A 57671-nucleotide genomic window follows, 5' to 3' on the forward strand; every position below is an offset into this window, starting at 1 on the left:
CAAGCTTAGTAAATTTCATTACCGTAAGCAACATTTATCTAATACAACCTCTACCTATTTTCTCATGAATCTTTCATGCTTTGCCTCCAATACACCTGCTTCTATTACGAATACAAGGCTTTCGGAATCAGATTCAACTAATACTCATGTACTATATATCGGCGATCGCTCTGTGCCAGTTGCGTAAGTCCTGAATTATTCTCTAAAGTGGGTGCACGGTACGTTGTACTAACAACGAAGCATCATGATGGCTTTTTGTTGTGGCCTAGTAAAACTAGAAACCAGCCAGGGCGAGTAGCAACACGCGACATTGTAGGCGAACTAACACAAGCTGTTCGCAAAGAAGGTATGCGGATGGGTGTGTATTATTCTGGTGGTCTTGATTGGTCTTTCAAAGATACAACAATCACAGACTTCAATACGCTAGTGGGAGCAATTATTCAGGAAAAAGCATATTCAGATTATGCGAATGCTCATTGGCGCGAATTGATTGACCGCTATCAGCCATCTATATTATGGAACGATCTTGGCTACCCGATTGGGCAAGCGAATGAAATTATGGCCTACTTTTACAATCGCGTACCCGATGGTGTGGTGAATGACCGTTTTGATGTAGGTGGTCAGTTGGGGTTGCACTTTGACTTTTCTACACCTGAGTATAGCCAACTCACCCAAATAGAACCAAAAAAATGGGAAAGTACAAGGGGTTTAGGTTACTCATTCGGCTATAACCAAAATGATACTGATTTGAACGTGATTTCGGTAGATGAACTAGTTGACTTATTTGTAGATATTGTTAGTAAAAATGGGAATTTATTGCTGAACATTGGGCCAAAGGCTGATGGTTCAATATCCGAAGTACAGCTTGAAAGATTAGAAGGCTTGGGTAAATGGTTAGACGTGAATGGTAAAGCAATCTTTGGCTCACGCTATTGGATACGAGCAGAAGATTTAACTACAGAACGTATTCGAGTGCGCTACACCACTAATAAAGGAAAACTATATGCAATATTGCTTGATGAACCAACATTTGAGAAGGTTACTATTCCAGGAATAATTTTGCCGAAAAAAGCAAATATTACGATGCTAGGTGTTGGAGGTACACTAGAGTGGCAGCAGTACGGTCAGAATTTATCCATAACACTACCGCACAAGTCTTTAGTCAAAAAATCACCAGCTTACACATTAGAGATCGGCTGTATGCCTCTATAATCTGATTCAGAAGTTAGAGGTTGTTTGAAAAGTTGGGAATGTTGTAAAAAAGCACTCTTGTTAAGGGTTTTGTCTTGCCTAAAAAACGCCCTTGTTCTAGAGCGAACTTCCGGCTGGTTGATGGGATGTTACCGATCTGACTTTTCCCGTTAAGTGTCTTTCGCAAGTTGCCAGACCTCACAGAGGTCGTGTAATTTTAACCAACCTCGCCATAGTACCTGAATACCAATGGGTGTTTTACTTCGATGTTTTAAGTAGCCGCCAAGACGGGCAACAGCTTCAACAGCCCAGCTAACTGTTAGTACTTTGGGAAGTTTGGGGGACTTAGCTTTTAAAATCTTAAGTTCGAGGGGGTTAAGAATCTCAATGGCAGGAGAGTCGGGTTGAGTGCGGTGTAGATAAGTTAGTTGCAATAGTTCTACAGCAATCACACTCAAAAATCCAATGAGAGCCTTTATGCCCTGATGAGGTGACAAGGAGGCTATAGAGCCGACTGAATAAGGGTCATGGCACGTAGACCCCGTTGAAAATAGGGTAGTTTACCGGGCTTGAGACGCACAAGTGCGATCGCTAAATCTGACCAAAACTCCATAGCACCTACCCATAAACACCCATATAATCCGACCCAAAAAGTACTATGTCGGCGTGCATAACTTTAAAATTCTTGAAGCCGACCAATATATTGTTGTAGTCTCCTTTTACGGGAGTGGCGACCAGCTAAAACTGCAATTGTGTTAATTACAAATACATTCTCTAAGCGCCATTGTGTTCTATCAATAGCAAATATTAGTTTTTTATTTCTGGCTCTTTGGCTATTTTTTACCCATCGTTTGATACCATTTCACTAAAATCCTGATACAAATTCTTTCCCCTCTGCTCCTCTGCTCCCCCGGTTACTGAGCGCAGTCGAAGTATGCTCCCCTTACCAGAGGCGTAAAAAACAGATATTATACAGATATTGAACGCTGGTGGGAGATTGTTTGTAGTAGCTACTTGATGGTTAGCTTACATTCAGAACCTCTGCGTTATCTTCACCACAACCAGAATCAAAATTTGGGTTCTTGGCAACTTTTGGTGATCAATGGCGGGTTGGGGGTAAGGCAGAAGGCAGAAGGCAGAGGGCAGAAGTCGGAAGAAGGAAATTATAGATTCAAACTTTGAGTTTGTTTAAACTTGCAACTAATATACTTTGCATTTCCTCAACTTCATTTAATAGGGGAGTAAAAAGGTTTTTCTCTACCAAATCTACTTCTTTAGCAATAATTAATTGTGTATCTAGTTCCCTTAAAGAACCTAAAGCAATATGTAAAAACTGTACGTATTCTTGCTTTGAACGTCTTCCATATCCTTCAGCTATGTTGGATGCTACAGATACAGAAGAACGTCGGATTTGACTGGTTAAGCCATACAATTCTGATTGAGGAAATAGGCGTGTAAATTTATAGCAATTAATAGCAAGTTGAACTGCCCTTTGCCAGATAAACTGATTTCTATAGCTCATAATTAAGTTTGAAGCTTAGAGAAGTTTGAAGTACAAAGATTATACTTAAAAAATACAACACAGACCCTTCTAAATCTTTAGGTTGCTAACAAAAATCGTCGCTCAAGCAGGTCTATCTTGGCTCGACCATACATCTGTCGCTTTAACATTTTCAGTCGATTAATATGTCCTTCAACGGGGCCATTGCTGATTGACATAGTTACACCTGCTTTGACAGCATCGTAGTCAGACTCTAAACTAACAGCAAAAGAGCGCAACAAAGAAACCGAGCTGTTTTTAGCTTTGTTTAACCAAGCATCGAGCTGCTCAGGTAAACGTTGACGCACAAGAGATGCAAACTGTTGAGCTAGTTCAATGGCTGACTCCAAATCAGAATGTGCTGTTTGCAGTTGAGCGATTACTTCACGCTCATGAGGCTGTGTTAATTCTGGTCGTCGCAAGACTAAAGCTGTGACGCGACTGGGGGTGAGAGGACGATGGGAACAAGAGCGAACCCTGGGAGAAAGCTCCAAACTCGCGCATGGATGTCCCTCCGTTTAGCTTGCGCCTTGGCGGATTGGACTTTTCTTTTTAAAGATGTGTTTTGGGGAAACCTTGGCACAACTGGACTCTTATTAGTCTCAGCAATCATGGAAAGGTTATCGGGGAAAGGCAGAGGGCAGACGGCAGACGGCAGAAGGTTGGCTTGAAGGTTTTCCCGTGCAGTCAATCCGTCTGTATTTTCTGCCAAAAAGGGTTGAATACCCCCACATTCGTTTTGAATTTCAGTGGTCTGCAATTGGGTGGGGTCGGAATTCCCATCCAATTCCCGAATGCCCTCTGCCTTCCTGAAGGGAGGCTGCACGAACGTACTTCTGCCTTCTTCAAGTGCTGTTTCCATCTCTTCTAGCACTTTAGTATCAGTATTAAAGACTTGTTTTTCCACTTCTTTTAGTGTTTTGGCGTGATTACCAAAGACTTGATAAAGCGTTTGAGATAAGTTCTGCAATAGATGAAAGCGGTCTGCAACTTGAATAGCTTCTGGCTCTCCTTGGCGAATACCTCTTTCATAAGTTTTTGACCGATCTCGTGAGACGACTTTGACACCAGGGTGCGCTTTTAACCATTCCGTCAAGGTTTCAGCCTTTGCATCTTTTAGTAGAGCAATTGGTCGGCTGCGTTCGAGGTCAATTAGTGCTGTCCCGTAAGTTTTAGATTTACGAAAGCAGAAGTCGTCTACCCCAAGAGTATGTGGCGTTACGATTGGTGGCAGTGGGATTGAGCGGACTAAATTTAACAGTGTGTTGCGAGAAACTTTTATCCCCCATTGCTGTAAGAGTCTTTCCCCTGCTGCACCACCATTAGCTAAACCAATCACACTCAGTCGTTGAGCTAAACGTAGAGTTCTTCTAGCCCAAGGTGCGGTTACATTGGTCAGCCTTTCTGTAAAAATGCGTCGTTTACACAAAGTATTGATGCAAAAAAACTTCCTTACCCGTAACTGTAAGGTAATACTGTAATCAGCCCAGGGTAAGTCTGCTAAGAAGCGTTCATAGCGACTATGAATTTTGTGAGTTGGGTGGTTACAAACTGGGCAATTAATAACAGCTTGTACCGCAGAGACAATCAACGTAATCGTCCCTTGTACTTTGTCAAATTGCCATCTCTTCAGTTGAAGGTTTGTTGTGTCAGGTAACAGGTGGTATAGCAATTCCATACCAAAAGTTTGATGGAGTGAAGTTTGAAGTTACTAATTCAATTGTATCCCTTCCTCCTTCTTTCTTTTTCCGACTTCTGCCTTCTGCCCTCTGCCTTCTGCCTTGCCCCAACCAAGATCACCAAAAGTTGCCAAGAACCAAAATTTGCTTCACATCAGAGGTGGGATGATGGAAAGGGTTGGAAGAACATTCTGAACAATCTTCGCTTAATTATTCAACCTTTTACTTTGTTTAAGTTAATATATCCTCTAGAGTAAATTCTATGTTAGATTTTGAAGTTTGGGATAAATTATTACGTCAGTATGTCGATCAAGAAGGTCGTGTAAACTATGCTGCTTGGAAAACAGAACAACCCCAAGTTTTAGATGAATGGTTATCAAGCCAAACAAGATCTTTCCTCAAATCCAACATCAACACTTTGGAGAAATTAGCATTGTGGATTAATCTTTATAATGCTTTAACTATTTCCAGTATTTTAAAAAGATACCCATTAGACTCGATTCTGCCTAAAATTTTTGGGGTTCCTAACTGGTTGGCTTTTTTATGGTTCTTCCAGCGTCGAGTTTATTATATTTTTGGTCAGCATTATAGCCTAGCTCAAATCGAACACCAAATTCTGAGAAACGAGTTGCAAGAATCACGAATTCATTTTGCGATTGTTTGTGCTTCTGTCGGTTGTCCGTTACTGCGTTCGGGAGCTTACTTTCCTGAACAAGTTATGCAACAGTTAGATGAAGATGCCCATCGTTTTATTAATAATCCACAAAAAGTTTATTACGACTTTGATAATCAAACGCTCTACTGCAATAAAATCTTCAAGTGGTATCGCCAAGATTTTTTAAAAGTTGCGTCTTCCATTCCTGAATATATTCATCCGTACTTAAAAATAGATGTCTCATTAACTGCGGCAACATCAGTATCTTATCTAGATTATGACTGGAGTTTAAATCATCGAATCTCTTGATAAAACTGCTTGAGATAATTGGTATCAACGCCAATTCCCCACAAAACTCCAATGTAGAGGTAAATTGCTGTGGCTTTCCAACTACCCCAGCGTGCTACCCGGCGATCCGAACTTTGAACGATGCGGTTAACTAAAACAATTCGTCCTTTGTTTACTAATCTCAAGCACAAATCTCCATCCTCCATAATTGGTAATGCCTCATTGAATCCACCGCATTCTTGAAAGTCTCGTTGACGACAGAACATAACTTGATCTCCAAATAGCAGACGCAATCCTTTAAAAAATAAATGCGGTCTAAAAACTAGCGGAGCATAATAAGTTTTTAGGTAGTTATGCAAGGATATACCCCAGCGAGTAGTTCGAGAGCCTGTCATTAAAGAAATGAATCCTCCACAAGCAACACTAGGCTCTGCCAAAGTATCTTGAATGATAGCAGCAGCATCATCAGGAATCCATGTGTCTGCATGGAGAAAACAAAGTATATCTCCGGTTGCTGCTGATGCTCCATAATTCATCTGAATTGCACGTCCGCGTCGTTCACAACAGAGAATTTGCATATTTATTTGTTGATTCAATGATTCTAAAAGTTGTTTAGCTATCGCTACTGTTTCATCTTCGCTACCACCATCCACTACTATTACTTCTTTGACAGATGGTTTTAATATACTCAGTTGGCGCAAGGTGCGCTGCAAGCTAATTGCCTCATTGAAAGTAGGAATAATAATTGAAACTTGAGACATCATAAAAAATTTTAACTTTTCAACCAAAAGAATTAGCAATTTATTTACTGTATTAATACATCATACTTTGGGCGTTGCTGAATCGAAGTATAAATCATGCTACTGCCTCAAGCTTGCGGAGGCGTAGCGCCCGCAGCACCATATTGGTGCAATTTGATATTTTGTCCATCACTACAATGCCAAGCTACGAAGCTAAATCATTACTATGCACTACTACCTTGTTGTGGTTATAGTTTGAAAACACGCCCTAGCCCCGGAGATCGCCATCAAATGAGAGTGGTTAGAACCCCGACTTCTTGAATAAGTCGAGGTTATGGAAGCTGATCAGATGTTAATGCTGGTGATGATTTCGCATGGCTTTATGAATTTTCTTGGAGCGTTCTTTCTCGGCTAATTGCACCCTTTGGTCTTGTTTGCGGACAAGATAGTTGAGTTCTTTTTGCAATTTTTGATACCCCAGAAATCTGGAATAATCAAGTTCACCCTCAAGTAATGCTTGTTGCACTGCACAACCGGGTTCGTTATGGTGCTGGCAATTACGAAAGCGGCATTCTGCGGCTAAAGTTTCGATGTCTGCAAAAGTTCCTTGCAAACTTTCATCATCTGCCCAAATTTGAATTTCTCGCATTCCTGGGGTATCAATAATTAAGCCGCCTGTTGGCAGTAATATCAATTCTCGATTTGTAGTGGTGTGTCTACCTCGGTTATCACCTTGGCGCACTGGTTGCACAGCTTGCACTGATGTACCTTTGAGTTGGTTAGTGATTGTAGATTTACCCACACCAGAAGACCCTAACAAAGCAACTGTTTGTCCTTGTTGGAGGTATGTTTTCAAAGCATCTAGCCCTTGATTGTTGGTAGCACTTAATATTAGAATTGGTACACCAATGGCAACAGCTTCCACTTTAGATATACGCTCATCTAAAGAGTTGCACAGGTCGGCTTTATTTAAAATGATGACTGGATTTGCCCCACTTTCCCAAGCCAAAATTAGATAGCGTTCTATTCTTCTAGGGTTAAAGTCGCCATCAAGTCCACAAACCAAGAACACGGTGTCGACATTAGCTGCAACAATTTGTTCTTCGGTTTTACTACCAACAGTTTTCCGTGAAAACTTACTTTTTCTGGGCAAAATTCCGTGAATGGTAGCGCGTCCTTCTGACTCTCGCGTCTGAATGATTACCCAGTCTCCAACTGCGGGAAAGTCTTGTGGTTGAGTAGCTTGATGTCGCAGTTTCCCTGTAACTTTTGCTGCTAGTTCGCCTTGTTCGCTATGGACGATGTAAGTATTTCTATATTCAATAGCAACCCTACCAACGGTAAATCCCTGTTGACGATAGGGTACGAAACTGTGAGTAAAAAAGTCACTCCAGCCTAATAAATCCAAATTCATTGATATTTCCTCGATATGTGCTGCTTGCTATACACAAGGCGCACAGAGGCGGACACTTTTTATAGCAGGAGGCACTAGGCAGGAAGGAGGGAGTTAGCCAGGAGGTACAAGTATTAATATTCCTAGCTTTCATATTTTCAAAATGTCCTAACCTATGTGACTACGCCTATAGATGGATGTGTTTAGTGTCTGTTAATTCGAGCATCATTCCTGTAAATGGAGGACTGAACGCAAATCTGTGCGCCTTGTGTTGGTTTGTTTGAATAGAACCCGGACGGCTAGAAATACAGTCATCTTTTTTCCCCGCTCCTATACTACAAAAATAATATACATCACTACATTATCTCATTTCGGAAAAATTAGCCTTAAAAGAACCTATCCCACTAATAAAATCCTATTAATCCAGATACAGCACTTTGCAACTAAATGAGGTACAGAACCAAGGATTCCTTAGTTATGTACCTCATTAGCGATCGCTTAGTAGGGGAGAAAGTAGCGAAGCTGCTATCAGCCGCCGTGCAACGGCTGAAAACGCTACCCAGAGAGAGTTTCAAAAAAATTTTTCAACTTTTACCCTAAAATGAGATTTTGACCAATTGGGTGCACACTTCCTGACTTTGGTGGCGTTGGTAAAGGCTCTGCCGCTTTTGCGAGTTCTGCTGTTGGTGTAGATGCGATCGCTGACTTCAATCGCTCCCAAGGTGACAAAATTATCTTGGATAAAACTAGCTTTAAAGTAATTACTTCTGCTGCTGGAACTGGTTTTAGTAACAATAGTGATTTTCAAATCACCTCTGGTGTGGCGACTAGCAGTGCCAGCCGCATTAATTCTTATTTTTCGGCTTTCTTGTTGAATTTTAATTTCCTGGTGGCGTTTGCTCACATAATTTAATAGTGAATATAATTGTTCGTAACTAATCCCTAAAATTTGTTTTGTTCGGTGTGGGTATTTCTGGATATAATCAAAAACCATAACTTATTTGGGAAAATGTTAGACGCTCATTTCAACGTTTTACAATTTTTATTTTCCTAAGTTAATATTTCGGATTCCCCAGAAACCAAACAGGAATTAAAGACTAAATTCTGTCAGTTATTCGGTACTGAGACTGGATATAAACAATTAGATGAGCGAAAAAAATTAACAGCAGCTAAAGAATCCGAACTGTTGCTAGTCTTGTCACATCCAGAATTACCGTTGCATAATAATCCGGCGGAATTAGCCGCTAGGACTATGGTGCAACGACGAAAGATTAGTTATGCAACTCAAACGAGTGAGGGTACTAAGGCGTGGGACATTTTTATGTGTCTTGTTGCAACTACTCGTAAATTGGGAATCAGCTTCGTCCTTGCAAGGTTTTGAGGGTAGTTCTGCGATCAACACTCCACAATCGGATCGAAGCGTCTTCGCCAGCACTCGCCAGCAGTTGACCATCGGGGCTGAAGCGGACTGAAGTCACCCCGCCCGTGTGACCTGGCAAAACTGCCAGACAGGTGCCGTCTTGGGCATTCCAGAGCCGAATCGTCTGGTCATCGCTGCCACTCGCCAGCAGTTGACCATCGGGGCTGTTCGCATTGCGTTGCGGAGCAAAGGCGATCGTCCAAACTCGATGAGAATGACCCCGCAGTGTGTTGAGACAGGTTCCAGGGCGATGGCTAGAATCACTTGCTGTATCCAGGTTTGCAGAACTGGATTGCTCAAGAGCGAGGCTCTGCACATCCCACAACCGAATCAGCCAGTCATGGCTGCAACTGGCGAGCGTTTTTCCGTCGGGACTGAAGGTGACCGCCCAGATCCAGCCCGCATGTCCCTGCACTGTCAAAACCGGTTGACCATCGACCACGCGCCACAGGTAAATCTTACCGTCCAAATCGCCGATCGCCAGCAGACTACCATCTGGGTTGAAACTGACTGACATGACGCTACTTAAGGTCTCTGCAAACACAGATGTGGTTAGATCGGCGTTGCGAAAATTGACACCCGCCAAGTTGACCTGCCGCAAGTCGGCTTGCCATACAGCTAGCTCCGACAAATCACAGCCTCGTAAATTGCTTTGCAAATGCACCAGCAGATTGAGGAGATTACCAGCAAGATAATTGGGCTGTGGTGCTTGCTTTTGCTGTTCCAACAGGTTTTTTAATTGCTGTTCAAGGGTTTGTGAATTGCCAAACTGAAGCTGCAATTGTTCAGCGATCGGCTCCAGAATCAATCGTTTTTGCATCTCTCGCACGTAGTCTTTTGCCTGGGCTTTGATCAGGGCATGGCTTTTGAGACGCTCTGGCGATTGGCTGGCAATTTCCCAAAAGATGCACTGCACGAGTTCGTCGGTGGCATACTCCATCACAACGGGCTGGAGAAAAAAACGATCGCTCTCCTTTTCGATGAGCGATCGCCGCAATAACGACTGCATTGCATCTGGTAGTCTGCGCCTAGAAGCCTGAGTTACCAAATCCTGGTTCAACTTGGAAAGCGAGACAGGTTCCCGATTAATCGCTAACTCAAACAGCATTTCCTGCTCAATCTCACTCAGGCGATCGAACTGGTGCTGGAGCAAGTCGCGAATATCATCAAAGACCGCAAATCCCTGCTGTACATAGTTCAATATTTCAGCAATGCTACCACTAAAGAGATCCTGGGTTGTGGCAGCCACCAGCTTCAGCGCCAGGGGGTTGCCACCGTAATGGGTGACTAATCGCTCCCATTCTGAGTCGGTTCCCGCGAAGTTTCCTTTACAGCGAAATAGTTTTTGTCCTGCTTCTGGGTTCAGTCCTTTGAGTAGGAATGTTCTGACTGCTTGCTGTTCGCCTTCCAGTGGCACAATCTCTCTAGGCTTTTCCCGACTGGTAAGCAGCAAGCAACTCTGATGGGGAACTCCCCCAATCTCCTTGAATAGCTGACCATACCTCTCATAGCCTGCTCTATACTGTGCCGATTGTCCGGCACTCAGAATCGTCTCGACATTGTCCAGAATCAGCAAACAGCGCTTTTGACGCAACCCCGACCTCAGCTTCAGCAGTTTCCCATCCAGGCTGCTTGGCACAGCGACATCCTCTCCCTGTGCCCGCAATAGCAGCGGCAACACTGTCTCTAACCACTCTTCAAACGGTGGGGCATTTTGCAGCGATCGCCACACCACCACATCAAACTTGGTTTGAATCTGCTGCACCAGTTTGGCAGCTAGGGTACTTTTACCGATTCCACCAATCCCCAGCAATGCCACGACCCGACAGCGTTCTGCCACAATCCATTGCTCCAGGGTCTGTAGTTCTCCAGTTCGCCCACAAAACTGGGTTATATCCATCGCCTCTCCCCAGTCAGCCCAGACAGTAGCGGTGGCTAGAGGTGAGGCAGTTGGTTGTTCAATAGCTAGAGTCTGGGTTTGGGTGGCATTAATCAGCGATCGCCGCCACTGATGTTCTAATGCCCCGCGAAAGTTAGTTTTACTGACGGGTTCCCCGCAGGCTTGCTCCAGCAGGTTCCAAAGTTTGGGGCCGACGTTGCGCTTGATATAGCTGAGCGAGTAGCCAGACAATTCAGCAATTTGCTCGTAGGTTTGCTTTTGCAGGGCACCCAGAAGAATGGCGACTTCTACTTCATTGAGCCGTCTACCTGCTTTGGCGAAGACAACGGAATTAGCAACATGCAAGGCATCTTCTAAATCCATCGTCTTTTACTCCATTAATGGTAGTGGACTGATTTTATCATCAGTTGAGGTGAACTTTTTGTTTTGAACACGACCAGACTAAAGCTTTGGCAAGAGAGGGGATTCAGCTAAATCAAATCAAACTCGATCGCGAAAAAGTTCACTTATACTTTATTTAGCTTTGTCCTATTGACCTCAAAAGTAGTGAATTTATAGGCAACGACAAACTCAAAAAACTTTTCTAATGTAGTGACATCAGGTTCAAAGGTGCGAGGGAAAGGACATAGCAAACCGCTCACTCCTAGTCGCCTGATAACCTTCACAATTCCCTGATTTCTAGCAGTAACTCAGTTCTACAATCCCAGTCCCCGATCGCTAAACTAAGTTTTTGCTGCAAGGGATTCACTATGAAAGGAGATTCAGTATGAAGATTGTCGTTATTGGTGGCACTGGACTCATTGGAACAAAACTCGTGAACAATCTGCGTCAGCTTGGTCATGAGGTCGTGGCAGCATCACCCAGATTGGGCATTAACACCATCACTGGTGAGGGGCTGGCTGAGGCGCTTGTAGGTACTCAAGTGGTCGTGGATGTGGCGAACTCGCCTTCGTTCGAGGACAAGGCAGTTTTAGAGTTCTTTGAGACATCCGGTCGTAACCTACTTGCCGCAGAAGCTGGCGCTGGCGTGGGACATCATGTGGCACTGTCGGTCGTCAATGCCGATCGCTTGCCCGACAGCGGCTACATGCGGGCAAAGGTTGCTCAAGAAAAGCTGATCGAAGACTCCAAGATTCCTTATTCGATCCTCCGCGCAACACAGTTCTTCGAGTTTCTCAGCGCTATCGCCCAATCGAGCACTGACGGGCAAACAGTTCGCTTGTCACCTGCCCTTATACAGCCGATCGCATCGGATGACGTTGCCGCTGCACTGACCAAAATCACCGTTGGGGAACCCTTGAACAGCACGATCGAGGTGGCTGGCCCCGAAAAATTCCGTCTGGACGAACTTGTCCAACGCTTCTTGAGCGCAAACAACGACACACGCAAGGTGGTTACAGACATCCACGCCCGCTACTTCGGCATCGAGCTAAACGATCGCTCCCTCACCCCTGGCGACAATCCACGCATTGGGGCGACGAACTTCGCTCAGTGGCTTGGTCACCAAGCTAAAGCAGCCTAGAACGTCTACAGAAACCGGGTTCCTTCTGGTAAACCGATCAAATTTGATAGCGGCATTCATGAGAAACCCGATTTCTAGCAACTGCTTTTTGTCCGTCGTGATGCAGTAACCGACGGGAGTCCGACAGGTTTAATTTTAGCTGAATCCACCTTTCACCATTTTGCCGATTACAACTGGAACAAGGAGAACCCAAATGTTCACGAAATTCCTCCACAGAGTTGCATTCGCAGCACTCTCCATATTCGCAGCTTTTTTCGTATTCACAGCACTCCCTGTATTCGCAGCTTCAGCCGATGACGTTTCTACTGAGTCCAAGATAACGCTAGTTTTTGATCGCGCCCTTCCAAATGTACCCGGCAAGAGTATGAAAGGCGTGCTAGTCGAATACCAGCCGGGTGGCTCGAATCCCGCGCATACCCATCCAGACTCAGCTTTCATCTATGCAACGGTTCTGGAGGGGGCAATTCGTAGCAAAGTCAATGAAGAGCCGGAAAAGGTGTATCACGCTGGCGAGAGCTGGGCCGAAGTACCTGGCGATCATCATGCTGTCAGTGCAAATAACAGTAGTACTGAACCCGCACGCCTGCTGGCTGTCTTTGTCGTCGATACCAATGAAAAGAACCTGGTCAGGAACGACAAATAGTGGAACGCAAAATTACACATCTTAGGGTCTGAGTAAGCAGGGAGTTATCCCGCTATGTCTTATCCAGCATTTATAAATTCAAGGAGGATTTATGACTGTTCAAGCAAAACCACAAACGTTAAACATTTTGGAAGTTGCAGATTTCCCTCAAATCGAAGCAAGAAGTTTGACGGTACAATTGGAGTTGATTCTTCTTTTCGGTACATGGTTACTTCCGATACACAGTCCTGGGACTGACCACTGTGATGCAAGGATTTTGGGCTATTTTACCTTCTTCTCTGGCACCTGAATATACTTCTAGGGTCTTTTCATCCAGAGACTGTCACTTTTTCTTGATTTTTCAGCAAGCCCTAAGTAAGTGTGAGATTAAAATGCCTCGTCTCATCTGCCATTTTTAGCTACTTATGATTAATAAACGATAAAGATCGGGTCAAAAAAGCAGAAATAGCACTTCTAATCAATTTTTCAGCCATTCCTTCGCAAGAACAGTGCAAGACAATGGCGACTGTAATCCTTTATAGATAAAGCTTTGAAGTCAGAAAGAACTACCATTGCTTAATTTTTGCTTACTGCTGCTAAATTCCATAGAAAAAACCCTCATAAACACTATGAGGGCATTCATTTATATCTATTTCAGTTCTCAAGTGCGGAAACGTCTTTTACCCTGCTTTTGCAAGGCTTGTTTTTTGCGCTTGGATTTTTCAATTGGTGTTTCAAAGTGACGATGCTTCCTCATGTCTTGAAAAATTCCAGACGAGTGAAACTTCTCGTTTAAATCGGCGTAACGCTGACTCAAGATGTTCGTTTTCACCCACTATATATTTGGGTCATTCTCTCCTAGTCAATTGACTTCATCAATGGTCTAAAAATTCGCCTTCTCTTTCAATACGGTTTCAAAGCTTAGTAGCGTCCGCGTCCACCGCCACCACCATATCCGCCTCGGTTGCCACCAGAAGAACCTCTGTCTTCTCTGGGTTTAGCTTTGTTAACTTTGAGGTCACGACCCATCCATTCAGCGCCATCAAGACCATTAATAGCAGCATCTTCTTCTGCATCTGTTCCCATTTCCACGAAAGCGAAGCCGCGCGGACGACCTGTTTCCCGGTCTGTAGGTACTTGAACCCGTTTTACAGTACCATATTCAGCAAAAACACCTCTAATATCATCTTCCGTAACTTGGTAAGAGAGGTTGCCTACATAAATTGACATCAATTTTCTCCAAAATAAAAGCGCGTGTAGAGATTTAAATTTCGGAGAAAAGTCTGTAAATACTAAAAACAAACACTGCCACCGAATTAACTCTCATTTTTAGGATGACATAGAAGCCAACTCTGTGCATCCAATGAAAGGTTAACAGATGGTTAACCAGTAATGTGATGATGTGGGTGCGATCGCTTCATTTTAACTCAATGCCAGAAACTCATCTGTTAGATGTACTAATGGCGATCGCCGATGCCCTGATGACTATTGCCCAGCAATATAGTTGTCATTTAAGTGTACTTACGTCATATCATTGAAGTAACCTGGTGCTTTTCCTCCTGAAATCTGGCAACAGTATCAGTTTCTTGGTTGAACTGAGGCAGTCTGCTGTTGAGCCTGCTCAAACGATCGCTCAACTCCTGCTTAATTGAGTGTTGTTCAAAGAAGCATTGAATCCCCATAAAATTTATGTCTGCTGAGTCACCCGTCCCCAACAATTCATCCGACTCACTCCCCGTCAAACCAGACTCAGAGCCAAATCAGCCATCCCAAACCGATGCTCGTTTTCCAGTGGTGGGAATTGTCGCTTCTGCTGGCGGGCTAGAGGCATTTACGGAACTGATCCGCCATTTGCCAACGGATACGGGCATGGCGTTTGTGCTAATTCAGCATTTGTCTCCTGAGTATGAAAGCCTGCTGTCGGAAATTTTGGGCAGAGTGACTACCATGCCTGTGTGTCAGGTGCAAGACCAGATGCGGGTTGAGCCAAACGCGGTCTATGTGATTCCGCCCAATGCCCAAATGACCTTGGTCGATGGCATTCTGCGGCTCGCGCCCCGGCAGAAAAGTAAGGGCAAATATTTGCCCGCCGACATCTTTTTTGAGTCGTTAGCGACCGATCGCGGCAACAAAGCGATCGCCGTTGTGCTGTCGGGGATGGATGGAGACGGTGCTGAAGGGGTGAAAGCCGTCAAGATTGCTGGGGGTGTCACCTTTGCCGAATCTAATGCCACGGCGCAATTTAACAGTATGCCCAATACGGCGGTTGCAACTGGCAATGTGGATTTTGTGTTGTCGCCGCCAGCCATCGCTAAAGAACTGAGCAATCTCAGTCGCAACCCCTTTTTAGGGCAATCAGAGCCATTGTCGCTCATTCAGAAGTTACCCCCAAAACCGGGTGATCCCCTGAGCCGAATTTTTTCCCTCCTCCGCACGACAACTGGCGTTGACTTTACCGAATACAAACCGGCATCACTGGAGCGCCGCATCCAGAGGCGGATAATGCTGTATAAGCTGGATAGTCTGGCAGCATACGCTGAATATTTGCAAACACACGGGGACGAAATTCAAGCTCTGTACGAAGAAATTCTCATCCATGTGACCAGTTTCTTTCGCGATCCCCACGTCTTTGAAAAATTGAAGACCCAGATTTTCCCCATAATCAGCCAAAATAAAGCCAGCGATGTGCCGCTGCGGATTTGGGTGGCTGGCTGTTCCACTGGGGAAGAAGTCTACTCACTCGCCATCTGCTTGTTAGAGTTTTTCAGCGATCGCGCCACCGTGCCGTCGATTCAGATTTTTGCCACCGATATTAGCGAAACAGCCATTAGCAAAGCCCGAACAGGCTTCTACCTAGAAAGCCAGATGGAAGGCGTTTCACTGGAGCGTAAAAGTCGGTTCTTTGTCCCCCAGGCAGAGGGTGGCTATCAAATCAGCAGTACCATTCGTGAATTGTGTGTGTTTGCCCATCATAATTTATGCGACGACCCCCCGTTCTCGAATCTCGATCTGATTAGCTGTCGCAACGTGCTGATTTATTTATCTGATAGCCTGCAAGAGCGCATCATGGCGCTGTTTCATTACAGTCTCAACTTAACGGGCTATTTGGTGTTGGGTACGGCAGAAAGCGTCAAAGCTGCCTCAAATTTGTTTGCGCCCGTGGATGAAGCCTGCAAAATCTATGCCCGAAAATTGAGCTTATCTAATCGCTTATTTGCGTTTACAGCCACTTCTGGGCGCGTCCCCAGTCTCCATAATCCGCAGCCCATCCCAGAAAACTTTTCCATTCCCTTTGATTTAGCCAGAGAAGTTGACCAACTGATCGCCAATCGCTATATGCCGCTATCGGTCGTGGTCGATGAACAGATGCAGATATTACAGGTGCGCGGAGACCTCGATCTTTACCTAAAGTTGACCCCTAGCAGCACGGAGCTAAACCTGCTGTCTATGGCACGCGAAGGGCTGGTAACACCCCTTCGCACCGCCCTGTATCAGGCTCAGACAGAGAACGTGCTGGTACGGCAGGAAGACATTCAAATGGAACAGGGTGAGCGAACGCGGCTGAATCTGGAGGTGCTGCCATTTCGCCCAGCCCAGACGAACACACTCTATTTTGTGGTGCTTTTTAATCCCATCTCGCCCTCTACCCCTGCCTCTAACACGTTCACCAGTGCCGCAACGGTAGAAAACTTGGAGCCATCGGACTTAGCGCGTGAGCTTGTAACGCTGCGTCAGGCGCTGTCTGCTGCCACCCAACGCGAACTCTCAGCCCAAGCGCATCTGCAAGCGGTGATTCAGGAGCAAAACCAACTCAACCAAAACTTACGCATAGCGAATGAAGAGATCCTATCGACCAATGAGGAACTACAAAGCACAAATGAAGAACTGAAAACGGCGAAGGAAGAAATTCAAGCCACCAATGAAGAACTCTCGACGACCAATGAAGAACTGCGGAGTCGGAATCTGCAACAAAATCGAGACAATAGCGATCTCAACAACTTTATCGCCAGCATTAATATCCCAATTGTGATGCTGACGAATGACTTAAGGATTCGCCGCTTTACACCAACCGCCCAGCGACTGTTCAATTTCATCCCCACCGATATCGGACGACCCTTGACTGACCTGCATGGCAATCTTGACGTTTCCCAGCTAGAACCAATGATTTTAGAAGTGTTGGAAACACTCAATACGAAAGAACAGGAGATCCAAACAGCAGCCGGATACTGGTATAGCATCCGCATTCGCCCCTATCGTACCATTGAAAACCAAATTGACGGTGTGACAATGGTGCTACAGGATATTGATGCCCTCAAACGCTACACCGCCAGCCTAGAGAGCGCTCGCAACTATGCAGAAACCATCATTGAGACGGTGCAAATCCCGCTAGTTGTGCTGGACGCTGATTTCCGGGTGAATACCGCAAATCGATCGTTTTACCAGACATTCCAGGTTTCTGAACCTGAAACCATCCATACGTTGCTGTTTGAATTAGGCAATGGGCAGTGGGATATTCCCGAACTGCGATCGATGTTAAACGGTATTCTGGCGGGTGAGCCTGCGGAGCAGGATTTTGAGGTCAATCATGATTTCGAGCAGATTGGGCATAAAAATATGCTGCTCAATGCGTGCAAACTGCACCAAGAAGACAACACAGACATGATTTTGTTAGCGATATTAGATGTTACCGAGCGCACGGCGCGCCAGCAGGCTGAAGCGGCCAGTCGTGCCAAAGATCAATTTCTCTCAAATCTGTCCCATGAACTGCGAAATCCGCTCACCTCGCTGCTGGCCTGGGTGCAACTGCTCCGCAGCCGCGACTGCGACGAGGCAACAGTCGATCAAGCCTTAGAAGCCATTGAGCAGAGCGGTAGGCTACTCAATTACCTAATTGAAGATATTCTGGATGCCTCTCGGATTACGAGTGGCAAGTTGCAATTGAATAGCCACCCAATCGACTTGAGCTTATTGGTTCAAGCTGCTCTCGATAGCGTTAGCTTATCGGCGGTGGCAAAAAATATTCAGTTAGTGTCATCTTTGAGTTCGATCGCCGTGCTGGGGGATAGCGAACGCTTGCAGCAAGTGCTGGGGAACCTGCTCTCGAATGCGATCAAGTTTACGCCTGCGGGTGGACGAGTAGACATCACGCTGTCGCAGGTTGACAACCAGGCGCAAATTCAAGTCAGTGACACCGGAATTGGTATTCCAGCAGATTTATTGCCACATATTTTCGAGCGGTTCTATCAGGGCGATTCCAGTACAATCAAAACCAATCAAGGGCTAGGATTGGGCTTGGCGATCGTGCGGCATCTCATCGAGATGCATGGTGGCACTGTGCTGGCAGAAAGTCCGGGCGAAGGACAAGGTGCCACAATGACCGTGCGGTTGCCTTTATACGTCCCGCCCCCAAGCTCACCGCCGATTGTCGAACCGACGGTAGAAACATCTTTGGACGCTTCGCAAAATCTCCCCTCTCTAGAAGGCTTGAAGATCCTGGTGGTTGACGATCAGGTCGATGTGCTTTTACCCTTGCAGTTGATGCTAGAAACTTACGGGGCAGAGGTGCTGGCCGTAACGACTGCCAGAGCAGCCCTCTCTGCTCTCAGGGAAAGCCCTAACCGCTATGATGTGCTGATTTCCGATCTCGGTTTGCCTGAGGAAGATGGCTACTTCCTGATTCAACAGGTGCGATCGCTCAGTGCGGCAGCCGGAGGACAAATTCCGGCGATCGCTCTGACGGGCCATGCCAGTAAAGCAGAAGAGCAACGGGCGATCGAGGCTGGCTTTCAAATGCACATAGCTAAACCCTGCGATCTGGTTCAACTGCGTGCAATAGTTGCCGATTTGGCTAAATGAACTTAACGGCTTGCCGTTACACTCCTCTCACTTCTAGGGAGAGGGAAAAAGTCAATTGTTAATTGTCCATTGTTGAATGGCGTAGATTAATACCAATTTCACCAAAAAGGTAAGTCAGGCGCTCGATTCATTTTAAACTAACATTTATTCCCCAATCCATTAGCGTCGAACGTGCTGCATCAAAAGAACTGGCTATCGCACCACATTTGGCAATTGTTGACCAGACTAAAGTTTTTTGCCATAAAAGGTAGACGTTAAAAGCCTGGAAAGATTACTTAACCGGAATCCTACCTTGTTTTGACCCTCATAAATTTTTGCACACATCACCACACTTAAAATTTATTCGCTACTTAAATATTAATACGCTTATTCATGTGATGAATATTTTTTAGTACTGAAGAAAGTTGTTAGCGTAGGCGTAGCCCGCCGTAGGCATCGCTGGTTTTTGATCCTACCTCACCAAATCGCGTTGCTCCCTATTAGACCTGAATCCTTACGATTAATCAAGTGACAGCCCCAACACAACATCCTCACAAGTTCCTCAAAATATCTTTCTATAACCATAAGTGTCAGATGAGTAAAATGCTCATGAACTAAAAGTAGCCCTTACAACTCACTCTACTTATATTAAGGAAGCTTTACTATGGTACTAAAGACACTGGTCAATCAAAACACTGAGCACCAAGTGTTACCAGACCAAGCTCTCGTGTTGCCTTTGGAAAAAGTAGGAATTGCAGATATCCCGATAGTAGGAGGTAAAAACGCTTCTTTGGGAGAAATGATTCAGCAGCTTAAATCCAAAGGTGTGAAAGTTCCTACAGGATTTGCTACTACTGCTGAGGCATATCGCTACTTTGTGGAAGCAGCAGGGTTAGAAGCGCAACTCAGGCTAGTTTTTGCAGACTTAGATGTTGAAGATGTGAATAATCTGCGGCAACGAGGTAAACAAGCACGGTCTTTAATGCTACAAACTCCGTTTCCTCAAGAATTAGAACAAGCGATCGCCAAAGCATATCAAGACCTCTGTGAACAATACGGTGCTGATACCGATGTAGCAGTTCGTTCCAGTGCTACAGCCGAAGACTTACCTGATGCTAGCTTTGCTGGACAGCAAGAAACTTACTTAAATGTCCACGGACTGCAAGGTGTACTACAAGCTTGCCATAAATGCTTTGCGTCCATTTTTACCGATCGCGCCATTTCCTACCGTCAACTCAAAGGCTTCGACCACTTCAGTATTGCCCTTTCTGTCGGCGTCCAAAAGATGGTGCGTTCGGATTTAGCTGCATCTGGTGTGATGTTTTCTATTGATACCGAGACAGGATTTAAAGATGCTGCATTGATTACCGCCGCTTACGGCTTGGGTGAAAACGTCGTTCAGGGTGCAGTAAATCCTGATGAATATTTAGTATTTAAACCAACTCTTAAACAAGGATACCACCCAATTCTGAAAAAACGCCTGGGGACAAAAGAAATCAAGATGGTGTACGATTTGGGCGGTTCTAAAATGACTAAAAATATTCCGGTTGCAGCGAGCGATCGCACCGCCTTTGCCCTCAATGATGATGAAATTCTCCAACTAGCATATTGGGCATATTTAATTGAAGAACACTACTCAAAAGTACGTGGTGTTTACACACCAATGGATATCGAATGGGCGAAAGACGGCATCACCAACGAATTATTTATTGTCCAAGCACGTCCAGAAACTGTCCAGTCCCAAAAGACTAAAAACGTATTGCGTAATTATTATCTCCAAGAAAAAGCAGAAGTGTTGGTTACAGGTCGTAGCGTGGGTGAGGCGATCGGACAAGGCAAAGCACGAGTAATTCTCGACGTACATCACCTGGAAGAATTTCAGCCTGGTGAGGTGCTAGTAACAAACCGCACCGATCCCGATTGGGAACCAATCATGAGAAAAGCCAGTGCTATTGTTACCAACTCTGGCGGGCGCACTTGCCATGCGGCAATTATTGCCAGAGAAATGGGAATCCCCGCGATCGTTGGTTGCGGCAATGCCACAACGGTAATTAAAACTGGGCAAGAAATTACAGTTTCTTGTGCTGAAGGTGAAACCGGAAAAGTCTACGCAGGTTTGTTACCTTATGAAGTTCAAGAAATACCATTAGAAAAATTGCCCCGCACTCGCACTAAAATCATGATGAATGTGGGCAACCCAGAAGAAGCATTTGGCTATAGTGCTATTCCCAATGATGGAGTGGGTTTAGCACGGATGGAATTTATTATTGCTAATCAGATTAAGGTGCATCCTCTAGCATTAATTCATTTTAATGAATTGAAAGATGAACTAGCTAAATACAAAATTGCTGAATTAACCGCACAATATGAAGATAAAGCGCAATTCTTTGTCGATCAACTCACGCAAGGTATTGGCACAATTGCAGCAGCATTCTATCCCAAACCTGTAATTGTCCGCTTGAGCGATTTCAAAAGTAATGAGTATGCCAACCTTTTAGGTGGAAAACAATTTGAACCTCAAGAAGAAAACCCGATGATTGGTTGGCGGGGTGCATCGCGTTATTACGATGAACGCTACCGAGAAGGATTTGCTTTAGAATGTCGAGCCATGAAAAAAGTACGCGAGGAAATGGGTTTAACCAACGTGATTTTAATGGTGCCATTTTGTCGCACTCCAGCTGAAGGTCGGCGCGTACTTGCAGAGATGGCAAAGCATGGTTTAGTACGGAAAGAAAATGGTTTGCAAGTATATGTGATGTGCGAGTTACCGAGTAACGTGCAACTTGCAGAGCAATTTTGTGAAGTGTTTGATGGGTTCTCAATTGGTTCTAACGACCTAACACAATTAACGTTAGGACTTGATAGAGATTCAGAGTTGGTAGCGCATTTATTTGACGAACGCGATGATGCTGTCAAAGGGATGATTGCCAAAGCAATATCTACAGTGAAACAGTGCGATTGCAAAATTGGTATTTGCGGCCAAGCACCAAGTGACTACCCCGAATTTGCTCGATTTTTGGTAGAACAAGGTATTGATTCCATTAGCCTCAATCCTGATTCAGTGCTTAAAACGTTGTTACAAATAGCGGCAGCAGAAAAAGTTAATTCGTAATAAGTTCACATAAGCCAAAAACCCTCATGTAGAGACGCGATAAATCGCGTCTTGAAATACTGCTATTAGGCTAACAACATGAATACAAATCATCAAATTTGGTCGCTCACATCTGAAGAAGTCTACAAAAACTTAATCACAACTCCCCAAGGATTGAGCGAATCTGAAGCTGATTTACGCCTCAAACAATATGGGTACAACGAACTACCCGAACCGCAAACACGCCCTTTAATACTGCGCTTTATTGACCAACTAACACACTTTATGGCGCTTTTATTATGGGTAGCAGGCACTTTAGCTTTTATTTCCCAAACGCCGGAATTAGGTTGGGCTATCTGGGCAGTAATTTGGATTAATGCCATTTTTAGTTTTTGGCAAGAATTTCAAGCAGAAAAGGCTTTATCTGCATTAAAACAAGTATTACCTAACCAAGTAAAAGCTTATCGTGACAGTACGCTGTGTAACATCCCTGCACGCGAGTTAGTTCCAGGTGATGTAATTCAGTTAGAGGAAGGAGATAAAATCTCTGCTGATGGGCGACTGGTGGAAAGCCAATCCTTGTATGTTGATGTTTCAATTTTAACTGGAGAATCTCTACCTGTTCCTCGGTCTTCTGAACCCGTTGCTACAGAAAATCTGCGTGCTTTGGATGCTTCTAACTTAGTATTTGCTGGTTCCACTGTTGCCGCAGGTAGAGGAATGGCTGTAGTTGATGCTACGGGTACGCATACAGAATTTGGTCAAGTTGCACACCTAACTGCTAACGTTAAGCGCGAACCCAGTACCTTAGAAGTACAAATTTCTAGGGTGGTTCACATCATTACAATTATCGCCATTAGCATGGGCGTGGTTGTGTTTTTACTCACTAATTTATTGGTGGGTATGGGCATTAAGGAAAGCTTCATTTTTGCCATTGGGATTATTGTAGCCTTTGTACCGGAAGGATTGCTACCAACAGTCAGCCTGGCTTTAGCAATTGGCGTGAAGCGAATGGCCAAAGAAAATGCACTGGTACGCCGTCTTTCAGCAGTAGAAACTTTGAGTGCGACAACAGTTATCTGCACTGACAAAACAGGAACTTTAACTAAAAACGAAATGACCGTCCGTAAGCTATGGATTCCTGGTGCAGAGATTAATGTTACAGGTGTAGGTTACGAACCAAAAGGTGAAGTCGAAATTACAAATTTTGAGTGTGAATCCCAAGTCAGATTACTATTAGCAGGTGCAGCACTTTGCTCAAATGCACGGTTAAACCATCCCGCAGGTTCGAGTCAGTGGCAAGTATTAGGAGATCCCACTGAAGCAGCTTTGTTGGTTGTGGCAATTAAAGCTGGTTTTAAATTGGAGGATTTGCAGCAGCAAGCACCGCGATCGCGAGAAGTACCGTTTGATTCTCACCGCCGGATGATGACAGTTTTGCTTACAGGTACTCTAGAATTTGCTCAACCAGCACAAAAGACTGAGAATGCACTACAGATATTTACCAAAGGCGCACCTTTAGATGTGTTGCAACATTCTCAGTTTATTTTACGCGATGGACAACAGCAGGAACTAACAGCAGCACAACGCACAGAGGTAGAGGCGGCAAACGATGAGCTTGCTAGCCTTGGCTATCGGGTTTTAGCTGTGGCGACAAGACAAGGTGGTACAGAATTACGGGAACAAGAAAACACTGCACTAGAACAAGACCTGATATTTATCGGACTTGTAGCCATGATAGATCCACCTCGGCCAGAAGTTGCAGATGCGATCGCTCTTTGTCATCGTGCAGGCATTCAAGTCACAATGATTACAGGTGATTATGGATTGACAGCAGCTGCGATCGCTGAAAAAATTGGTTTGATTAATAGTAAATCCAACGGTAAACCCAGAGTTATTACAGGCGAAAAATTAGGGCATCTTTCTGATGCTCAATTACAACAAATATTACACAGAAATAAATATGGATTAGTATTTGCACGGGTAATGCCGGAACAAAAATTAAGACTTGTGCAAGCGTATAAAAATTTAGGTCATGTGGTTGCCGTTACTGGTGATGGCGTGAATGATGCCCCGGCGTTACGTGCTGCTAATATTGGTATTGCAATGGGTAAAAACGGTACAGATGTTGCCCGTGAAGCCGCAGATATTGTTTTGGTGGATGACAACTTTGCAACTATCGTCACTGCCATTGAGCAAGGAAGGGCAGTTTATCAAAATATCCGCAAGTTCATTACTTATATTTTGGCATCAAACATGGCAGAGTTTCTGCCATTTCTGGCAATGGTATTTTTAAAAGTACCTCCAGCTTTAGTAATTCTGCAAATCTTGGCGATTGACTTAGGAACCGATATGATTCCAGCGCTAGCATTAGGTGCAGAGCGTCCAGAAAAAGGCATAATGACACAACCACCGCGCAAAAAGTCTCAAACCTTACTTGATGTACCCCTGATGCTGCGTGCCTATTGTTTCTTAGGATTACTCGAAGGTTTAGCTGGGATGACAGGCTTTTTCTTAGTTTGGTGGGCAAATGGTTATGGAATTAGTCAATTGCAAGCGGTGAGTTCGAGTATTCTTTCCCAATCAGCAAGCGCCACCACAATGGCAATTTACCATCAGGCTACAACTGTAACTTTAGCGGTAATTGTCGCCTGTCAAGATGGCAACGTTTTTGCTTGTCGTTCCGAAAGAGTTTCAATTTTTAGATTGGGTTTCTTTACAAACCGATTAATTTGGTTGGGAATTGCGGTTGAGTGGGCGTTGATTTTGTCGATTATTTACTCTCCAACGTTGCAGAAAATCTTTGCAACTGCGGCTTTACAGCCTTCTCAGTTGTTGCTGTTGCTGATTTGTCCACCGTTGATTTTGATAGCAGATGAATTACGCAAGCGAATTGTGCGACAGACACCGAAGGTTGTTTTTGAGCATCCTATCCAAAATATGCAACGCCAGTAAGGAAGCAACGGGAGTAAAAAATTATGCAATTGGGAAGCGATCGCGCCTATGATATTTTACGTACCCAGCATCAACCTTTAGATGCCATATTTGCGCCTAAAAGCATTGCTGTAATTGGTGCTAGCGAACGTGAAAATAGTGTGGGTAGAACTGTCCTCTGGAATCTCATCAGCCATCCATTTGGAGGTACAGTATTTCCAGTCAATCCCAAACGTCATAGCGTTCTTGGTATCAAAGCTTATCCAAATATTGCGGCTGTGCCAGAACCAGTAGATTTAGTAATTATAGCCACGCCTGCGCTGACAGTTCCTAGTGTAATTGGCGAATGTGTCGATGCCGGAGTAAAGGGGGCGATCGTTCTTTCTGCTGGGTTTAAGGAAATTGGCACTGTCGGGGCAGAATTAGAACAGCAAGTACTCCAGCAAGTGCGCCGAGGCAAAATACGGCTAATTGGCCCCAACTGCTTAGGTGTAATGAATCCCCATACTGGGTTAAATGCCACCTTTGCTAGCAGTATGGCTTTGCCTGGTAAGGTTGGTTTTATCAGCCAAAGTGGGGCATTGTGTACAGCAATTTTGGACTGGAGTTTTCACGAGAATGTCGGCTTTAGTGCGTTTATCTCCATTGGTTCGATGCTTGATGTGGGTTGGGGTGATTTGATTGACTATCTCAGTGATGACCCGCATACAGAAAGCATAGTTATTTACATGGAATCGATTGGAAATGCGCGATCGTTTCTGTCTGCTGCACGAGAGGTTGCCCTAACTAAACCAATTATTGTCATTAAAGCTGGACGGACAGCCGCAGCAGCCAAAGCCGCAGCTTCCCACACAGGTGCATTGGCAGGTAGTGATGCCGTGTTTGATGCCGCATTTCGACGGAGTGGAGTTTTACGGGTTAAAAGTATCTCTGACTTGTTCCATCTGGCAGAGGTATTAGCAAAGCAACCACGTCCCAAAGGGCCAAAACTGACAATTATTACCAATGCAGGTGGGCCCGGAGTCTTGGCGACTGATGCTTTAATTACCGATGGAGGTGAACTTGCAGAATTATCAAAAGAAACTTATGAGGCACTAAACCAGTTATTACCGCCACAATGGAGTCACAACAACCCCATTGACATACTCGGTGATGCTGACCCCATCCGCTATGCCAAAGCCTTGGAAATTGCTGCTAAAGACCCAAATAGCGATGGATTGTTGGCGATTCTCACACCGCAAGCAATGACTGACCCGACACAAACAGCGTATCAACTAAAACCATTAGCTCAAATCGGCAAACCCATACTAGCAAGTTGGATGGGAGATGTAGATGTGGAAGCAGGTGCAGAAATTCTTAACCAAGCATTAATTCCGACATTCGCCTTTCCAGATATGGCTGCCAATGTATTCTACTATATGTGGCGTTATAGTTATAACTTACGTGCTTTATATGAAACTCCTGCGCTTCCTGATAATATAGACACTTGCGATCGCACAATTGCAGAGACGATTATTCAAAAAGCTCGACAAGCTGGCAGAACTTTACTGACTGAAGTCGAATCAAAGCAAGTTCTTGCTGCTTACGGTATTCCGACAGTAGCAACGCAAGTAGCAACCAATGCAGAAGAGGCAGTTCTGCTAGCAGAGGAAATTGGTTATCCTGTAGTTTTAAAAGTATTTTCTCAAACCATCACCCATAAGACAGATGTAGATGGTGTGCATTTGAATTTACACAATGCTGATGCAGTGCGTGAGGCGTATAATGCGATCGCATCATCTGTAACTGCCAAAGTTGGCGCAAATTCTTTTGCTGGTGTCACTGTCCAGCCAATGATAGATTTGAGAAACAGCTATGAATTGATTCTCGGTAGTAGCATTGACGCTCAATTTGGCCCAGTTTTACTATTTGGCACAGGTGGACAGTTAGTAGAAGTGTTTCAAGATAGAGCCTTGGGACTTCCGCCATTAAATACTACCTTGGCACGGCGGATGATGGAACAAACCCGGATTTACAAAGCACTACAGGGAGTTAGAGGTAGAAAAGCAGTTAATTTAGAAGCTTTAGAACAGCTTTTGGTACGCTTTAGCCAGCTTGTAGTTGAACAACGACTAATTAAAGAAATTGATATTAATCCGCTTTTGGTAAAGGCGCAAGAAATCACCCAAAATTCTTTAGTTGCACTTGATGCGCGGATTGTTCTTCATGATTTGGATATCACTGAAGCACAGTTACCAAAACTAGCAATTCGTCCTTATCCTACACAATATGTTTCGTCTTGGATAATGCGGAATGGCTTGGAAGTAACAATTCGTCCCATTCGCCCAGAAGACGAACCTTTAATGATTAAGTTACATAAAACATTATCTGAAGAAAGCGTTTATTTCCGTTACTTCCACTTGATTAAACTCAGTCAACGCATTGCCCACGAACGACTCACACGATTGTGTTTCATTGATTATGACAGGGAAATGGCGCTGGTAGCAGACTATCAAAATCCAGAAACTCAAGAACATGAACTTTTAGCCATTGGTAGGTTAAGTAAATTGCACGGTACAAATGAAGCTGAGTTTGCAATATTAGTTAGCGATCGCTACCAATGTCAAGGTTTAGGAACCGAATTACTCAAGAGGTTGCTGCAAGTAGGGCGTGATGAACATTTAACGCTAATTAGTGCCGAAATCCTAGCTGAAAATTTGGCGATGCAAAGAGTCTGCGAAAAATTAGGCTTTCGTATTCATCGCACTGCTGAGACTTCAGTTGTAAGAGCAGAAATTATAACTTAACTTGAAGCATAACAAATTCTGTTGGCGTTCGTTGCCATGACTTTTTATTATAAGTAAAGTTGCCATATAATCAGTAATTACACGACCATAGAGAACAAATCGTTGAGAACGGACTTGTGTTCTGAACAAACGGACTTGTGTTCTGGACGAATGGACTTGTGTTCTGGACGAACGGACTTGTGTTCTGGACGAACGGACTTGTGTTCTGAACGAACGGACTTGTGTTCTGAACGAATGAACTTGTGTTCTGAACGAATAGACTTGTGTTCTGAACGAATAGACTTGTATTGTGAACGAATAGACTTGTATTGTGAACCAAAACTATCAAGCAATGGTGGGCGAAACCGTGACAGTAGCGATCGCTCTTTTTGAACAATCTCCTACCCCCGCTTGTAAAGATGCGATTCGGCAGCATCTTCTTGTTGATATAACCTCACAACTTCCTCAAATTGTTGATCTATAACGATATCAGCTCAGATAAAACTTTAGCAGGCATCTTGCGATCGCACATTGTATTTAAAATACGAGCATGGACTCTCACACAGTCAATAAAAAAAATCCCCTAAAAGAGCATCCGAGTGGTGATAAACGCTTCAAAATACTTGATGCAACCATGAAGCGCCATCAATATCAGCAGGATGCACTGATAGAAGTCTTACATAAAGCCCAAGAACTTTTCGGTTATTTAGAAAATGACCTGTTACACTACATCGCCCAAAGCTTGAAACTACCACCCAGTCGTGTTTATGGCGTAGCAACTTTTTATCACCTTTTCTCTCTCGCACCAAAAGGCGCACATACCTGTGTTGTGTGTACGGGTACAGCTTGTTACGTCAAAGGTGCAGCAAATTTACTTGCAACTGTAGAAAAATGCGCCAAAATTCATGCTAGTGAAACAACACCAGATAGTGAACTTTCACTCTTAACAGCAAGATGTTTGGGTGCTTGTGGGATTGCGCCTGCGGTTGTTTTTGATGGTACTGTTTGCGGACACCAAACACCAGAGTTAGTTACTGAGCAAATAGAAGGATGGCTCAAACATGGATCTAGCTGAACTACAAGAAATAGCTCACAAGGAACGCGCCAACTCTAAGCCTATTCGCGTTCGGTGCTGTATGGCGGCTGGTTGTCTGTCGTCTGGTGCTGTCGCCGTTAAAGAAAGTTTGGAAAAGTTAACAACAGAAGCAAGACTGACAGATAAAGTAGAAATTCGCAGTGTGGGTTGCATGGGTTTGTGTTGCCAAGCCCCCTTGGTGCAAGTTGACCACTTAGAGATTCAAGGCTTTACACCCTTACTATACGAAAAAGTGACCCCTGAAATTGCTTCCTCAATTGTGGCTGAATTGCAAGGTGATGAAATAAAGGTACAAAAAGGAGATTTGAATCAACCATTTTTTACCAAACAATTACCTATTGTTCTAGAAAATAGTGGCAAAATTGACCCAGAACGTATAGAGTCTTACATTGCTGCTGACGGCTATCAAGCACTTTATCAGGTACTCCGAGAGATGGCACCTGCTGAAGTTGTGGATGATATTACCCGCAGTGGGTTACGGGGAAGAGGTGGTGCTGGTTATCCTACGGGGGTGAAATGGGCAACTGTCGCCAAAGCCAAAGGAGAACGCAAATTTGTCATCTGCAATGCTGACGAGGGCGATCCTGGTGCATTTATGGATCGGAGTGTTTTGGAGAGCGATCCCCATCGCGTTTTGGAAGGAATGGCGATCGCAGCATACTCTGTGGGTGCAAGTCAAGGTTACATTTATATTCGCGCTGAATACCCCATTGCGATCAACCGTCTGCAAATTGCCATTCGCCAAGCCCAACGCCTCGGTTTATTAGGAAGTAATATTTTTGACTCACCTTTTGATTTTAAGATTGATATTCGCATTGGTGCGGGTGCTTATGTTTGTGGTGAAGAAACCGCTTTAATGGCATCAATTGAAGGTAAACGCGGTACACCTCGCCCCCGTCCGCCTTATCCGGCGGAAAGTGGTTTGTGGGGATTTCCAACTTTAATTAACAACGTTGAAACATACGCTAACGTCCCTTGGATTATTCGCAAGGGTGCAGATGTATTCGCCAGCATTGGTACAGAAAAAAGTAAAGGTACAAAAGTTTTTGCCTTAGCTGGGAAAATTCAAAATACAGGAATCATAGAAGTGCCAATGGGAACAACTCTGCGGCAAATTGTCGAAGAAATGGGTGGTGGTGTACCAGATGGCGGTACAGCCAAAGCCGTGCAAACAGGCGGCCCCTCTGGGGGATGCATTCCCGCTTCAGCTTTTGATACTCCTGTAGATTACGAATCTCTGAGTCAACTAGGTTCGATTATGGGTTCCGGTGGGATGATTGTCATGGACGAAACTACCAATATGGTAGATGTCGCCCGTTTCTTTATGGAATTCTGCATGGATGAGTCTTGCGGTAAGTGCATCCCCTGTCGTGTCGGAACGGTGCAACTGTATCAATTATTAACCAAAATTCACGAAGGCAAAGCATCCCTTACTGACTTGGAACTGTTAGAAGAACTTTGCGATATGGTGAAGCATACTAGTTTGTGCGGCTTAGGTCAGTCAGCGCCGAATCCGGTATTTAGTACCTTGCGGTATTTTCGGGATGAGTATTTAACGTTAATTAAGTAAAAGCTCTATTTCCGATCAAAAGTGAGCAAATGTTTACCAAAATTTTCTTGAGCATTGGGGTATTGCTAGCGATCGCTTTCCTGATTCTAGTCATTTTACGAATTAGGAACGAACAAGAAGTTAATAGAATTTGGCGATTGTGCTTCGCACACGCTACGCGATCGCTCCAAGGAGTCCCAACAGAAAATCGTTTTACTAAAGATATGGTTATGGCATTACCTGTGCCCGTACAACGCTATTTTTTGCATAGCATTGCACTCCAGACTCCTCTTGCTTCCTCTGTCAGCTTGAAAATGAGCGGCAGTTTTAGGATGGCGCAGGATAAACCGTGGATACCGATGCAAGCTACAGAAATTCTCTCAACAAAAGGATTTGTCTGGAAAGCAAGGATTGGTAGTGGTTTGTTCCAAATGAGCGGTAGCGATCGCTATATCAACAAGTCTGGTCGAATGCGGTTCTCTCTTTGGGGACTGGTTCCCCTCGTCAATGCCCACAATCCTGATATTACTCGCTCCAGTATTGGACGATTCGCGGGAGAATTTTTCTGGCTACCTTCTGCTTTACTACCTCAGCGCGGCGTAAGTTGGAAAGCAATAGATGACAAGACTATCCAAGCTAGTCTAAAAGTTGATGATGAACCTGTAACGCTGACACTGTTTATAGATGCTAACGGCAAACTACTAAAGCTTTCTCTCCCACGTTGGGGAGATCAAACAGAAGATAGTAGCTATACTTACATTCCATTTGGCGGAGAATACCAGGAAGAAAAGATATTTGGAGGATTTACAATTCCTTCCCAGATGAGTGCAGGCTGGTGGCTTGGGACAGCGCGTTATTCAGAGTTCTTTCGAGCAAAGATTGAGCAGGCTGAGTTTCGTTGATAATTCGTAATGTTTTTATCGGGATTCTCGCTTGATTGTAATCATTAAAATGCTAATTAAAGCATTAAGCCAGATTTTTAATAAGTGCTTGTACTAAATAAAATCATTTTATTATGAATATTTTCCAATATTTATGGAAATTAAAATTATGAAGCAATTTACACAGATATTAAATCTAAAAAAACAATCTAAGATACCGCCTAGTAAATCTATAGAGATATCAGATCATCTGATAGATATAGCTTACAATGATATAGAAACTGTATTGAAAACCCTTAATACCACTCTAGAAGGATTAAGCGATATTCAGTCTTCTGACAGGTTACAAAAATACGGTTTGAATGAAGTTGCCCGTGAAAAGCCTCCTAAGTGGTATATCCAGTTATTTAAGACTTTTCAAAATCCTTTAGCTATCTTATTAATAGCATTAGCCATCCTGTCAATTTTCACCAATGACATCAAAGCCGCCGTGATTATTTTAGTCATGGTTTTATTCAGCGTCATTTTACGCTTTTCTCAAGAGTTTCGCTCTACCCTTGCTGCCGAAAAACTCCGAGAAATGGTGAGAACTACATGCACGGTTAGTCGAAAAGATCAGCGCAAAGACATTCCATCCGAAGTTTTGAGAGTATATGGAATTACACTCCATCCCCATGAAGCCGAAAAGCAAGAAATTCCTATCAAGTTTATTGTGCCGGGAGATGTTATTTATCTAGCCGCTGGAGACATGATTCCAGCAGATGTCAGGATAATTTTCGCCAAAGATTTATTTGTTAGTCAGGGAGCATTAACTGGCGAATCATTACCAGTCGAAAAACAATCAATTCTAAGCAACAATACAACCAGAATTAAAAACCCACTAGAATTAGCAAATCTCTGTTTTATGGGAACTAATGTTGTTAGTGGTTCTGGTACAGCAGTAGTCGTAGAGACAGGAGGCAATACTTATCTCGGTTCTTTGGCAAAAACCGTGGTTGGTCAAAAAACCATGACGAGTTTTGACAAAGGTGTGAATGGTGTTAGCTTCCTACTACTACGCTTCATGCTAGTTATGGCGCCACTGGTATTTTTGATTAATGGTTTGCTCAAAGGTAATTGGACTGAGGCTTTCTTTTTTGCACTCTCGGTAGCTGTGGGTTTAACTCCGGAAATGTTACCGATGATTGTCACTGCCAATTTAGGCAGAGGGGCGCTAGCAATGTCAGAAAAAAAGGTAATTGTCAAAAATATTGATGCCATCCAAAACTTTGGGGCAATGGATATTCTATGTACTGACAAAACTGGCACACTCACCCAAGATAAAATCATTTTAAAGATGCATTTAGATGTTTATGGTGAAGAAAGTGATGAAGTTCTAGAGTATGCATATCTTAATAGCTATTATCAGACAGGATTAAAAAATTTACTAGACGTAGCTGTGCTTGAACATCTCGAAGTGCATGAATCTTTGAAAATTGAAAATATTTATAAAAAGATTGACGAAATTCCCTTTGATTTCATGCGCCGACGGATGTCGGTTGTCGTGGAAGAAGACAATCATCACCATATCCTGATTAGCAAAGGCGCAGTCGAAGAAATTCTTCAGGTCAGTACATACATCGAATCTAAAGGAGAAATTTTGCCTTTGGATGAATCATTTCAAACACAAGTGACCCAATTAATTCAAGAATTAAATGAAGATGGCTTCCGCGTGATTGCTGTTGCTTATAAAGAAATGCCTCCTCATCAAGTCAATTATTCTATTGCCGATGAGAGTAACTTGATTCTCATCGGATATATTGCTTTTCTTGACCCACCTAAAGAATCTGCTAGGCAGGCAATTACTGTCCTGAATCGTAATGGTGTACAGGTGAAAGTGTTAACCGGAGATAATGAAATCATTGCCCGCAAAATCTGTAAGGATGTGGGTTTATATGTTCACCATATCTTGTTAGGTAGCGAAATTGAAACATTATCCGAGCAAGAATTAGCAGATTTGGTTGAAACCACAACCATTTTTGCTAAACTCTCTCCCATACAAAAAGCTAAGATTATTCAAGTGCTACGCCGCCGGGGTCATATTGTTGGCTTTATGGGCGACGGTATTAATGATGCCGCAGCTTTACGCGAGTCTGATGTTGGTATTTCTGTTGATACTGCCGTGGACATTGCTAAAGAATCGGCGGATATTATTCTGTTAGAAAAAAGCTTGTTGGTTCTAGAATCAGGGTTAACCGAAGGGCGTAAAACCTTCGCCAACATTGTCAAATATATCAAAATGGGTACTAGCTCCAATTTTGGCAATATGTTTAGTATGTTAGGTGCAAGTGCCTTGCTGCCATTTTTGCCCATGCAACCAGTACAAATTTTAGTGAATAATTTGCTTTACGATTTTTCCCAAACAGGAATTCCTTTTGATAATGTCGATCCCGAATATCTAGCAAAACCACGTAAATGGCAGATTCATGATATTCAAAAGTTTATGCTATTTATTGGCCCCATTAGTTCGATTTTTGACTATACAACCTATGCTGTAATGTGGTTTATTTTTGGAGCTAATACTGTAAGTCAGCAAGCATTATTTCAAACTGGTTGGTTTGTAGAAAGCCTGATGACTCAAACTTTGATTGTTCATATTATTCGGACTGCTAAAATCCCATTGATTCAAAGCTGGCCAGCTTTGCCAACATTGTTAGTAACTATGACTATTATGGCAGTGGGTCTTTATCTTCCTTTTTCACCCATTGGCTCAAGTTTAGGGTTTGTAACCTTGCCATCAAATTACTTCCTTTGGCTAGTGTTAATTCTGTCGAGTTATTGTGTGTTGACGCAGTTTGTGAAGACTTGGTTTATTAAGAAATATGGCTATAACTAATACCAATTTGAGAAAAGAATGGGACAGATAGATTGGGTAGGGGCGCAAAGCTTTGCGCCCCTACAGATTTTTGATGTGTTGCAAAGATTTTTTCAATTGGTATAAGCAGAATATTATGAATCAAAAAAGGGATGAATATCTTATCCATCCCTCAAGTAACTTTTATGATTTTGCACGGAAATTAGCTAGCCTCCCCTTGTATTGAAGTAGTTTCCATATCCTTTGTGTGTTCTTCAGCAAGTTCAGCCTTTGCTTCAGCAATAATATCCTCAAAGGTTTCACCAACTTCTGCGATTACTCCTTTGCCCTTTTCATAGAGGACAATTCCACCTTTGACAGTTGCCTTGGTTAAAGACTTACCAAAACCTCCCACGGCTGGAATGAGCACAGGTAGAAGAACTATTGCAGCAATGCCAGGAACACCAAGCCCTTCAACTACTTGTTCAAATTCTGGTACTATTTTCAGTGACATAGGATTTTTACCCCCTAGTTTCCTACATCTTTATCATATCTTATTCAAGTGAAATAAATAGCAAAAATCAGAAAATATATTATCATTTTTTGTCATTTTCTATATAAATAAATATCGATTTTATTCTCTATTGACATAGAGTGATAATCCAATTATTGCCATGCTTATGAGTTGAGATTTATCAGAAATTTCTAAATATTTTTTGTATAAAAAATAGACTAAATACATACTATTGTTATAGTTGCTTCAACCAAAATAACCATTTACATATTGCTGGGTAACATGATTCTTTGGTTGTTGGAAAATTACAGGAGAGTGGTCATATTCCACTAGTTCTCCAGTCGTGCTTCCTTCTTGCATTTCCAGGTTGAAGAATGCTGTCATCTGCGAAAGTCGTGCTGCCTGCTGCATATTATGGGTGACAATTATAATTGTGGTGTGTTCCTTGAGCTGCTTCATCAACTCTTCAATCTGACTGGCAGTAATGGGATCGAGAGCAGAACAGGGTTCATCCATCAGTATTACCTCCGGTTGTATAGCTAGCGATCGCGCAATACACAACCTTTGCTGTTGTCCACCTGAGAGCTTCAAAGCGTTTTGTTTTAACTTATCTTTCACTTCATCCCAAAGAGCGGCTTGACGTAATGACCGCTCTACCAATTCATCTAAATCTCCTCGTAATCCATGAATACGAGGAGCAAAAGCAACGTTGTCATAAATGGATTTGGGAAAGGGATTCGGCTTTTGGAAGACCATGCCAATGTGTCGGCGAAGTAACAGTGCATCTTCTTGAGGATGATAAACATTACGACTTTTAAAGAGGATTTGACCATCTAGGCGAGTCTCAGGAATCATGTCATTTAAACGATTAAAACAACGAAGCAAGGTACTTTTTCCACAGCCAGAAGGGCCAATAAACGCCGTAATCTGGTTTTTGTAGATGGGGAGGTCAATATTACGTAAAGCTAAGGACTTTCCATAATAAAAACCCCTAACTTGTGCGTGCAAGATTGTTTGTGGATCAACATTAGAGGCAGTTGTAGATGTTGGAGAATTAATCATCTTCTACATATACCTTTGTGTAGAAAAATTCATGAAAGTTGGGGATTTATATAATAGATTGACCGAATAATTCGTAATTCGTAATTCGTAATTCGTAATTTTTACCCCACGACTCAAGTCGTGGGCTTGAAAAACTGACTTTTCACGGGATCTGGAAAACCTCTCTCCTCGCAGGAGAGAGGCTTTGAATTCTCTCTCTTCCCTTGTAAGGAAGGGGGCTGGGGGGTTAGGTTTCACGTTAGCTTTTCCACATGACGTGAAAAGTCAGCTTGAAAAAAAGGAATAATGTTTTTTATCTCCATCAATAAATTGAGGGGCTATGACCTTCGTTACGAATTACGAATTACGAATTATTTTGACGATTCAACCGCTTTTCTAGCTCTATAGCCCAGAAAACTACGCTACTTAGAGCCAAACTGAGGACTAAATCTCTAGTTGATAGGGTGACTGTTGTAAAAAGCCTTTGTAACCAAGGTACATAAATGACCAGCAATTGTAATCCCAGAGTGAGGGTAACTGCTGCCAATAGTGGCTTATTAGAAAGCAGACCAATGCGAAACAGCGAATCTCGCTCAGAGCGAATGGCTAAGGCATTGCCCATTTGTGAGAGGGTGAGGACGGTAAACACCATTGTTTGCCAGCCTGGGTGGTGGATGCGCCAATAACAGTAACCCGTACCAAGAGATACAAAACCCATGAGTAAACCTACCCAAATAATGTCCCGACCCATTCCGCGGCCAAAGATATTCTCGTTGGGGTTGTAGGGCGATCGCTTCATGATGCCCCGTTCTGCTGGTTCTAGGCTCAATGCCAGGGCTGGTAAACCATCGGTAGTTAGATTAATCCAGAGAATCTGGAGTGGTAATAATGGCAATGGCATACCGAAAAAAGGAGCTAGCAGCATTACCCACAGTTCTCCAGAATTGCTACTTAAGAGGTATTTGATGAACTTGCGGATGTTGTCATAAATTACCCGTCCTTCTTTGACGGCAGCAACGATGGTAGCGAAGTTGTCATCTAGCAGCACCATATCGGCTGCCTCTTTAGCAATGTCAGTACCCCTAATGCCCATAGCTATACCAATGTCAGCCGCCTTTAGGGCAGGCGCATCATTCACGCCATCGCCAGTCATGGCGACAATCTGCCCCTGCTTTTGTAGAGCTTGCACGATGTCAAATTTTTGCTGTGGTGAAACCCTGGCATAAACTGACACCTTTTCAAGTTGCTGTTCTAATTCCGCAGGAGACAAACGAGCCAAATCTTCACCAGTTAAAATCTGGTGGTCAATAGCAATACCTAGCTCACGAGCAATGTGCTGTGATGTCAAGGGATGGTCGCCAGTAATCATCACCGGACGGATACCAGCCGTTTTACAAGTTAATACAGCTTCCCGCGCTTGGGGTCGCGCTGGATCGTTCATCCCTACTAAACCGATGAAAGTCAGGTCTTGCTCTGAGTTGCCAGAGGATGCGTCAAATCGAAATGCAACACCCAAAACACGTAGACCATTGTTGATTAACTGGTTGTAGGTTGCAGAAATTCGTTTGTGCCACTTCTTGTTCAGAGGCTCAGTCCGCCCATTTACCCAAACATGAGAAGAAATATCTAGCAGTCTATCTACTGCACCCTTAGTAAAAGCAAGGTCGGGAGATTTTCCATTGCCTTGGTTCCAGTGCCAAACTGTCTCTAGCGCTAGGGGGATTTGGGATAACTCTACAGAGAATTGGTGTACTGTAGTCATTCGTTGCCGCTCAGAGTCGTAGGGAATCTCAGCTACACGGGGGAGAGTCTGTTCTAATTCAGTTTTCCAAAGTCCTTGACGAGCGGCGGCGGCTACTAAAGCACCCTCCGTAGGGTCTCCCACGACATGGAAGGAGTGCGGCTCATTTGTGTCTGCCTCTAAGCGGGCATCATTGCATAGAGTACTGGCAGCTAATAGTAAAGACAGGGCAGGCGGCTGACTGAGTAGAGAAGGTCTTTCTTCAGATGGTGTGTAAGAACGTAGGGATGCAGTTAGATCTAATCTAGACCCAGCTACATCCAACACTGTGACAGTCATGCGATTCTCAGTTAGGGTGCCGGTCTTACCGGAGCAAATCACCGTCACCGATCCCAAGGTTTCGACAGCTGGTAATTTGCGGATCAGTGCCCGTCGTTTGAGTAACTGCTGTGCGCCTAAAGCCAAAGCAATAGTTACTACTGCTGGTAATCCTTCGGGTAAAGCTGCCACAACTAGGGTAATTGCGGTCAAGAACATCAACTTGATATCCTCTCCCCTGAGCAGTCCCAAAACAAAGATGACAGCCACAAGGACTAAAGATGCGATCGCCAAAATCTTTCCTAGCTGATCTAGTCGTCGTTGTAGTGGGGTTGGTTCTGGCTCCACCGTTTGGATCATGGCGGCGACGCGGCCAAACTCGGTTTTCATCCCGGTTTCGGTAACTACAGCCAGAGCTTGCCCATAGGTGATGTCCGTTCCCATATAAACCATGTTCTGCCTAGCCCTAAGAGGCAAATCATCTCTAGGCAGTGCTTTTGGGTCTTTATCTACCGACTCTGATTCACCGGTGAGGGCTGCTTCCTGTGTCCGTAGGTGGAAGCTATTTAGCAAGCGGCAGTCTGCTGGTACTAAATCCCCAGCCTCCAGTTCCACAATATCCCCTGGTACAAGTTGACGAGCGGAGATTTCTGCTACACACCCACTGCGACGGACTTTGACTGTGGGCACTGATAGCTTTTTGAGAGTGGCGATCGCTTTTTGTGCCCGGTACTCTTGGGTGAATCCCAACAAAGCAATTAACACAACAATTGCAACGATCCCGATTGCATCTTTGTAGTCTCCCAAGATCCCCGAGACAATAGCAGCAAAAATCAGAATTATTACTAAAGTTTCAGTCAATTGTTCCCACAGGATCGCCCAAGGTTTTTTGATATCCTGTTCAGCCAATTCATTGTAACCATGTAATCTCAGATGATGATTTGCCTGTTCTTGGCTGAGACCTTCTGACATATTGCTGCCTAGTTGTTGCAGCACTTCTGGAGAATTCAATTGATACCAATTGCTCATAAAATACCTCTTGGGATTGAGGTAATAATTTAGTTTAAATGCTTAGTATTTGGCAAACATGTATGGTCGCAATCCCAGCAAATGTTTTGAATTGCGTTGCCCCTTAAATTGCTGGATTTTATAGCTATGATTGTTACAAAGCTAATTAACTTTAATTTTGTTAACCGACGGTAATACCAACAAAATTACCACAAACTTTTTTGTAAAATCACTAGCTTCATGATTTGTGATCTTCACAAGTTCCTCAAAGTATTTATCTATAAATTAAGGCACACGGCATTCTAGAAGCGAAAAGCTAATTCTGATTGAGGCTAGAGGCAATGTCAGTCAAAACTTTAACAATCAACGACAAACTTATTAGTGCCCGTGAGGAGGAAACCATTCTGCAAGCAGCGCAGGATGCAGGGATTCACATTCCGACTTTGTGTCATTTAGAAGGAGTTGGAGATGTTGGCGCTTGTCGGCTTTGTTTGATAGAAATTGCTGGTAGTAATAAATTGCAACCTGCTTGTGTGACGAAAGTTACTGAAGGTATGGAAGTGCAAACAAATAGCGATCGCCTACAAAAATATCGTCGCACAATTGTAGAAATGCTATTTGCTGAAGGCAATCACATTTGCTCGGTATGCGTTGCTAATGGTAATTGCGAATTGCAAGATTTAGCAATTGAAATGGGTATGGATCATGTGCGGTTGGATTATCAATATCCTAATCGCAAAGTTGATGTTTCTCACGATCGCTTTGGCATTGACCATAACCGTTGTGTTCTTTGCACTCGCTGTGTGCGTGTTTGTGACGAAATCGAAGGAGCGCACACTTGGGATATGGCGGGTAGAGGGACAAATTCCCATGTCATCACGGATTTAAATCAACCTTGGGGAACCTCAGATACTTGTACTTCCTGCGGCAAATGCGTCAATGCTTGCCCTACAGGTGCGCTTTTTGACAAAGGTTCCAGCGTCGGTGAAATGAAACACGATCGCGCCAAACTTGATTTTTTGGTTACAGCAAGGGAGAAACACCAATGGCTTGTTTAGCTGGCGATCGGAAATTAGCACAAGGAGGTAAAACTAATGTTACGCCGCATTTTAAAAATCTTTTGGTGGCTTTTATTGCTGGGAATATTAACAATATATATATACCTGGGTTTAGCAAGCTTTACATCTCAACAGGTGATTGCTGCTGTTATTCAATTAGAAGAAGCACCAGGAGAAATAGTTTATCGCTCACAGCAAAAATTGAATGATAATTTAGGAAATTATTGGCAAGTTGTTCTGTTTAAGCGAATTGATTCAAATAGCAAGAAAACATCTTCAATAAATCTCCGATTAGTGGGATTTCCTGGTTCTCAGGAACTTCGCCATCCCTTACCATTAAAAATTACTACTGATACAGGTAAAGTATTGACCGCTCCAGATATTTTTATAGATGAAGCCCCAGCACCAACCATCGGTCAGTATGAGTTCAAAGACGTTTTAACTCAATTACCAACTCAAGAATTGTTGATTGGTATACCTGTAGGTAAACAACAGTTGATTAATATTTCAATTCCAGAATACGTAGTACAGGAATGGCAAGAAATTGCACTCAAATCCTAATGTTAATATCAAAATTTATAAAAATAAAATGACCAAAAATGAAAAGGGTACAGAGCAACTAAATTGATTTATGGGTGTCTTTAATTTTTAATTTTTAATTTTGAATTTTGAATTTGGAGCGAAGCGACGTGACTCGTTTAAAATTAGCAACGGTTTGGCTAGGTGGCTGTTCTGGCTGTCACATGTCTTTTCTCGATTTGGATGAATGGCTGATTGATTTAGCACAACAAGTAGATTTAGTTTTTAGTCCTTTTGCTGATGTTAAAGAATACCCCCAAGGAGTGGATGTGGTGTTAGTTGAGGGTGCAGTTGCCAATGATGAACACCTAGAAATGATTCAGATTGTAAGAGAGCGATCGCAAATTCTTGTATCTTTTGGCGATTGTGCTGTCACAGGTAATGTTACTGCTTTACGCAATCCTCTAGGTAGTGCTGAAAGAGTTCTTCAACGTTGTTATATCGAAGCAGTTGATATTCACGCCACAATTCCCCATGAACCCGGTATTGTACCAACTTTATTAGATAAAGTCATACCAGTGCATACAGTAGTACCAGTTGATATTTATTTACCAGGCTGTCCACCTAATGCAACTCGGATTAAAGCAGTATTAGAACCACTGTTAAGAGGAGAAAAACCGCTGCTACAAGGACGTGAATTTATCAAGTTTGGTTAACTTCACAAGTTACTCAGATTCTTTATCTAAGGTAAAGGGGACTGGCGAATAGCGTCCATCTCCCCAGTCCCCAATCCACAACCCCCAAATTATGCTTATGGCAGTTAATTATCGGGAAAGAATCATTGCTCTTTGGACAGTATTTTTATTAGGAACACTGTTTCATACGCAACTAGGTTTAATGCCGCTTTTTCACGGCTTATCTGTTGTCGAATCTCAAAAAGCTAGAAATATTAATGATATTTCTGCAATTATGTGGTTGATGTTGGGCTTTTTTGCGATCCCAATGGTAGGAATAATTGCCAGTGCTTTTACTGATTTAAAGCGTTATCGAATGATTCATTTTGGTGTAACCATCTTTTACACCATCATGAACCTATTACATTTAATTTTAGATTTATTTGTCCAGCCAATTCTCTGGTATCAAATAGCCTTAATGGCCTTTTTATTCCTTGTAGGTTTATTACTAAATATTGCTGCTTTTAAATGGATGCGATTGCATGATACAGCAAGGCAATCACCAAAAAATCTAGAGCGATCGCATTTTTAGCAATGATTAAAATATCAGTTATTAACCTACACGCTAAATTGATGAAAATAATTTCTCAAACAGAATTCTGACTCCTGAATTCTTCTTCAATCCGATTACTCAAATCTCAAATTATTCCACATTGTGTAGTGTCAGCATTATGAAAAATTTGGAGAACATTATGTTGAAAGCATCTGACGTTATGACTAAAGATGTTGCTACAATTCGCAGTTCAGCAACAGTGGCTGAAGCAGTTAGTCTTTTAAAGGCAAGAGATTGGAAAGCGCTGATTGTAGATCGTCGCCATGAACAGGATGCCTACGGCATTATTACCGAAAGCGATATTGTATATAAAGTGATTGCTTATGGTAAAGATCCATGTAGAGTACGTGTTTATGAAGTGATGACTAAGCCTTGTATCGTTGTCAATCCTGACCTTGGCTTAGAATACGTAGCACGATTATTTGCTGACCATAATTTACAGAGAGCGCCTGTTATTCAGGGTGAATTAATCGGTATCATTTCTCTAGCTGACATTTTAGCTAATAGTAACTTTCTTGAATTACCCCACAGTATTCTGCTAGAACAACAACTTCAAGATGAAATTAAAAAAGCTCGTGCTGTTTGCGCTCAAAAAGGCATCCGTTCAGAAGAATGTGCCGCGGCTTGGGATGTCATCGAGGAATTACAAGCTGAAATAGCGCATCAACGAGCAGAGAAAGTCGTCAAAACAGCTTTTGAAGAATACTGCGATGAATATCCAGAAGCCAAAAGTATTTATAACACTTGGTGTAGTGGGTAAGCTCGACAATATATTAAGTTTCTTACTTAGAGCAGGAGCAATTCGAGGAAAATATACAACTATGATGAACGATTTAATCAATTCAAAAAATTCAAAAAAATCATCTGAAAAATTGGGAAGTTTCCAGTTAATAGATGGCAAAGTTGGTGAAATATCTTTAGTTAATGGAAGACTATATGTTAGTTTTCAGACTGATGATGAAAAAGATTTGACGCTTGTGTTTAGAGATGTCGCTGGAGTTGAGATGTTCAATATTCAGAATGCCGAACTGAGTAAATGGACAGTTAGCTTAAATGATCCTTTCATCGAACGAGCTAAGAAGCTATCAGAAAAGCATACTGAAAAGCTTGTGTGCTATGCTTTTTGGTCGCCTTGGCTAGAAGAACCACTAATGCGTATTTTAGCTAGCGATTTTGAGATTAAAACCCAATAAGTAGAAGCCAGGAAGCAAAAGTTAAAAGCTGATTTTACTAGTTAGCATTTTACGTTTAATTCTGTCCAACTATCTATTATATCGGTTCCCATTCAGAACGAGTGTACTTGATTTAAACCTATCTTAGAGGATGTTTGAAAAGTCCTCTTGTCGGTATCAAAAGTTTTAGATCCCTCTAAATCTTCCGATAAATTGGGAGACTTTGATTCCGGTTCCCCCCTTTTTTTAAGGGGGGTTAGGGGGGATCTAAAAGTGCCTAAAATCACAGCGAACTACTTTTAAAACAACCTCTCAGCTAGGCAGCAAAATCATTATGAAAAAAGTAATCATTGATCCAGTTACCCGCATTGAAGGACATGCCAAAATTAGTATTTATTTGGACGATACAGGACAAGTGAGCGATGCTCGCTTTCATGTCACAGAATTTCGCGGATTTGAAAAGTTTTGTGAAGGTCGTCCGCTGTGGGAAATGCCAGGAATTACGGCGCGGATTTGTGGAATTTGTCCGGTGAGTCATTTGTTAGCATCAGCGAAGGCTGGCGATCGCATTCTTGCGGTTACAATTCCCAAAGCTGCTGAAAAACTGCGCCGTTTAATGAATTTAGGACAAATTATCCAATCCCACGCCCTGAGTTTCTTCCACCTCAGCGCCCCAGATTTATTATTAGGAATGGATAGCGATCCCGAAAAACGTAATGTCTTTGGCTTAATAGCAGCTGAACCAGAACTGGCGCGTGGAGGAATCCGTTTGCGTCAATTTGGACAAGAGATTATTGAACAATTGGGAGGACGAAAGATACACCCATCTTGGGCGGTTCCTGGTGGTGTCCGCGAACCCTTATCAGCAGAAGGACACACCCATATTCAGAACCGCATTCCAGAAGCACGCACCAGGATATTAGATGCACTGGGTAGATTTAAAAGCTTACTCAATAATTATGAAAAAGAAGTGCAAACCTTTGGGAATTTTCCGAGCTTATTTATGGGGTTAGTCACTCCTGATGGTTTGTGGGAAAATTACGACGGATATATTCGTTTTGTAGATAGTGCAGGGAATATCATTGCTGATAAACTCGATCCAACTCGTTATCAAGAATTTATCGGTGAAGCGGTTCAACCGGATTCTTATTTAAAATCTCCTTACTATCGTCCTTTGGGTTATCCCGATCAGAACGACTATTGTCGTTTGGATAGTGGTATTTATCGGGTAGGGCCTCTAGCACGTCTAAATATTTGTAGCCATATTGGCACCCCTTTAGCTGATGCAGAATTACGAGAGTTTAGAGATTACGGCAAAGGTACAGTTACATCATCATTTTTCTATCACTACGCCAGATTAATTGAAATTTTGGCTTGCATTGAACGCATAGAAATTATGATGGATGACCCAGATTTAATGTCTACTAAATTACGGGCTGAGGCTGGCATTAATCAATTAGAAGCAGTTGGTTGTAGTGAAGCACCACGCGGTACATTATTTCACCATTATCAAGTAGATGAAAATGGGTTACTTCTGAAGGTAAATTTAGTAATTGCCACAGGTCAGAATAATCTAGCGATGAATCGAACAGTAGCTCAGATTGCCCGACATTTTATTCATGGTTCAGAAATTGCTGAAGGTATGTTAAACCGTGTTGAGGCAGGAATTCGAGCTTTTGACCCTTGTTTAAGTTGTTCAACTCATGCGGCCGGGCAAATGCCTTTGCATATTCAATTGGTTGGGCAAGATGGAAATGTTGTAAACGAAATTTGGCGAGATTAGGAAACATCACTTTCTTTGACAAAGTTTTAAAAGCTTTAAATTACAAAAAATAATTACTTATCCTTCTCAAAATGGTATGAATACTCAAACCATGAACAAGGCATTAATAGTGATTGGTTACGGTAATGAATTGCGTAGTGATGATGGCATTGGTCAACGAGTAGCTAAGGCGTTGCAGTTATCAAATACGAAATCTATTGCTGTTCACCAACTCACCCCTGAGCTTGCTGAAGTTTTGGCAAATACTGAATTGGCAATCTTTATAGATGCTTGTTTAGCGTCCGAAAGTTCCCAGGTACAAGTACAATCGCTTTTACCCAACTCTTCCACTGCCATCGCCGGACATACAGCCGATCCGCGATCGCTTCTTGCTCTCACAAAAGTTATTTACGGTTATTGTCCGCAAGCTTGGTGGGTGACGGTGCCAGGAGTGAACTTTGAATTTGGTGAGAATCTATCACCTCTTGCTGAACAAGGAATAGAGATAGCAATTGATAAAATAAACCACTTAATCAAAAATTCTTTTATTAAACCCCAAACTGGTTGATAAATTTAAGGAAACATTTGAATACGTGATAAAAAGATACACCTTGCTAAAAGAGCTTTTAAAACATGCCTGCTAGAAAGTCAAACGATTCCGGCAGAATTCGCCGTCGTCACATTTCACCCCACGCGATCGCCATTACTTCTCTGCAAGACCACAATATATCGTGCCCCTAGCCATGTACTTTGTAGATAAAGCTTTTTTAATTTTGAATTGATATTAGGGGCTGTTGTGCTAATTTTTCTAGACCTACTGACTTGAGTAAACTTGTCCAGTCAGCCATAACAGATGCATCTTTTGGCTTGTCTAAACGAAGTTTTGCCATACTATTTAAAGCATCGTGCCAAATGCCATTTTCTGCATACAGTACTACTTGCTGCTGAGGTGTTGCCTGCTTGATAGCTTCTGCAAGGCTAGAAGTAGGTTTAACTCTTTCCACCCATCCCTCAACATATTCTAATTCTGCTGGTTGTTGGTTGTTGCAGTTGACTTTCACTTTGAAGAACCAGTGGTACATTTTGCCCACTTCTAAAGCTGTAGTAGTTTCTGGCAAACTAACACTAATAATTCCTGGATTCGATGGGGAATTTATCGCTGTTCGGTATATAGTTTGACTCGGTTTATTAGACTCATCTTTAATGACAAACTCGATCGCTGCGATCGATGATTTGTTATATGGAACAAAAAACCAAAATGTCGGATGTGTAACAGTTGTTAAACCCCAAACTTTGGTAACAGAAATTGCTTGTTTTTGCTCTTGTTTTACAGCTTGCTCATAAACGGGAACTAGTGCCATGAGAGATTCATTGCCGCTACCGCATCCACGACTAGCTGCTCCTCCGCGATCGCCTGCTGCTCCTCGGTCGGGTGGTGGTGGTGGTGAGGTAAACTGGATCGAGGCGGTTTTTAAACCGACTGGCAATGCCCAAAGTGCTGGACAATAGACGATGCTACTCAATAAAGTTACACTCAATGCAGCAGTTAATTGGATTTTTTGCCAATAGTTTTTCATTTGTCAAAAGTCAAGCGTTAATAGTTAAAAACATTTCCTAAGTTGGAATTTCCTGAAAATTCTATAGATGTTTCTGCGGCTTTTACCTCTTCACTCCTGCCTCCTGCCTCCTGCCTCCTACCTCCTACCTCCTACCTCCTGCCTCCGGCCTTCTGCCTCCTGCCTCCTGCCTCCTACCTCCTGCCTCCTACCTCCTGCCTCCTGCCTCCTGCCTCCTGCCTCCTGCCTTCTTCAATTCCCCTTGAGCTAGGATTTAAAAAAACTACTACACTAACAGCACTACTTCCTAAGGCTAGAACTGCTGGAACTAGAGGAATCCAACCGCTAAATAAAATTAAAAATATTAGGCAACTACTATACAAAACAACGAATGCAATTAGCACTGTCACAACTAAGTAACCTACTTTTGGAATATACCAGGCAAGCAAACACCCAATTACAGACCAAAACCAAATCCAAATCGCCTCACTCCATATTGACCAACTCCAAAGTAGAGGTCGCCCATCTAGGGCTGCACTTAGCAGTTGGCTGACCATTTGTGCTTGCAGAATAACTCCTGAGATAACTTGCGAGTTTTCTTGCAAGATGAAAGGAGTTTGCCACTCGTCATGAAAACTTTCTGCTGTTGTACCAATGAGAATTATTTTGCCTTTCACTGCTGCGGCATTGAGTTTACCTGCGATCGCATCTTGTAATGTAATCTGGGGTGCGATGGCGTTTGGTGATGGAGATGAGCGGTAATTGAGTAAAATTTGGTGTCCCAAAGCATCAATCCCTTGGTAACCTCCGGTATGTGCTTCTAATGGCTTAAATCTCAGCTTTCCTAATTGCCACATCCCATCTGGAGTAAATTCCAATTTCATGCCTTTGTTATATAGATAACGCAATGCTAGCTGTACGCTCAAAGAATAAGATGCCTGACAAGGAGATACAGGAGGGGGAGTTAAGGCTAGATAATGGCGACGCACTATATTATCTGCATCTGTGAGCGTATTACTAAACCCCAAATTTTTGAGCGGGACTTGTTTTGGCGGTGCAATGCCAGATTTTCCGGTTTGGGGATTGCTAACTCGACAAACATTCACAAAGCGATCGCTTTCAACCATCCATTTCTGCAACTGAGGATAATCCTTATTTACCCCACTATCACGGTATATATCTAAACCAATAGCTTGCGGTTGATAAATTGCTAATTTTTCTAATAATTGAGCGAGTGATTTATCAGACAGAGAACCACGCCGTTCTAATGCTGGCTGTGCTTCTACGTCTTCTTCTGTAATAGTTATAACTAGTAGACGTGAATCAGGTTTTTCTTGAGGACGCGATCGCAATAATTGGTCAAAGGCGCTAAGTTCTAAAGGTTGCAATACGCCGAGATACCGCACTCCCATCAACAGTCCAGCGATCGCCATACTCAAAAATAACATGAGTGAGAAACCCAAACGATGCGTTACAGTTTTTACAGGCTTAGGGATATTAGCTGGATTTTTCAAAAATTCATGCCAAGTCAAAGGCATCTCCGCCGGATTTTGGCAAATCACAGGTAACCAAGTGGCACAGGGAAATTGATTTTCCAATGCTTGTAACCTTTCCCGTGCCTGTCTAACAGCCAAATACAAAGATTCACCCTCTGCGAAGGCTGCCAAAAAGTACTTTAAAAACTGCTCTGCCACGCGATCTGGTACTGGTTCGCGCATGACAATGATTTGCGGAATATGTAAATCTGCAAACTCCCAAGCCAATCCCAAGCCATCGCAGGAATTAAAAATCGCTAACTGTAGACCTCGTTGTACTGCTTTTTTCAACGCATACTTTAACTGACTAACCGTTAAACTCTCAGTTTGATTGATGTAGATTTTCCCTGTGAGATTGGCTTCCACTGTCGAACTATGTCCGGCAAAAAATAGAATCTGCCAATGCTGCTCCCATAATCGATCCGTCAGGTCTTGGGATTGGGGTTCTACTAAAAAGGTGATGTCTGCATTCGGTAACAACTCCAGCAATTTTTTGTCTGCTTGTGTATCTATTCCTTGACTGTTACCTAAAATTGCTAAGATTTTAACGCGATCGCTTGTATTGGTGACTCGGTTTACCTGTTCGTAAGCGGGCGCACTCAAAGCTATTTCGGCATCAGGATAACGCTCTAATAAATCCCAAAGATGCCAAGGAAGTTTTTGTAATCGTAAGTCTTTGGTTTGTAAAAGTACGCGAATTTTATCCGTAGATAGGAGTTTTTCTAGACATTTTTCGCGGATGGGACGAAAACCATCGGAGGATAGCCAAGTATTAAAACTGGCTTTTAATTCCTCCGTAACCTGTTGACAATCTTCTAGGCTAGGGGCTGGGATGATTTGTTTTGGTAAAGCAATAGGGCGAGATGGCAACTTTAAATTACGATAAATCGATTGCCACCTGTGGTAGTTACGAGGGATTTCGGGACTAGGAGGAAGTTGGCCTGTTATTTCCACAATTGGTCTAGCATTTTCGTCGCCAATTTGGATAGTGACAGGAAATCCCTGCTCAAAACTTCCTTCTCCTATCTTTAAAACGACTAATTTACTTACCATTTTGAAATAAAAATAATGTGGTTCGCTTACCTGAAATAAGCTGTAAATTATTGACTACAGGGAATGCGATAGGGAGTGGAATAATTAGTTTGTGGAGCTTGAGCCACAAGCATGATATCACCGCGATCGCTTGTTATCCATTCTTGAGCTTCTACAATTGGTTGAGGTTCTGGTATTTCCTCGGTAATTTTATTTGTTGTAGCTACTGGCAAATTTACCCAATTTGTAATCACTGCCCGCCCCCGCAATGGTTCATCAGGACTTAAAGGTAATCCACCCCGTCCTGTGGCGATAAAACGACCGGCTGTTTGTCCTCTGGCAGAACAGCTTTGAGTTATTTTTTGAGAAGCATCAACGAAGTTTGCAGGTAACTCTACTAAGCCACGACTAGGATCTACATCTGGTGTGTTAACAGTTACAAATCCTTGAATACCAAATCGCGAACTGGCAGTAATATCGCTTAGTAATGTTGTGCTTTGTTGAGGTAGAATCCCGAAAACGCTGTTAGCTGTAATGTCCACTCTGCCACCGTTACCAGTAAAAGCATTGGCGGTGATGTCACTATCTTCTTGAAGAACAGCAGCAATAAATGGACTGTTGATAATAATGTTACCGCCATCGCCACCAAAGCGATCGTTACCTGCATTAGTGGAAATTCGGCTTTTCTGGCGTAGTAATAATAATTCTTGCAACTGTAATCTAATATCCCCACCTTGCCCGGAGAAGCTAGCTGCGCTAATTTGTCCCTCGTTATCGAGAAAGATATTTCGGGCTATAACATCCAATTCACCTGCACCTTGAGCGTTGGGAGATTCACTTCTACTAGTAACAGTGACTATTGCACCATTTGTCACACTCAGCTGCCCAGTGGTGATTTTCAGGTTTCCCCCTTTACCTGTGGGCACTATAGACTCACCATTACGGCTGATTTCCCTAGAATTAGCGCCGACTTCAGCTACTATTCTGCTAAGCAACTCACCATTTCTACTTCTACCAATTACTTTCACTCCATTTAAAGCATTGATTTCAATTTCTCCGCCATTACCAGCCCCAAAGGTAGAAGCGGATAACTCGGCTCCATCTTGGATAGTCAAATTTTGAGTATTAATTGTCAATTTGCCAGCATTTCCTCTGCCTCTAGTTTGCACAGATAATCCACTAGAACGTAGCCCTCCCATTGCGGTGAAAGTGCCAATTAATTCTACAGAATCAGAGGCGTTGACAGTAATATTTCCTCCCACCCCATTAATAGAACTAGCTGATATTCGTCCTCCATCACGAACAATTAATCGCCGAGTATTAATTGTGAGTTCTCCAGGTATATTCCCTGCTGCTCGATTGTCAGTAGCGAAGGAAGTGGGATTTCGACGGTTATCTTGAGGATTATCTGCTGTGGTTCCACTTAATTCCACCAATTCGGAAGCTGTTAGTGTCAACTTTCCCCCCGGTGCAGAATTCAAGCTAGTGGTTTCAATTTGAGAACCACCCTGTAGCGTTATCCGTTTTCCTCGAATTTGAATTTCACCACCACTAGAGCCACTTGCATCTATGGTTGTCGCTTTCAATAGCTGAATATCTTGAAAGTTGCTAATACCTTCATAACCCAAGGAAAAGCCTTTAGCTACGGGATTCAAGCTAACTGTACCAGTTCCAACGCTACCTACTTCAATTCTGCCGCCAGCTGTCTTGAGTGTCCCACCTTCAAAGGTGACATCGCCGCCAACCAAGGCCAAGGTTTGATTAGTTGGGACGCGCAAAGCTTCATTAGTATCAATTACAGGGGAGTCTTGATTTCTGATACCCCTACCATTTCCTTGCACTAAAATTTTTCCTGGAGAATCTCCTAATTGCAATCCAATCGGTGCAGTAATAGTTAATAGTGGTGTGGTGTTAGATGCATTTGTACCAAAGCGAATATTATCAGCAAAAATCACGCTATTAGCAGTACTAGCGACAAACGATCCTGCAATATCTAATCTGGCGTTCCGTCCAAAAATTATGCCATTGGGATTGAGAAAAAATAGATTTGCTGGGCCATCGACTCCCAAAGTACCGAGAATTTGAGAGATGTTATTGCCTGTAACTCTGGTGAAAATATTAGTAATTCCTGTGGGATTGCCAAAATAAACTCGCCCAGATTCCTTGACATTGAATTCTCGGAAACTGTGAAATAAATTAGCATCGCGAATTGCGCCGCCATCAATGCGGTCTGCGGGAAGTCCTTTAATATTGATATTGGGAGTAATATTTGAAGGAGATTCGCCTAATGTCTCATCGGGGATAATCTGAGCAGATGCATGATTTCCACAATAAAATATGGCAGAGGCAAAAACTCCAGCAAGGCTGAAAACACTTACATACCTGAAAAATTTAATTTTATCTCCTTTAGTTTTCATATCAAAGCCAACCTCACCAGTTATTGATTTACACGCCCAGCAGTATTGCAACAGCTGAATGAACTTGATATCTGGCTAATTGACACCAGATTTCAGGAGTTAGAAATAGAATAGTTTCTGGGGGTAAGTGCCAGACTAACTTAGAATCCACTGTAATTTACTCACAGATGCTATCTAAATAGAAGTTAAATTTTATAATCTTAAAACAATTGCCATGTTTTCTATGCTAAGAACTGTTAAATAACAATTTAGGCGTTGCAGAATCAGAATATGAAATGCCAAAATTAACTTTCCTTTTCTTTGTACCTTTGCGCCTTTGCGACTTTGCGTGAGACAAATTCATATTTTCAATCAGCAACGCCACAATTTAAATATAAAATCGAGGGGGTTCAGATCCCCGACTTTTCAAAGAAGTCGGGGATTTTGTTGTTTTAAATACTTAAGAAAGGTGCATTACGCAAGACGCTAACGCACCTACAAATACTTAATTTTGTTCAGAAAACAAACCTGATTGCTACAGTCCTGTTTTAAACCAAATTGATGTCAAGACTAGGAATAAATCCGATTCCTAAGTTGGGTTGAAGAGATGCAAATTGCACCGCTCCGACACCATCATATGGAGATTGGTCAAAATACAAAGCACCTGTGCTGTTGTTATAACTAAACTGATTGGTAGAACTGGCACCAAATCCAATTTTAGAAATCTGAATTTTATCTCCTTCAAAGTACTTAAAGTCTGCAATGTAATCAAGTCCATCATACAGAGTGTCGAAGACAAATGTATCGGCTCCAGTTCCTCCTACAAGGTAATCGTAATCTTTACGACCATTTAAGATATCATTGCCATCTCCTCCGTAGAGAGCGTCATTGCCTTCGCCGCCATTGAGGAAATCATTGCCACTGTCGCCGAAAAGAATATCGTTATCGCCCTGACCTAAGAGAACATCATTGTCACTACCGCCATAGATAGTATCTCTGCCGGTGCCTCCCAAGAGAGAGTCATTGCCGCTGCCGCCATTTAGATAGTCATCTAAAGCCCCAGCATTCAACGTATCGTTGCCACCATTACCGTATAGAGTATCAGTGGTGTTGTTGAAGACAAAATTGTCGGCGCTGTTACTGCCTTTGAAGGAAACTTTTTCGATATTATTGTAGGAAAAGCTGTAGGCGCCGGTGACGTTCGAGTAGTCGGCTACGAGTAAATCGACTCCGTTGCCGCCATCTATATAATCATTAAGTCCAGACCCAGGATTGAGGGTATCGTTGCCATCTCCTCCGTAGAGAACGTCGCTACCACTACCACCGTTGAGATAATCATCCAAAGATCCTGCGTTTAAGGTATCATTGCCACCATTACCGTATAAGGTATCATAAGTGTTGTTTAAGCTAACACTATCGGCGCTGTTGCTACCTTTGAACAAAACTTGTTCGATATTAGCGATGGAAAAGCTGTAGGGAGTGCTGACATTAGTGTAGTCAGCTACGAGTAAGTCGAATCCTGTACCGCCATCTATATAATCATTAAGTCCAGACCCAGGATTTAGGGTATCGTTTCCTGCTAGTCCATAGATACTATCAGTATTAGCAGTACCAATAATGTTGTCATTCCAGTTACTTCCAAATAAGAGAGCCATTTGAATTATTCCTTTGAGTAAAAGTTAAAGATTGTGTTGTTTAGTTTTAGCAAGTTATATCTGGCGTAATATTTCATCAGATAAAGACCAATTAGAAGTCTGCTTTTAGACTTGAGCTAAGTGCATCTCTCTCCCTGCTGAGCGTATGTACGATGGGTTTTGTTTTTTATGCACGCCAAGCAGAAATTTTTTTTGGAAATGGGAGACGCGATGAATCATAGACGCGATGAATCGCGTCTCTACAAGGGGTCGATCGCCTGAACGTAAAAATCACTTATGCTTAAATAGGTAATTTTCAACGCTCAACAACAGCAAGTATTCCATGCAACCGCGTCAGGGCATTGTTGAAATTTTTTCTACGTTTGTGCAATTTGATGTAGAGCAATTTAGTGGTTGGGTAACAGATGCTAAACTGCGACGCAGTATTAAAAATTGCCTGGAACAGTCTCCGAAACAAGAATCAGATAGGTTTTGGGCAATTTATTGGTATAATATTTGGCACAATCAACCCAGTTCTCTAGCTGTGGGACATCTTTGTGCTTATTTACAAGAGGTGTGTTACTGGGTTGCGAGAAAATTAGCCCTCAATTTTAAGACGCAGTTATCTGTAAGTGACTGCTTCCAGGTGGCGATCGCTAATGTGCCAAAAATCCTGAAAAGTTTCAACCCTGAATATAGTTCGCATTTAAAGAACTATGCACAATTAGCTTTTGAGCGGGTTCTCAAGGATGCAATCCGTTTACGCCAGGAAGCAGACATTTGCTCGGACTGGGCACTGTTGCATAAACTCAGCCGCAAACGATTAGTAAATTCATTACAAAATTCCGGCTTTAACTCTCAAAACATCGAGACTCATGTTTTAGCCTGGGAATGTTTTAAGGAACTTCACACTGCTGGTAACACAAAAATTCGCCAGCTTAACCAACCAAATGCTGTAACTTGGCAAGCAATTACTGAGCTTTACAATGCCGAACGTTTGAAGCAATTGAGTTCGCCCACTCCCGCAGTCAACGAGCAAACTATTGAAAAATGGCTATTATCCTCTGCCAAAGCCGCCCGCGCCTTCCTTTACCCCAAGATGGTTTCCGCAGACGCTCCTCTCAAGGACTCAGAGGATAGTAATTTATTAGATATATTATCTAAGGATGACCAAACAACTGGACTTACAGAACTTCTCGAACAGGAAGAAGCGGCGAATGTACGATCGCAGCAACATCAATTAAACCAAGTTTTACAGCAAGCGATCGCTGCCCTGGATACTCAATCACAAAAATTACTCGAAGGTTACTACATTCAGCAACTCACGCAACAAGAAATTGCCACACAGCTAAACATCAAACAATACAATGTCTCCCGGAAATTGAGCAGTATTAAAAAATCATTACTGCTGACTGTTACCCAGTGGAGTCAAAATACTTTGCATATTTCCCTGAAATCCAACGTAATAGAAGACATAAATACAGGCTTGGAGGAATGGCTCAAAGTCGAGTGGGGCGGAGGGGCAGAGGGGCAGAGGGGCAGAGGGGACAAGGGGAATAAATCCTAACTCCCAACTCCTAACTCCTAACTCCCAACTCCTAACTCCCAACTCCTAACTCCCAACGCCTAACGGTTCTTGATTAATTACCCATTATGTTCTACGCACCTGATTCATTGACCATTGACTCACACCAGTTGTACCTAGAAATTCCCGCATCTTCACAGGTACAAGAGCCGCTGTACTCGACGGCTGGTGGTTGTGAACGCGCTAGAATTAATCAACTTTGTCTACAAGCATTTTTACCTTGGTTTTGCGAAGAAATCGCGCCAGAAGCAAAAATTTATCCTAACTCTGCTGCATTACCCAGTTTTTGGGAGGTAGTTAATGGGAGTGCGATCGCTTTTGCTGGTTTTCGCCTTGTATTGATTCCTACTTTAGCGGTTGATGATGATGAATTGCGGGTGCAGCAAGAATGGGTAGATATTTCGGAGTGGGCTGCTGACTACTACGTAGGAATACAGGTAAATCCTGATGATGGTTGGATAAAAGTTATTGGCTACACCACTCATCACAATTTGAAAACCAAAGGAGTGTATGATACTGTTGACCGGACTTACAGCCTGGATGTCGAAGATTTAATTGCCGATTTGAATGTGCTGTGGGTTAGCCGTCAAGTAAATTGTGACGAAGTTTTACGCTCAGAAATTACACCTTTAGCATCTATTCCCACAACCCAAGCAGAAAACTTATTAGAACGGTTAGGCAATCCTGAGGTGAAATTTCCTCGTTTAGCTGTGCCATTTTCAGTTTGGGGTGCATTTTTGGCAAATGGCGGCTGGCGACAAAGATTATGCGATCGCCGTCAAGGTTTAGCGGAACAACAATCAATTCCCCAATGGTTCCAAACCCAAGTAACAAATTTAGCTCAGCAGTTGGGATGGGTAAAAAAGGAATTTATCTTAGCACCAGCAGGAATGAGGAGTGGAACAGAAGTTATTGGCTTGTCTCGCCAACTAACCATTGCTGGTAATACATACGAGTTACGTATTTTACCGCAAGGAGCATCTGAAGACAGGATTTGGCGCTTTGAATTACGCAGTACAATTCCTGGTGGACAAATTCCGGCTGGTTTGGCGCTGCGGCTGCTAACTGAAGACTTACAAAATTTTGAAAATAATCAAGATACGGCAACAAATCCTGTAGATGTATTGTATGTAGAAGTAATTTTGGAACCTGGAGAAGGATTGATTTGGGAAACACAACCCTTACCTGAAGATTATGACCGAGAAATTTTGCGGTTTTAATTTAAAACGCAGTAGCAAAATGTATCGCCGGCGATTCCGTCGTACAATCTCTAGGCTGATTTTCTTCTTGCTGGTGTTGGTAACAGCATTTTTGTGTGTTATTGGTACTCCTGTCAGTGCCAAAATGCCAATGCTACCTTTGCTGGCTCTTGATGTCCAAAGGGCTGATTTGCTTGAACAAGGGAAAATGCTCTATGATGCTGGACGATTTGCGGAATCTGTAGAGAGATTGCAACAAGCAGCGATCGCTTTTCGCAACCAAGGTAATGGACTTGGGCAAGCTGTGGCATTAAGTAATTTGGCGTTGGCATATCAACAATTGGGCAAATTGAAACCAGCACAGCAGGTAATTACTGAAAGTATGAAAGTGCTGGAAAGAAGCCCAGAAAATGCACAGAAGGTTTTAGCACCGATTCTAGATATTCAAGGAAGTATTCAATTAGACTTAGGAAAAACTCAACAGGCATTGCAAACTTGGCAACGTGCCGAAGGAATTTATCAGCAATTAGGCGATCGCAATGGTATTATCCAGACTCGCATCAACCAAGCACAAGCATGGCAAGTTTTGGGATTTTATCGTCGCAGTTTAACATTATTGACACAATTGCAAGAGGAGTTACGATCGCAACCCGATTCGATTACCAAAGTTGTAGAATTGCGATCGCTTGGAGATGCATTACAATTAGCTGGAAATTTACAACAATCTCGTCAGGTATTGCAGCAAAGTTTAGAAATTGCTCAAAAATTAAAGTCTCTGGAAAATGTCAGTGCTGCTTTGTTCAGTTTAGGCAACGGGGCGCGAGTACAGCAAGATTTAGCAAGTGCGATCGCTTTTTATCAACAAGCTGCTACTGTAGCACCTAACCCGATTATTAAAATTCAAGCTCAAATTAATCAGTTAAGTTTGCTCGTTAACAAAGGACAAGTCACAACTGCACAACAATTATTTCCTGAGATTCAAACTCAACTTGCCAATTTACCACCATCGAGCGCAACTATTTATGCCCGGATTTATCTAGTTCAAAGCTTGCTGAAATTGGGTGAACCTACTCCCTTAGTAATTGCTGAAATCTCTGCCACTGCTGTACAACAAGCTAGAGATATCGGAGATGAGCGAGCTTTAAGTTTTGCCTTGGGTACTTTGGGCAGTGTTTACGAACAAACTCAGCAATGGTCAACGGCTCAGGAACTTACCCAGCAAGCACTTGACATCGCTCAAGCTATCGATGCACCAGATATTACTTATCGTTGGCATTGGCAGTTAGGACGCTTATTAAAACAGCAGGGAAATATTTCCAGTGCGATCGCTGCTTATAATATTGCAGTTGATGAGTTGCAGACTCTCCGCAGCGACTTGGTAGCTGTAAACCGCGATGTGCAATTCTCGTTTAAAGAAAGTGTCGAACCTGTTTATCGACAATCAGTAGAATTATTATTGCAGTCCTACCAAAGCGATCGTAGGGAAGAAAACTTAGACAAAGCTAGGCAGAGGATGGAAGCACTGCAACTAGCAGAATTAGACGACTTTTTTAGAGAAGCTTGTCTGCAAGGGAAAACTGTTCTGTTGGATACAGTGGTAGACCGAGAAAATCCCACAACAGCAATTATCTATCCTATTATTCTGCCTCAGCAATTACACGTAATTGTTAAAATTCCCAAACAACCCCTGTACCATTATGCAATTGATAAATCACAAGCTGAAGTAGAAGATACCCTCAAGCAAATCCGGGAGTATATCGTCCAACCTGACAGAACCGAGGAAGTAGAATTACTGTCTCAACAAGTATATAACTGGTTAATTAAACCTGTTGAATCTGATTTAAAAAACAGTAAAGTCGATACCTTAGTATTGGTACTGGATGGAGCATTACGAAATATCCCAATAGCTGCTTTGTATGATGGTCAGCAATATTTAGTGGAAAAGTATGCAGTTGCTCTGAGTTTGGGATTGCAATTGATTGAATCCAAACCCATAACCCAAACAAAACTCAACGTTCTAGCTGCTGGATTAGTAGAACCGCCACTAGGCTTTCAACAGCAATTTCGCCCACTGCCAGAAATTAAGTCAGAATTCAATTTTATTTCCCAAGCAGGAGTGACTACCACCGAATTATTAGATCGGCAATTCAATAGTAAAAATTTAGAAAATAAGGTGAATACCACGCCGTTTAACATATTACATCTGGCAACTCACGGTCAATTTAGTTCTCGTGCAGAAGATACTTTTATACTTGCTGCCGATGGGCCGATTAATGTTACCCAGTTTGATAGTTTGTTGCGTCGTCGAGATGAAACTCAAACACAAAGCTTAGAAATGTTGGTTTTAAGTGCTTGCCAAACTGCTGTTGGTGATAATCGC

At 42.9% G+C, this 57671-nt stretch carries 41 protein-coding genes and 4 pseudogenes (1 of these 45 running past the window's edge); 28 read left to right on the forward strand and 17 right to left on the reverse strand.

The window, feature by feature from the left end:
* Positions 1-187 (forward strand): hypothetical protein (locus tag H6H03_RS39960; RefSeq protein WP_206757990.1); only part of this gene is annotated, 187 nt, incomplete at its 5' end.
* The gene (locus H6H03_RS40660; RefSeq protein ID WP_313931956.1) at positions 154-1212 is read left to right on the forward strand and encodes an alpha-L-fucosidase; all 1059 of its coding nucleotides are present in this window, start codon (positions 154-156) and stop codon (positions 1210-1212) included. The genes H6H03_RS39960 and H6H03_RS40660, both read left to right, overlap by 34 nt.
* 149 nt (positions 1213-1361) lie before the next feature.
* Here the strand turns inward: H6H03_RS40660 and H6H03_RS30060 are convergent.
* From H6H03_RS30060 to H6H03_RS30075, 3 genes and pseudogenes are all read right to left on the reverse strand, one after another.
* Positions 1362-1676, reverse strand: a pseudogene (locus tag H6H03_RS30060) (hypothetical protein); the annotation flags it as partial.
* Between the two features lie 686 nt (positions 1677-2362).
* Entirely contained in the window at positions 2363-2713 is a 351-nt protein-coding gene (locus tag H6H03_RS30070) for a four helix bundle protein (RefSeq protein WP_190958713.1), read from the reverse strand.
* 77 nt (positions 2714-2790) lie between these two features.
* Positions 2791-4409, reverse strand: a pseudogene (locus H6H03_RS30075) (ISL3 family transposase).
* Between the two features lie 263 nt (positions 4410-4672).
* Here H6H03_RS30075 and H6H03_RS30080 point away from each other — a divergent pair.
* Positions 4673-5374, forward strand: a complete 702-nt coding sequence (locus tag H6H03_RS30080) for a DUF547 domain-containing protein (RefSeq protein ID WP_190958714.1) — start codon at positions 4673-4675, stop codon at positions 5372-5374.
* On the opposite strand, the gene H6H03_RS30085 is transcribed toward H6H03_RS30080, so the two are convergent.
* The 3 genes from H6H03_RS30085 to H6H03_RS30095 all read right to left on the reverse strand — a co-directional run bounded on the left by H6H03_RS30085 (position 5359) and on the right by H6H03_RS30095 (position 8480).
* Complete coding sequence (locus H6H03_RS30085) at positions 5359-6117, reverse strand: TIGR04283 family arsenosugar biosynthesis glycosyltransferase (protein ID WP_313931955.1); 759 nt, start codon at positions 6115-6117, stop codon at positions 5359-5361. The two genes, H6H03_RS30080 and H6H03_RS30085, sit on opposite strands and share 16 nt — an antisense overlap.
* A gap of 328 nt (positions 6118-6445) precedes the next feature.
* Positions 6446-7507, reverse strand: a complete 1062-nt coding sequence (gene rsgA / locus H6H03_RS30090) for a ribosome small subunit-dependent GTPase A (protein ID WP_190958715.1) — start codon at positions 7505-7507, stop codon at positions 6446-6448.
* A gap of 550 nt (positions 7508-8057) precedes the next feature.
* Positions 8058-8480 (reverse strand): hypothetical protein, encoded by a 423-nt coding sequence (locus tag H6H03_RS30095; protein WP_190958716.1) that lies wholly within the window; start codon positions 8478-8480, stop codon positions 8058-8060.
* A gap of 66 nt (positions 8481-8546) precedes the next feature.
* Here H6H03_RS30095 and H6H03_RS42120 point away from each other — a divergent pair, with 66 nt between their 5' ends.
* Positions 8547-8867: an IS66 family transposase gene (locus tag H6H03_RS42120; protein WP_390842909.1), complete on the forward strand. Its 321-nt coding sequence runs from the start codon at positions 8547-8549 to the stop codon at positions 8865-8867.
* Here the strand turns inward: H6H03_RS42120 and H6H03_RS30105 are convergent.
* On the reverse strand, positions 8842-11169 hold the full coding sequence (locus tag H6H03_RS30105) for a WD40 domain-containing protein (protein WP_190958717.1): 2328 nt from the start codon (positions 11167-11169) through the stop codon (positions 8842-8844). The two genes, H6H03_RS42120 and H6H03_RS30105, sit on opposite strands and share 26 nt — an antisense overlap.
* Before the next feature lie 403 nt (positions 11170-11572).
* Between H6H03_RS30105 and H6H03_RS30110 the strand changes: the two genes are divergently transcribed.
* From H6H03_RS30110 to H6H03_RS30120, 3 genes are all read left to right on the forward strand, one after another.
* Positions 11573-12328 carry an SDR family oxidoreductase gene (locus H6H03_RS30110; RefSeq protein WP_190958718.1) on the forward strand — a complete coding sequence of 252 codons (756 nt, stop codon included), beginning with the start codon at positions 11573-11575 and terminating at the stop codon, positions 12326-12328.
* 193 nt (positions 12329-12521) lie between these two features.
* Positions 12522-12971 (forward strand): cupin domain-containing protein, encoded by a 450-nt coding sequence (locus H6H03_RS30115; RefSeq protein WP_190958719.1) that lies wholly within the window; start codon positions 12522-12524, stop codon positions 12969-12971.
* A 91-nt stretch (positions 12972-13062) separates the two neighbouring features.
* Positions 13063-13260, forward strand: coding sequence for a hypothetical protein (locus H6H03_RS30120; RefSeq protein WP_190958720.1), 198 nt, complete (start codon positions 13063-13065; stop codon positions 13258-13260).
* Positions 13261-13611: 351 nt separating this feature from the next.
* Here H6H03_RS30120 and rpsU read toward each other — a convergent pair.
* Positions 13612-13802, reverse strand: a pseudogene (rpsU, locus tag H6H03_RS30125) (30S ribosomal protein S21).
* A gap of 69 nt (positions 13803-13871) precedes the next feature.
* Positions 13872-14180, reverse strand: coding sequence for an RNA recognition motif domain-containing protein (locus H6H03_RS30130; RefSeq protein ID WP_190958721.1), 309 nt, complete (start codon positions 14178-14180; stop codon positions 13872-13874).
* A 164-nt stretch (positions 14181-14344) separates the two neighbouring features.
* On the opposite strand from H6H03_RS30130, the gene H6H03_RS30135 reads away from it, so the two are divergent.
* On the forward strand, positions 14345-14488 hold the full coding sequence (locus tag H6H03_RS30135) for a hypothetical protein (RefSeq protein WP_190958722.1): 144 nt from the start codon (positions 14345-14347) through the stop codon (positions 14486-14488).
* A 151-nt stretch (positions 14489-14639) separates the two neighbouring features.
* Positions 14640-18806, forward strand: a complete 4167-nt coding sequence (locus H6H03_RS30140) for a CheR family methyltransferase (protein WP_190958723.1) — start codon at positions 14640-14642, stop codon at positions 18804-18806.
* A 61-nt stretch (positions 18807-18867) separates the two neighbouring features.
* Here H6H03_RS30140 and H6H03_RS40675 read toward each other — a convergent pair.
* Positions 18868-19032: pseudogene (locus tag H6H03_RS40675) on the reverse strand (ISLre2 family transposase); the annotation flags it as partial.
* 417 nt (positions 19033-19449) lie between these two features.
* On the opposite strand from H6H03_RS40675, the gene ppsA reads away from it, so the two are divergent.
* From ppsA to mgtA, 8 genes are all read left to right on the forward strand, one after another.
* Complete coding sequence (gene ppsA, locus H6H03_RS30145; protein ID WP_190958724.1) at positions 19450-21897, forward strand: phosphoenolpyruvate synthase; 2448 nt, start codon at positions 19450-19452, stop codon at positions 21895-21897.
* Positions 21898-21975: 78 nt separating this feature from the next.
* Entirely contained in the window at positions 21976-24831 is a 2856-nt protein-coding gene (locus H6H03_RS30150) for a cation-translocating P-type ATPase (RefSeq protein ID WP_190958725.1), read from the forward strand.
* Positions 24832-24854: 23 nt separating this feature from the next.
* On the forward strand, positions 24855-27596 hold the full coding sequence (locus tag H6H03_RS30155; RefSeq protein ID WP_190958726.1) for a bifunctional acetate--CoA ligase family protein/GNAT family N-acetyltransferase: 2742 nt from the start codon (positions 24855-24857) through the stop codon (positions 27594-27596).
* Between the two features lie 310 nt (positions 27597-27906).
* Complete coding sequence (locus H6H03_RS30160) at positions 27907-28059, forward strand: hypothetical protein (protein ID WP_190958727.1); 153 nt, start codon at positions 27907-27909, stop codon at positions 28057-28059.
* Positions 28060-28125: 66 nt separating this feature from the next.
* Positions 28126-28650 carry a bidirectional hydrogenase complex protein HoxE gene (gene hoxE, locus H6H03_RS30165; RefSeq protein WP_190958728.1) on the forward strand — a complete coding sequence of 175 codons (525 nt, stop codon included), beginning with the start codon at positions 28126-28128 and terminating at the stop codon, positions 28648-28650.
* Positions 28637-30241 carry a NuoF family protein gene (locus H6H03_RS30170; protein ID WP_190958729.1) on the forward strand — a complete coding sequence of 535 codons (1605 nt, stop codon included), beginning with the start codon at positions 28637-28639 and terminating at the stop codon, positions 30239-30241. The genes hoxE and H6H03_RS30170 overlap by 14 nt, the downstream gene beginning before the upstream one ends.
* A gap of 29 nt (positions 30242-30270) precedes the next feature.
* Entirely contained in the window at positions 30271-31122 is an 852-nt protein-coding gene (locus H6H03_RS30175; protein ID WP_190958730.1) for a DUF6920 family protein, read from the forward strand.
* Positions 31123-31270: 148 nt separating this feature from the next.
* Positions 31271-33976: a magnesium-translocating P-type ATPase gene (gene mgtA, locus H6H03_RS30180; protein ID WP_242058052.1), complete on the forward strand. Its 2706-nt coding sequence runs from the start codon at positions 31271-31273 to the stop codon at positions 33974-33976.
* Between the two features lie 181 nt (positions 33977-34157).
* Here mgtA and H6H03_RS30185 read toward each other — a convergent pair whose 3' ends face one another.
* From H6H03_RS30185 to H6H03_RS30195, 3 genes are all read right to left on the reverse strand, one after another.
* Positions 34158-34448 (reverse strand): DUF5132 domain-containing protein, encoded by a 291-nt coding sequence (locus tag H6H03_RS30185; RefSeq protein WP_190958732.1) that lies wholly within the window; start codon positions 34446-34448, stop codon positions 34158-34160.
* A 246-nt stretch (positions 34449-34694) separates the two neighbouring features.
* Positions 34695-35510 (reverse strand): phosphate ABC transporter ATP-binding protein PstB, encoded by an 816-nt coding sequence (gene pstB / locus H6H03_RS30190; RefSeq protein WP_190958733.1) that lies wholly within the window; start codon positions 35508-35510, stop codon positions 34695-34697.
* Positions 35511-35853: 343 nt separating this feature from the next.
* Positions 35854-38577, reverse strand: a complete 2724-nt coding sequence (locus tag H6H03_RS30195) for a cation-translocating P-type ATPase (protein WP_190958734.1) — start codon at positions 38575-38577, stop codon at positions 35854-35856.
* Positions 38578-38897: 320 nt separating this feature from the next.
* Here H6H03_RS30195 and hoxU point away from each other — a divergent pair, with 320 nt between their 5' ends.
* The 8 genes from hoxU to H6H03_RS30235 all read left to right on the forward strand — a co-directional run bounded on the left by hoxU (position 38898) and on the right by H6H03_RS30235 (position 44922).
* Positions 38898-39614 carry a bidirectional hydrogenase complex protein HoxU gene (gene hoxU / locus H6H03_RS30200; protein ID WP_190958735.1) on the forward strand — a complete coding sequence of 239 codons (717 nt, stop codon included), beginning with the start codon at positions 38898-38900 and terminating at the stop codon, positions 39612-39614.
* Between the two features lie 36 nt (positions 39615-39650).
* Positions 39651-40175, forward strand: coding sequence for a DUF3122 domain-containing protein (locus H6H03_RS30205; protein ID WP_190958736.1), 525 nt, complete (start codon positions 39651-39653; stop codon positions 40173-40175).
* Between the two features lie 128 nt (positions 40176-40303).
* Positions 40304-40849 carry an NADH-quinone oxidoreductase subunit B family protein gene (locus tag H6H03_RS30210; RefSeq protein ID WP_190958737.1) on the forward strand — a complete coding sequence of 182 codons (546 nt, stop codon included), beginning with the start codon at positions 40304-40306 and terminating at the stop codon, positions 40847-40849.
* 97 nt (positions 40850-40946) lie between these two features.
* A complete protein-coding gene (locus tag H6H03_RS30215; protein WP_190958738.1) occupies positions 40947-41399 on the forward strand; it encodes a hypothetical protein in 453 nt (150 codons plus the stop codon).
* Between the two features lie 160 nt (positions 41400-41559).
* Entirely contained in the window at positions 41560-42180 is a 621-nt protein-coding gene (locus tag H6H03_RS30220; RefSeq protein WP_190958739.1) for a CP12 domain-containing protein, read from the forward strand.
* Entirely contained in the window at positions 42131-42613 is a 483-nt protein-coding gene (locus H6H03_RS30225) for a hypothetical protein (RefSeq protein WP_242058053.1), read from the forward strand. The genes H6H03_RS30220 and H6H03_RS30225 overlap by 50 nt, the downstream gene beginning before the upstream one ends.
* 313 nt (positions 42614-42926) lie before the next feature.
* The gene (locus H6H03_RS30230; protein WP_199339136.1) at positions 42927-44375 is read left to right on the forward strand and encodes a Ni/Fe hydrogenase subunit alpha; all 1449 of its coding nucleotides are present in this window, start codon (positions 42927-42929) and stop codon (positions 44373-44375) included.
* 91 nt (positions 44376-44466) lie between these two features.
* Positions 44467-44922 (forward strand): hydrogenase maturation protease, encoded by a 456-nt coding sequence (locus H6H03_RS30235; RefSeq protein ID WP_190958752.1) that lies wholly within the window; start codon positions 44467-44469, stop codon positions 44920-44922.
* A 199-nt stretch (positions 44923-45121) separates the two neighbouring features.
* Here H6H03_RS30235 and H6H03_RS30240 read toward each other — a convergent pair whose 3' ends face one another.
* The 4 genes from H6H03_RS30240 to H6H03_RS30255 form a co-directional block, all read right to left on the reverse strand.
* Entirely contained in the window at positions 45122-45931 is an 810-nt protein-coding gene (locus tag H6H03_RS30240) for a DUF928 domain-containing protein (protein WP_190958740.1), read from the reverse strand.
* A gap of 173 nt (positions 45932-46104) precedes the next feature.
* Positions 46105-48498: a CHASE2 domain-containing protein gene (locus H6H03_RS30245; RefSeq protein ID WP_190958741.1), complete on the reverse strand. Its 2394-nt coding sequence runs from the start codon at positions 48496-48498 to the stop codon at positions 46105-46107.
* A gap of 47 nt (positions 48499-48545) precedes the next feature.
* The gene (locus H6H03_RS30250; RefSeq protein ID WP_190958742.1) at positions 48546-50894 is read right to left on the reverse strand and encodes a two-partner secretion domain-containing protein; all 2349 of its coding nucleotides are present in this window, start codon (positions 50892-50894) and stop codon (positions 48546-48548) included.
* A gap of 527 nt (positions 50895-51421) precedes the next feature.
* Positions 51422-52528 carry a calcium-binding protein gene (locus H6H03_RS30255; RefSeq protein WP_190958753.1) on the reverse strand — a complete coding sequence of 369 codons (1107 nt, stop codon included), beginning with the start codon at positions 52526-52528 and terminating at the stop codon, positions 51422-51424.
* Between the two features lie 322 nt (positions 52529-52850).
* Between H6H03_RS30255 and H6H03_RS30260 the strand changes: the two genes are divergently transcribed.
* The 3 genes from H6H03_RS30260 to H6H03_RS30270 form a co-directional block, all read left to right on the forward strand.
* Positions 52851-54074: a sigma-70 family RNA polymerase sigma factor gene (locus H6H03_RS30260; protein ID WP_190958743.1), complete on the forward strand. Its 1224-nt coding sequence runs from the start codon at positions 52851-52853 to the stop codon at positions 54072-54074.
* A gap of 86 nt (positions 54075-54160) precedes the next feature.
* Entirely contained in the window at positions 54161-55312 is a 1152-nt protein-coding gene (locus tag H6H03_RS30265) for a DUF1822 family protein (protein WP_190958744.1), read from the forward strand.
* A 19-nt stretch (positions 55313-55331) separates the two neighbouring features.
* Positions 55332-57671: the 5' portion of a CHAT domain-containing protein gene (locus H6H03_RS30270; protein ID WP_190958754.1), read on the forward strand. The gene runs 246 nt beyond the window's last position; the window shows 2340 of its 2586 coding nt (coding positions 1-2340); its start codon is at positions 55332-55334; the stop codon falls past the right edge of the window.

The organism is Nostoc paludosum FACHB-159, from assembly GCF_014698835.1.
In the GTDB taxonomy this organism is placed as follows: Bacteria; Cyanobacteriota; Cyanobacteriia; order Cyanobacteriales; family Nostocaceae; genus Nostoc; species Nostoc paludosum.

What these genes read in the sequence shown, in the direction of transcription:
- H6H03_RS30070 (WP_190958713.1), bottom strand. Translation starts at nt 2,713, where the DNA reads ATGAGCTATAGAAATCAGTTTATCTGGCAAAGGGCAGTTCAACTTGCT.
- H6H03_RS30080 (WP_190958714.1), top strand. Translation starts at nt 4,673, where the DNA reads ATGTTAGATTTTGAAGTTTGGGATAAATTATTACGTCAGTATGTCGAT.
- H6H03_RS30085 (WP_313931955.1), bottom strand. Translation starts at nt 6,117, where the DNA reads ATGATGTCTCAAGTTTCAATTATTATTCCTACTTTCAATGAGGCAATT.
- rsgA (WP_190958715.1), bottom strand. Translation starts at nt 7,507, where the DNA reads ATGAATTTGGATTTATTAGGCTGGAGTGACTTTTTTACTCACAGTTTC.
- H6H03_RS30095 (WP_190958716.1), bottom strand. Translation starts at nt 8,480, where the DNA reads ATGGTTTTTGATTATATCCAGAAATACCCACACCGAACAAAACAAATT.
- H6H03_RS30105 (WP_190958717.1), bottom strand. Translation starts at nt 11,169, where the DNA reads ATGGATTTAGAAGATGCCTTGCATGTTGCTAATTCCGTTGTCTTCGCC.
- H6H03_RS30110 (WP_190958718.1), top strand. Translation starts at nt 11,573, where the DNA reads ATGAAGATTGTCGTTATTGGTGGCACTGGACTCATTGGAACAAAACTC.
- H6H03_RS30115 (WP_190958719.1), top strand. Translation starts at nt 12,522, where the DNA reads ATGTTCACGAAATTCCTCCACAGAGTTGCATTCGCAGCACTCTCCATA.
- H6H03_RS30120 (WP_190958720.1), top strand. Translation starts at nt 13,063, where the DNA reads ATGACTGTTCAAGCAAAACCACAAACGTTAAACATTTTGGAAGTTGCA.
- H6H03_RS30130 (WP_190958721.1), bottom strand. Translation starts at nt 14,180, where the DNA reads ATGTCAATTTATGTAGGCAACCTCTCTTACCAAGTTACGGAAGATGAT.
- H6H03_RS30140 (WP_190958723.1), top strand. Translation starts at nt 14,640, where the DNA reads ATGTCTGCTGAGTCACCCGTCCCCAACAATTCATCCGACTCACTCCCC.
- ppsA (WP_190958724.1), top strand. Translation starts at nt 19,450, where the DNA reads ATGGTACTAAAGACACTGGTCAATCAAAACACTGAGCACCAAGTGTTA.
- H6H03_RS30150 (WP_190958725.1), top strand. Translation starts at nt 21,976, where the DNA reads ATGAATACAAATCATCAAATTTGGTCGCTCACATCTGAAGAAGTCTAC.
- H6H03_RS30155 (WP_190958726.1), top strand. Translation starts at nt 24,855, where the DNA reads ATGCAATTGGGAAGCGATCGCGCCTATGATATTTTACGTACCCAGCAT.
- hoxE (WP_190958728.1), top strand. Translation starts at nt 28,126, where the DNA reads ATGGACTCTCACACAGTCAATAAAAAAAATCCCCTAAAAGAGCATCCG.
- H6H03_RS30170 (WP_190958729.1), top strand. Translation starts at nt 28,637, where the DNA reads ATGGATCTAGCTGAACTACAAGAAATAGCTCACAAGGAACGCGCCAAC.
- H6H03_RS30175 (WP_190958730.1), top strand. Translation starts at nt 30,271, where the DNA reads ATGTTTACCAAAATTTTCTTGAGCATTGGGGTATTGCTAGCGATCGCT.
- mgtA (WP_242058052.1), top strand. Translation starts at nt 31,271, where the DNA reads ATGAAGCAATTTACACAGATATTAAATCTAAAAAAACAATCTAAGATA.
- H6H03_RS30185 (WP_190958732.1), bottom strand. Translation starts at nt 34,448, where the DNA reads ATGTCACTGAAAATAGTACCAGAATTTGAACAAGTAGTTGAAGGGCTT.
- pstB (WP_190958733.1), bottom strand. Translation starts at nt 35,510, where the DNA reads ATGATTAATTCTCCAACATCTACAACTGCCTCTAATGTTGATCCACAA.
- H6H03_RS30195 (WP_190958734.1), bottom strand. Translation starts at nt 38,577, where the DNA reads ATGAGCAATTGGTATCAATTGAATTCTCCAGAAGTGCTGCAACAACTA.
- hoxU (WP_190958735.1), top strand. Translation starts at nt 38,898, where the DNA reads ATGTCAGTCAAAACTTTAACAATCAACGACAAACTTATTAGTGCCCGT.
- H6H03_RS30205 (WP_190958736.1), top strand. Translation starts at nt 39,651, where the DNA reads ATGTTACGCCGCATTTTAAAAATCTTTTGGTGGCTTTTATTGCTGGGA.
- H6H03_RS30215 (WP_190958738.1), top strand. Translation starts at nt 40,947, where the DNA reads ATGGCAGTTAATTATCGGGAAAGAATCATTGCTCTTTGGACAGTATTT.
- H6H03_RS30220 (WP_190958739.1), top strand. Translation starts at nt 41,560, where the DNA reads ATGTTGAAAGCATCTGACGTTATGACTAAAGATGTTGCTACAATTCGC.
- H6H03_RS30225 (WP_242058053.1), top strand. Translation starts at nt 42,131, where the DNA reads ATGAATATCCAGAAGCCAAAAGTATTTATAACACTTGGTGTAGTGGGT.
- H6H03_RS30230 (WP_199339136.1), top strand. Translation starts at nt 42,927, where the DNA reads ATGAAAAAAGTAATCATTGATCCAGTTACCCGCATTGAAGGACATGCC.
- H6H03_RS30235 (WP_190958752.1), top strand. Translation starts at nt 44,467, where the DNA reads ATGAACAAGGCATTAATAGTGATTGGTTACGGTAATGAATTGCGTAGT.
- H6H03_RS30240 (WP_190958740.1), bottom strand. Translation starts at nt 45,931, where the DNA reads ATGAAAAACTATTGGCAAAAAATCCAATTAACTGCTGCATTGAGTGTA.
- H6H03_RS30245 (WP_190958741.1), bottom strand. Translation starts at nt 48,498, where the DNA reads ATGGTAAGTAAATTAGTCGTTTTAAAGATAGGAGAAGGAAGTTTTGAG.
- H6H03_RS30250 (WP_190958742.1), bottom strand. Translation starts at nt 50,894, where the DNA reads ATGAAAACTAAAGGAGATAAAATTAAATTTTTCAGGTATGTAAGTGTT.
- H6H03_RS30255 (WP_190958753.1), bottom strand. Translation starts at nt 52,528, where the DNA reads ATGGCTCTCTTATTTGGAAGTAACTGGAATGACAACATTATTGGTACT.
- H6H03_RS30260 (WP_190958743.1), top strand. Translation starts at nt 52,851, where the DNA reads ATGCAACCGCGTCAGGGCATTGTTGAAATTTTTTCTACGTTTGTGCAA.
- H6H03_RS30265 (WP_190958744.1), top strand. Translation starts at nt 54,161, where the DNA reads ATGTTCTACGCACCTGATTCATTGACCATTGACTCACACCAGTTGTAC.